At 45.7% G+C, this 57671-nt stretch carries 59 protein-coding genes, 1 other RNA gene, 2 pseudogenes and 2 other annotated features (2 of these 64 cut by a window edge); of the genes and pseudogenes, 14 read left to right on the plus strand and 48 right to left on the minus strand.

The genetic code is table 11. The annotated features are described in order from the left end of the window. The 4 genes and pseudogenes from EXW93_RS10825 to EXW93_RS10835 all read right to left on the minus strand — a co-directional run. Positions 1-405, minus strand: the 5' portion of a protein-coding gene (locus EXW93_RS10825) for a virulence factor (RefSeq protein WP_371811221.1). Its footprint begins 384 nt before the window's first position; only the first 405 of its 789 coding nucleotides appear in the window; the start codon lies at positions 403-405; its stop codon lies off the left edge, out of view. Between the two features lie 110 nt (positions 406-515). Then, positions 516-776: pseudogene (locus tag EXW93_RS16650) on the minus strand (NifU N-terminal domain-containing protein); the annotation flags it as partial. Between the two features lie 17 nt (positions 777-793). After that, positions 794-1507: an alpha/beta fold hydrolase gene (locus tag EXW93_RS10830; RefSeq protein WP_174316452.1), complete on the minus strand. Its 714-nt coding sequence runs from the start codon at positions 1505-1507 to the stop codon at positions 794-796. Between the two features lie 8 nt (positions 1508-1515). After that, positions 1516-2073, minus strand: coding sequence for a GNAT family N-acetyltransferase (locus EXW93_RS10835; protein WP_174316453.1), 558 nt, complete (start codon positions 2071-2073; stop codon positions 1516-1518). A gap of 132 nt (positions 2074-2205) precedes the next feature. Here EXW93_RS10835 and EXW93_RS10840 point away from each other — a divergent pair, with 132 nt between their 5' ends. The 4 genes from EXW93_RS10840 to EXW93_RS10855 all read left to right on the plus strand — a co-directional run bounded on the left by EXW93_RS10840 (position 2206) and on the right by EXW93_RS10855 (position 6091). Beyond that, the gene (locus EXW93_RS10840) at positions 2206-2937 is read left to right on the plus strand and encodes a hypothetical protein (protein WP_023468870.1); all 732 of its coding nucleotides are present in this window, start codon (positions 2206-2208) and stop codon (positions 2935-2937) included. Between the two features lie 247 nt (positions 2938-3184). Next, positions 3185-3478, plus strand: coding sequence for a hypothetical protein (locus EXW93_RS10845; RefSeq protein ID WP_023468871.1), 294 nt, complete (start codon positions 3185-3187; stop codon positions 3476-3478). A 346-nt stretch (positions 3479-3824) separates the two neighbouring features. Continuing rightward, entirely contained in the window at positions 3825-5150 is a 1326-nt protein-coding gene (gene brnQ / locus EXW93_RS10850) for a branched-chain amino acid transport system II carrier protein (RefSeq protein ID WP_174316454.1), read from the plus strand. 65 nt (positions 5151-5215) lie between these two features. After that, positions 5216-6091 carry a DegV family protein gene (locus EXW93_RS10855; RefSeq protein WP_023468873.1) on the plus strand — a complete coding sequence of 292 codons (876 nt, stop codon included), beginning with the start codon at positions 5216-5218 and terminating at the stop codon, positions 6089-6091. A 55-nt stretch (positions 6092-6146) separates the two neighbouring features. Here EXW93_RS10855 and EXW93_RS10860 read toward each other — a convergent pair whose 3' ends face one another. Genes EXW93_RS10860 through EXW93_RS10870 form a run of 3 tightly spaced genes read right to left on the minus strand, consistent with a single transcriptional unit; the run spans position 6147 to position 7806 of the window. After that, the gene (locus EXW93_RS10860; RefSeq protein WP_055968682.1) at positions 6147-6644 is read right to left on the minus strand and encodes a hypothetical protein; all 498 of its coding nucleotides are present in this window, start codon (positions 6642-6644) and stop codon (positions 6147-6149) included. Then, positions 6644-7264, minus strand: coding sequence for a phosphatase PAP2 family protein (locus EXW93_RS10865; protein WP_023468875.1), 621 nt, complete (start codon positions 7262-7264; stop codon positions 6644-6646). Before EXW93_RS10865 ends, EXW93_RS10860 begins: the two co-directional genes overlap by 1 nt. Further along, positions 7264-7806: a phosphatidylglycerophosphatase A family protein gene (locus EXW93_RS10870; protein WP_034786059.1), complete on the minus strand. Its 543-nt coding sequence runs from the start codon at positions 7804-7806 to the stop codon at positions 7264-7266. The genes EXW93_RS10865 and EXW93_RS10870 overlap by 1 nt, the downstream gene beginning before the upstream one ends. A 145-nt stretch (positions 7807-7951) precedes the next feature. Here EXW93_RS10870 and EXW93_RS10875 point away from each other — a divergent pair, with 145 nt between their 5' ends. Continuing rightward, complete coding sequence (locus EXW93_RS10875; protein ID WP_023468877.1) at positions 7952-8464, plus strand: YjcG family protein; 513 nt, start codon at positions 7952-7954, stop codon at positions 8462-8464. A gap of 4 nt (positions 8465-8468) precedes the next feature. Here EXW93_RS10875 and EXW93_RS10880 read toward each other — a convergent pair whose 3' ends face one another. Beyond that, positions 8469-8687: a hypothetical protein gene (locus EXW93_RS10880; RefSeq protein ID WP_023468878.1), complete on the minus strand. Its 219-nt coding sequence runs from the start codon at positions 8685-8687 to the stop codon at positions 8469-8471. A gap of 112 nt (positions 8688-8799) precedes the next feature. Next, a complete protein-coding gene (gene fabI, locus EXW93_RS10885; RefSeq protein WP_029342212.1) occupies positions 8800-9573 on the minus strand; it encodes an enoyl-ACP reductase FabI in 774 nt (257 codons plus the stop codon). Between the two features lie 144 nt (positions 9574-9717). On the opposite strand from fabI, the gene EXW93_RS10890 reads away from it, so the two are divergent. Further along, positions 9718-10887 (plus strand): FtsW/RodA/SpoVE family cell cycle protein, encoded by a 1170-nt coding sequence (locus EXW93_RS10890; RefSeq protein WP_035396680.1) that lies wholly within the window; start codon positions 9718-9720, stop codon positions 10885-10887. A 50-nt stretch (positions 10888-10937) separates the two neighbouring features. Here EXW93_RS10890 and EXW93_RS10895 read toward each other — a convergent pair whose 3' ends face one another. Genes EXW93_RS10895 through yjbM form a run of 3 tightly spaced genes read right to left on the minus strand, consistent with a single transcriptional unit; the run spans position 10938 to position 13302 of the window. Beyond that, positions 10938-11825 (minus strand): RluA family pseudouridine synthase, encoded by an 888-nt coding sequence (locus EXW93_RS10895; protein WP_023468881.1) that lies wholly within the window; start codon positions 11823-11825, stop codon positions 10938-10940. Between the two features lie 18 nt (positions 11826-11843). Further along, entirely contained in the window at positions 11844-12647 is an 804-nt protein-coding gene (locus EXW93_RS10900) for an NAD kinase (RefSeq protein ID WP_023468882.1), read from the minus strand. Positions 12648-12657: 10 nt separating this feature from the next. Next, positions 12658-13302, minus strand: coding sequence for a GTP diphosphokinase (gene yjbM / locus EXW93_RS10905; RefSeq protein ID WP_035396676.1), 645 nt, complete (start codon positions 13300-13302; stop codon positions 12658-12660). A gap of 96 nt (positions 13303-13398) precedes the next feature. On the opposite strand from yjbM, the gene EXW93_RS10910 reads away from it, so the two are divergent. Continuing rightward, entirely contained in the window at positions 13399-13980 is a 582-nt protein-coding gene (locus EXW93_RS10910; RefSeq protein WP_235515916.1) for a CYTH domain-containing protein, read from the plus strand. Positions 13981-14074: 94 nt separating this feature from the next. Next, positions 14075-14866, plus strand: coding sequence for a DsbA family protein (locus EXW93_RS10915; protein WP_023468885.1), 792 nt, complete (start codon positions 14075-14077; stop codon positions 14864-14866). Between the two features lie 218 nt (positions 14867-15084). Here EXW93_RS10915 and pepF read toward each other — a convergent pair whose 3' ends face one another. The 3 genes from pepF to cls form a co-directional block, all read right to left on the minus strand. Beyond that, on the minus strand, positions 15085-16887 hold the full coding sequence (gene pepF, locus EXW93_RS10920) for an oligoendopeptidase F (protein ID WP_023468886.1): 1803 nt from the start codon (positions 16885-16887) through the stop codon (positions 15085-15087). A gap of 64 nt (positions 16888-16951) precedes the next feature. Continuing rightward, complete coding sequence (locus EXW93_RS10925; protein WP_174316455.1) at positions 16952-17902, minus strand: competence protein CoiA family protein; 951 nt, start codon at positions 17900-17902, stop codon at positions 16952-16954. 18 nt (positions 17903-17920) lie between these two features. Next, positions 17921-19432, minus strand: a complete 1512-nt coding sequence (gene cls / locus EXW93_RS10930) for a cardiolipin synthase (RefSeq protein ID WP_149427652.1) — start codon at positions 19430-19432, stop codon at positions 17921-17923. Between the two features lie 68 nt (positions 19433-19500). On the opposite strand from cls, the gene EXW93_RS10935 reads away from it, so the two are divergent. Then, on the plus strand, positions 19501-20223 hold the full coding sequence (locus EXW93_RS10935) for an SDR family NAD(P)-dependent oxidoreductase (RefSeq protein WP_174316456.1): 723 nt from the start codon (positions 19501-19503) through the stop codon (positions 20221-20223). Between the two features lie 62 nt (positions 20224-20285). Here EXW93_RS10935 and mecA read toward each other — a convergent pair whose 3' ends face one another. The 3 genes from mecA to EXW93_RS10950 form a co-directional block, all read right to left on the minus strand. Continuing rightward, positions 20286-20912, minus strand: coding sequence for an adaptor protein MecA (gene mecA / locus EXW93_RS10940; RefSeq protein ID WP_174316457.1), 627 nt, complete (start codon positions 20910-20912; stop codon positions 20286-20288). 171 nt (positions 20913-21083) lie between these two features. Then, the gene (gene spxA, locus EXW93_RS10945) at positions 21084-21482 is read right to left on the minus strand and encodes a transcriptional regulator SpxA (RefSeq protein ID WP_012370920.1); all 399 of its coding nucleotides are present in this window, start codon (positions 21480-21482) and stop codon (positions 21084-21086) included. Between the two features lie 172 nt (positions 21483-21654). Then, a complete protein-coding gene (locus tag EXW93_RS10950) occupies positions 21655-21792 on the minus strand; it encodes a hypothetical protein (RefSeq protein ID WP_023468890.1) in 138 nt (45 codons plus the stop codon). Between the two features lie 224 nt (positions 21793-22016). Here EXW93_RS10950 and EXW93_RS10955 point away from each other — a divergent pair, with 224 nt between their 5' ends. Continuing rightward, positions 22017-22550, plus strand: coding sequence for an HD domain-containing protein (locus EXW93_RS10955; protein ID WP_023468891.1), 534 nt, complete (start codon positions 22017-22019; stop codon positions 22548-22550). A gap of 47 nt (positions 22551-22597) precedes the next feature. On the opposite strand, the gene EXW93_RS10960 is transcribed toward EXW93_RS10955, so the two are convergent. The 5 genes from EXW93_RS10960 to EXW93_RS10980 all read right to left on the minus strand — a co-directional run bounded on the left by EXW93_RS10960 (position 22598) and on the right by EXW93_RS10980 (position 28556). Further along, positions 22598-23551 carry an ABC transporter ATP-binding protein gene (locus tag EXW93_RS10960; protein ID WP_023468892.1) on the minus strand — a complete coding sequence of 318 codons (954 nt, stop codon included), beginning with the start codon at positions 23549-23551 and terminating at the stop codon, positions 22598-22600. After that, a complete protein-coding gene (locus EXW93_RS10965; RefSeq protein ID WP_023468893.1) occupies positions 23551-24624 on the minus strand; it encodes an ABC transporter ATP-binding protein in 1074 nt (357 codons plus the stop codon). Before EXW93_RS10965 ends, EXW93_RS10960 begins: the two co-directional genes overlap by 1 nt. Before the next feature lie 27 nt (positions 24625-24651). Then, the gene (gene opp3C, locus EXW93_RS10970) at positions 24652-25683 is read right to left on the minus strand and encodes an oligopeptide ABC transporter permease (RefSeq protein ID WP_023468894.1); all 1032 of its coding nucleotides are present in this window, start codon (positions 25681-25683) and stop codon (positions 24652-24654) included. After that, on the minus strand, positions 25683-26609 hold the full coding sequence (gene opp3b / locus EXW93_RS10975; RefSeq protein WP_023468895.1) for an oligopeptide ABC transporter permease: 927 nt from the start codon (positions 26607-26609) through the stop codon (positions 25683-25685). Before opp3b ends, opp3C begins: the two co-directional genes overlap by 1 nt. A 333-nt stretch (positions 26610-26942) precedes the next feature. Then, positions 26943-28556, minus strand: a complete 1614-nt coding sequence (locus EXW93_RS10980; protein ID WP_174316458.1) for a peptide ABC transporter substrate-binding protein — start codon at positions 28554-28556, stop codon at positions 26943-26945. A gap of 272 nt (positions 28557-28828) precedes the next feature. On the opposite strand from EXW93_RS10980, the gene EXW93_RS10985 reads away from it, so the two are divergent. Next, positions 28829-29209: a DUF3899 domain-containing protein gene (locus tag EXW93_RS10985; protein ID WP_035396667.1), complete on the plus strand. Its 381-nt coding sequence runs from the start codon at positions 28829-28831 to the stop codon at positions 29207-29209. A 56-nt stretch (positions 29210-29265) separates the two neighbouring features. Beyond that, positions 29266-29471: a binding site (T-box leader), on the plus strand. A gap of 51 nt (positions 29472-29522) precedes the next feature. Further along, complete coding sequence (gene trpS, locus EXW93_RS10990) at positions 29523-30524, plus strand: tryptophan--tRNA ligase (protein WP_029342196.1); 1002 nt, start codon at positions 29523-29525, stop codon at positions 30522-30524. 96 nt (positions 30525-30620) lie between these two features. Here trpS and EXW93_RS10995 read toward each other — a convergent pair whose 3' ends face one another. From EXW93_RS10995 to recD2, 15 genes and pseudogenes are all read right to left on the minus strand, one after another. Continuing rightward, on the minus strand, positions 30621-32264 hold the full coding sequence (locus EXW93_RS10995; protein ID WP_023468899.1) for a peptide ABC transporter substrate-binding protein: 1644 nt from the start codon (positions 32262-32264) through the stop codon (positions 30621-30623). A gap of 205 nt (positions 32265-32469) precedes the next feature. Further along, on the minus strand, positions 32470-33897 hold the full coding sequence (locus tag EXW93_RS11000; protein ID WP_174316459.1) for a peptide ABC transporter substrate-binding protein: 1428 nt from the start codon (positions 33895-33897) through the stop codon (positions 32470-32472). 223 nt (positions 33898-34120) lie between these two features. Then, positions 34121-35359, minus strand: a complete 1239-nt coding sequence (fabF, locus tag EXW93_RS11005; protein ID WP_023468901.1) for a beta-ketoacyl-ACP synthase II — start codon at positions 35357-35359, stop codon at positions 34121-34123. Position 35360: 1 nt separating this feature from the next. Then, positions 35361-36305 carry a beta-ketoacyl-ACP synthase III gene (locus EXW93_RS11010; protein ID WP_023468902.1) on the minus strand — a complete coding sequence of 315 codons (945 nt, stop codon included), beginning with the start codon at positions 36303-36305 and terminating at the stop codon, positions 35361-35363. 107 nt (positions 36306-36412) lie between these two features. Next, positions 36413-37111: a 5'-methylthioadenosine/S-adenosylhomocysteine nucleosidase gene (gene mtnN, locus EXW93_RS11015; RefSeq protein ID WP_023468903.1), complete on the minus strand. Its 699-nt coding sequence runs from the start codon at positions 37109-37111 to the stop codon at positions 36413-36415. A 52-nt stretch (positions 37112-37163) separates the two neighbouring features. Then, a complete protein-coding gene (gene greA, locus EXW93_RS11020; RefSeq protein ID WP_029342224.1) occupies positions 37164-37637 on the minus strand; it encodes a transcription elongation factor GreA in 474 nt (157 codons plus the stop codon). A gap of 56 nt (positions 37638-37693) precedes the next feature. After that, positions 37694-38442 (minus strand): annotated as a pseudogene (gene udk, locus EXW93_RS11025) (uridine kinase). 16 nt (positions 38443-38458) lie between these two features. Next, positions 38459-39097 (minus strand): O-methyltransferase, encoded by a 639-nt coding sequence (locus EXW93_RS11030; RefSeq protein WP_023468906.1) that lies wholly within the window; start codon positions 39095-39097, stop codon positions 38459-38461. A gap of 71 nt (positions 39098-39168) precedes the next feature. Next, a complete protein-coding gene (gene mltG / locus EXW93_RS11035; RefSeq protein ID WP_058264763.1) occupies positions 39169-40317 on the minus strand; it encodes an endolytic transglycosylase MltG in 1149 nt (382 codons plus the stop codon). 78 nt (positions 40318-40395) lie between these two features. Beyond that, positions 40396-40689, minus strand: a complete 294-nt coding sequence (locus EXW93_RS11040; protein ID WP_023468908.1) for a DUF1292 domain-containing protein — start codon at positions 40687-40689, stop codon at positions 40396-40398. After that, the gene (locus EXW93_RS11045) at positions 40676-40963 is read right to left on the minus strand and encodes a DUF1292 domain-containing protein (RefSeq protein ID WP_023468909.1); all 288 of its coding nucleotides are present in this window, start codon (positions 40961-40963) and stop codon (positions 40676-40678) included. Before EXW93_RS11045 ends, EXW93_RS11040 begins: the two co-directional genes overlap by 14 nt. 14 nt (positions 40964-40977) lie before the next feature. Beyond that, positions 40978-41400, minus strand: coding sequence for a Holliday junction resolvase RuvX (gene ruvX, locus EXW93_RS11050; RefSeq protein ID WP_023468910.1), 423 nt, complete (start codon positions 41398-41400; stop codon positions 40978-40980). Beyond that, complete coding sequence (locus tag EXW93_RS11055; RefSeq protein WP_029342229.1) at positions 41397-41666, minus strand: IreB family regulatory phosphoprotein; 270 nt, start codon at positions 41664-41666, stop codon at positions 41397-41399. Before EXW93_RS11055 ends, ruvX begins: the two co-directional genes overlap by 4 nt. A gap of 34 nt (positions 41667-41700) precedes the next feature. Further along, positions 41701-44343 carry an alanine--tRNA ligase gene (alaS, locus tag EXW93_RS11060; RefSeq protein WP_064299570.1) on the minus strand — a complete coding sequence of 881 codons (2643 nt, stop codon included), beginning with the start codon at positions 44341-44343 and terminating at the stop codon, positions 41701-41703. 57 nt (positions 44344-44400) lie between these two features. Continuing rightward, positions 44401-44611 (minus strand) — a binding site (T-box leader). A gap of 42 nt (positions 44612-44653) precedes the next feature. After that, positions 44654-46879 carry an SF1B family DNA helicase RecD2 gene (recD2, locus tag EXW93_RS11065; protein WP_174316460.1) on the minus strand — a complete coding sequence of 742 codons (2226 nt, stop codon included), beginning with the start codon at positions 46877-46879 and terminating at the stop codon, positions 44654-44656. Between the two features lie 116 nt (positions 46880-46995). Between recD2 and EXW93_RS11070 the strand changes: the two genes are divergently transcribed. After that, positions 46996-47544 (plus strand): VOC family protein, encoded by a 549-nt coding sequence (locus tag EXW93_RS11070; RefSeq protein ID WP_023468914.1) that lies wholly within the window; start codon positions 46996-46998, stop codon positions 47542-47544. A gap of 45 nt (positions 47545-47589) precedes the next feature. Here EXW93_RS11070 and EXW93_RS11075 read toward each other — a convergent pair whose 3' ends face one another. The 4 genes from EXW93_RS11075 to cymR are packed head-to-tail and all read right to left on the minus strand — an operon-like array spanning position 47590 to position 50955. Further along, the gene (locus EXW93_RS11075) at positions 47590-48255 is read right to left on the minus strand and encodes a tetratricopeptide repeat protein (RefSeq protein ID WP_064299569.1); all 666 of its coding nucleotides are present in this window, start codon (positions 48253-48255) and stop codon (positions 47590-47592) included. A gap of 13 nt (positions 48256-48268) precedes the next feature. Then, on the minus strand, positions 48269-49390 hold the full coding sequence (mnmA, locus tag EXW93_RS11080; protein ID WP_174316461.1) for a tRNA 2-thiouridine(34) synthase MnmA: 1122 nt from the start codon (positions 49388-49390) through the stop codon (positions 48269-48271). Positions 49391-49406: 16 nt separating this feature from the next. After that, positions 49407-50534, minus strand: a complete 1128-nt coding sequence (locus EXW93_RS11085; RefSeq protein ID WP_174316462.1) for a cysteine desulfurase family protein — start codon at positions 50532-50534, stop codon at positions 49407-49409. Between the two features lie 13 nt (positions 50535-50547). After that, complete coding sequence (cymR, locus tag EXW93_RS11090) at positions 50548-50955, minus strand: cysteine metabolism transcriptional regulator CymR (protein ID WP_029342236.1); 408 nt, start codon at positions 50953-50955, stop codon at positions 50548-50550. A 60-nt stretch (positions 50956-51015) separates the two neighbouring features. On the opposite strand from cymR, the gene EXW93_RS11095 reads away from it, so the two are divergent. Continuing rightward, complete coding sequence (locus EXW93_RS11095) at positions 51016-52353, plus strand: replication-associated recombination protein A (protein ID WP_047393656.1); 1338 nt, start codon at positions 51016-51018, stop codon at positions 52351-52353. 11 nt (positions 52354-52364) lie between these two features. Here EXW93_RS11095 and EXW93_RS11100 read toward each other — a convergent pair whose 3' ends face one another. From EXW93_RS11100 to hisS, 6 genes are all read right to left on the minus strand, one after another. Beyond that, positions 52365-53129: a tRNA threonylcarbamoyladenosine dehydratase gene (locus tag EXW93_RS11100; protein WP_023468920.1), complete on the minus strand. Its 765-nt coding sequence runs from the start codon at positions 53127-53129 to the stop codon at positions 52365-52367. 93 nt (positions 53130-53222) lie between these two features. Further along, positions 53223-53412, minus strand: a non-coding RNA gene (ssrS, locus tag EXW93_RS11105) — 6S RNA. A 74-nt stretch (positions 53413-53486) separates the two neighbouring features. Further along, positions 53487-54671: a DASH family cryptochrome gene (locus tag EXW93_RS11110; protein ID WP_075642576.1), complete on the minus strand. Its 1185-nt coding sequence runs from the start codon at positions 54669-54671 to the stop codon at positions 53487-53489. 290 nt (positions 54672-54961) lie between these two features. After that, complete coding sequence (locus EXW93_RS11115; RefSeq protein WP_023468923.1) at positions 54962-55546, minus strand: DNA-3-methyladenine glycosylase; 585 nt, start codon at positions 55544-55546, stop codon at positions 54962-54964. A gap of 62 nt (positions 55547-55608) precedes the next feature. Continuing rightward, positions 55609-57375, minus strand: coding sequence for an aspartate--tRNA ligase (gene aspS / locus EXW93_RS11120; RefSeq protein ID WP_174316463.1), 1767 nt, complete (start codon positions 57373-57375; stop codon positions 55609-55611). Continuing rightward, positions 57372-57671 carry the 3' end of a histidine--tRNA ligase gene (gene hisS / locus EXW93_RS11125; RefSeq protein WP_023468925.1) on the minus strand. 981 nt of this gene lie beyond the right edge of the window, so 300 of the gene's 1281 nt are visible here — the last part of the coding sequence; its start codon lies off the right edge, out of view; the stop codon is at positions 57372-57374. Before hisS ends, aspS begins: the two co-directional genes overlap by 4 nt.

The raw sequence follows: 57671 nt of genomic DNA on the forward strand, positions 1-57671 counted from the left end.
CCGAATTTGCATCTTCTCATCCTGTAACAGGCGAGCATAAGCTGGAACCCACTCCATCTCAACAGGTAGTTCATCGAGCGCCGCGAATCGTTCTTTCCAATCGGATGATTGAATCGCTTGACCGCTAAACGTAATATCTTCTCCTGCTGCGAGCGACTTGAGACGTTCGATACGTTCGACTGGATATGCAATCTCAATCTCATTCGCTACTTCACGCAAACTTTCGTCAAGATCTCCGTATCGAGGTGCTTGTTCCACCCAGCGTCGATCGCTAATGACATTCTGAACGAATGGTTGGACGAATAGCGCTGCTTCTCGGAAACGTTCCGACAGCCCTTCTCGTTTTCTTCTAATCCTTTCACACCTTTGATTTGCATCGGTACGCCTAAAATGAACTGCACGAATAGATGGACAGGCTCATACTCAGCATCTGTCTCGTGCTGTTCAACATCATTCAACGTTTCACCGAACGCACGTCGTATATCGATGACAAGCGAGCGCCAATCATATTTCGGATAACGCTCGATCGATAAAAAGTCACTGACCTGATAAACGAACTTAACGCCAGGTATTTCAAGTAATCGCTGAATGTGTTCCGGTGCGCCAAAGGCATGCTCGAATGTCTGTCCCTTTTCCGAAAAGACCTCATCAACGATGACTTTCATGTTATTTGGACTTGGTGTTGGTTCAATCGCTACGATTTTCATGTGTATCCCCTCCACTTCTATCATTTCAGATATCTCATCTGAAATGCAAAGCAAATGCCCTACAGACATGACCGTAGGGCAAAAACTTACTTGAATGCTTCTTCGATGATTGCAACGAAAGCATCCGGTGTCTCAAGCATCCCCATGTGTCCACTGTCTGTTGACCGATGTATGAGATGATCATTCTTTGGTGCAAATGCGCTTTCCTCTGAAATCAGTTGATCTTTCGTGCCGTGAATGATGACACCCTTCACGTTTGACCTCGTCAAGACCTTCGTCATATCTCGCCGATCTCGCATCGCAGAGAGCGCACGGATAGCTCCTTCGACCGTCATCATGTACCCGATCTCAAGTGCTTCAGCGACAGCGAACTCATCTGCCCCTTCAGCGAATAAGGATGGAACAAGACCATTGACGAATTCTCTAACACCGACTTCTTCAACGCGCGTGATGTTTTGATTTCGTTTTTGTTTCGCTTGTTCATCATCTGCTTTAGCTGTCGAGTACACGAGACCGTATCCACTGATTTGATCCGCATACCCTTCTACGATTGCAGCTGTGATGTATCCACCAAATGAATGCCCGATGATGATCGGCTTTTCGATACCACGTCGATCAAGTTCATGCATGACCCATTCGGCAAAGCCTTCAATCGTATCCGGACCAACATCAAGTCCCTCATGCCCCGGTAAACTTAGTGGTAATACATCAAAGGAATGTCGTAAATTTGCCTCTACCCGATTAAAATAATCTGTTCCTCCTGTAAATCCATGCAGGAGTACGAGTGTTTGTTTTTCCATTGACTACCTCATCCCTTCCATTCAGATGCGAGCATACGGTAAATCGTCAAATCCATGAAACGACCATGACTGTATGCATAATCTTCTAGTAATCCTTCTGCTTTGAATCCTAATTTTTGAACCAATGCGTTAGAAGCGAGGTTTTCAGGTGCGACGAGGGCGCTGATTCGATGGAGAGCAAATTCTTCAAAGCCATATGTCAGAACAGCTCTTGCCGCTTCCGAAGCGACACCACGTTGCCAATAATCTTGACTAACTTCAAAACCAATTTCAGCCCGATGGTATTGAGACAGCCAATTATGAAAACCGATTGTACCGATCAATTGATTCGTTTGTGCATCAGCAATTGCCCAGCGAATCGCTTTACCTTGCGTGAACTGTTCTTTAAAGTAACTGATGACATTTTTAGCTTCATAGACCGTCACGAGCGGATCTGATCCGTAATAATACATGACTTTATCGTCCGATAGGATTTTAAACAATTCGCGTGCGTCACGGTTTTCGAGCTCACGTAATATGAAGCGCTCGGTCCGCAATTCCGGAAAAGGCTTTCGCAAGCCCCACATGCTCCATCACCTCTCTTTATGCTTCTCTATGTAGTATGCCCGTTTTCAGAAGTAAATATCCTTTCAGGCATTTCGAAGTTTTGCTACTATTAAATTATGAAGTAGTTAGTCATGGAAAGGAAGCGAAGTGGTATGTCGAGTGCGTTACTTTACTTATATGAGGACGAGGAAAATCAACGATTGACGATGTCAGGAGTACATTTCTCTGATTTCGCCGCAGCCGTCGATTTGAAACGTCCTTTACTCATTTCAGGAAGTGATTTCAAACAGACGAAACAATCATTTCGAACGATGCTTCATTACATCGAAGCGCATGAGATCGAACAGTTTTCACAATCAACGGATGTCCAGCGTCATCCTTTAACTGCTATTGATATTCGCTCCTCCCATTCGCTCGATGTATTGACGGATGTCGAAATCGCGGAGTTATTATTTTTAATGCATATGAAACGAGGGACACCGCTTCCTTTCCTTGACTCGATCGAGAATGAACTGGTCTATTTTAGCGAACACGATGGTCTTCATGCTTCTGTTTACTTGAAGGATTGGTCACGGGTAGAACAACTTATCTCTGATCTCGTACAACGGAAATTTCGTCAGCACGCACGATCCGTCGCCTCGATCGCTTTAACAGCTGAAATCATGATTCATATCCGTCATCTTCTCAAAGAAGGAGTATTGATTGATTTCGAAAGTGCAAAACGGTCTGTTTTCTCAAGAAATATCACGATTCCCGTCTATGTAGCAGGACGGTACGAAGACATGAACGTATTACATGAAGATTTTGAAGCAGAGAAAGAATCGATCCTTCGACGTGGATCGCTTGTTTGTCGCAAAAAGAAATGGAGTTTTGAGTTAGATTGACCTTTAGCATCTTTTTCTTTTGGAAAAGGATGCTTTTGTTCTATTTGAATTTCATATCACGATTGCCTCTTAACAGGTATTCCTATCCATATGACAATATTGTTAAAAAATTTTTCGAATTTTCACACAAAATAAGACTAGCATCTTGTGAAGACTTCGCTATAATTAGGATAACCTTTTCAAGATAGAAGTTAGACCCTGTTTTTTATAGGGATAGTACTGGAATCAGCAGAAGGAGGAATTCAATATGGATCAGTTAAAAGTGAACGGAATTGGCTCATTCACGAAATTTGCGACAAATGGGAACATCCTGAAATTAAAGGATGCGACACTCGGTGAAGTGAAATTGTCGCTGAATGAAGCGAGTTCAATGACCATCGCCCCTGTCGATGAAGAAAATGGACTTTTCATCATTAGAGGGCAACAGCAGGAATCGCTTGTTGAACTGACGTTACCACGTCAATCCTGTGAGGTCGTTCACGCTTGGCTCCTCCATAAATTGAAACGCCACAAAAAAACGCGCTCGATTGCAACGAGCTGATATGTAATCCGAAACGCCTCTAGTAGAGAACCTCATCTCTACTAGAGGCGTTATTTATTTTCAAAAATTCGGTGATGAATTTTCAGAAAATATTGTTTTATTAAATTCTTCATGTTATCCTTAGAAAAATTCAAACAGGAGGTTTTAAACATGACACACGCAACGCTCATCCAAGAACGACTGATTGTGATTAAGAGTAGGGACTGAAGATTCATTTCTCGTTTGAGAAAATGAAGATCCAGGCCCTTTTCGTCATTTCGACAAGGCGTCTGAGCAAACGACGCCTATCCACAAACTTAGTGGATGAGGCTTTTTTTATGAAATTAGGATGAATGGAGGACAACACATGTTTAAAACAAAAGATACATTTGCTTTAGGATTTATGATTTTTGCTTTATTTTTCGGTGCCGGTAACCTGATCTTCCCACCGGAACTCGGTGCGCTTGCGGGTTCACAGTTCCTTCCTGCCATCCTTGGTTTTATCGTAACGGGTGTCGGTCTTCCTTTGCTCGGCTTACTTGCAGTTGCCTCTATCGGAGGTGGCATCAAAACACTTGCTGCACCACTCCCTCGTTTTGTAGGTGCTGCCTTGACGTTCGCACTCTATGTTGCGATCGGTCCCTTTTTCGGGATTCCGCGCACATCGGTTGTCACGTATGAGCTCGGAGTCGTACCATTTCTTGGTGCTCCCTCACAAATGACGTTGATCATCTCATCGAGTCTCTTTTTCCTTGCCACACTTTATCTTGTACTACGACCAGGAAAATTACTTGAGATCATCGGGCGTTTCATCACACCATTATTACTGATTGCTCTTGCTGCATTAAGCATCAGTAGCATCATTTCGCCACTCTCGAGCGTCACTTCACCGAACGAAGCATATGAGACGACTGGACAGGCATTCATTCAAGGATTCCTTCAAGGATACTTAACGCTTGATGCACTCGGCGCCTTGGTATTTGGTGTCGTCGTACTGCATACATTGAAAAGCCGAGGCGTTCATGAACGAAAAGCACAATTTAAAGTCGTCACTCGTGCCGGAATCATCGCTGCCACTGCTTTGACTCTCGTCTATGTCGGACTTGGAATGATCGGACGTAACACATTTGCCGCCATCGGAAAAGTTGATGGTCCAGCACTTCTTCAGCATTATGCAAATACTGCCTTCGGCTCAATTGGTTTAGCTGTACTTGGTCTTGCAATTCTGCTTGCATGTTTGACGACATCAGTTGGTCTCGTCACCGCATTTGCAGAATATATGATGACGATTTCCAACCGTGTATCTTTAAAAGCGGCAAGTATCTTCACGACTGCTCTTGGTCTTACGGTATCGATCGTCGGATTGCAAACATTGTTATCCATTGCTGTTCCGGTATTGATGTTCCTTTATCCAATCGTCATCGTCTTGATCGCATTGACATTCATGCGTCATCTGTTCCGTCGTAAGTCGGTTGTTTATCAATCAACTCTTGGTGTAACAATTTTCTTCTCATTCTGTAGTGCGTTGAATCAACTTTCGCTTTTCCCGGGAAATCTTAAGACGTTCTATCAATCCTTACCTTTAGTGGATCAAAGTTTAGAATGGTTATTCCCAACACTCATCGCCTTCGGTATCAGTTCATGGTTTGGACACGTTTCCAGTGCTTCTATCACACAAAAACGCGCTAGCTAGTGATTCCGCTTTCATCGCTATGGTATGATGAACAAAATGGTTCTATTAATGGAGGCGTCATATACATGGATAAGATTGCTTGGATTACCGACAGCATGGCTTTTTTTGAGCCAGGAGAGGCTGAAAAAATCGGAGTCCATGTGATACCGACTTTACTCATCTTAAACGGAGAGTCTTACCGGGAGTATGTCGATATCTCGATTGAACAGCTTGATCAAAAAATGCGAGAAGATTCTCACGTTTCACCGACGACTTCTCAACCATCATTCGGTGACTTCGTAACCTTGTATGAACAATTGCTTGAAGATGGCTATGATTATGGGTATGCGATTCATATCACGAGTGGACTGAGCGGCACATATTCGAGTTCCGTCGCTGCAGCTGAAGCTGTCGGTTTCCCCTTATACGCGATTGATTCGTATACAGGTGCTGCGAATCAGCAAGAACTTGTCCGGATCGCACAACGACTCGTTGCTGCTGGTAAAGGTCCAGATGAAGTCATGTCTACGCTTGAGACATTCAAGCACAAATCGCATTTTTATCTGATCATCGGAAATATGGAGACGATGCGACGGAGCGGACGTGTCTCAGGAAGTCAATTTTTACTAGCAAACATGCTCAATATTAAACCAATCGCTCAATTTAATGAGGAAGGACGACTTGTCCCATTTAAAAAAGTCCGTTCCATCAAAAAAGCTTTTAAAGAAATGGTCAGTGAAATTTCATCAAAAGTCAGTGCTCATGGTGTATATGATCGGACGCTTTATGTCAGTCATACGCTCGCTCATGCCGCTGCTGAAGAATTACGGCGCTTGATTTCTACAGAACATCCGGAGCTTCAAGTACGCATTACCCAATTTGGTCCTTCCATCTTGGCACATGCTGGCGCTGAGACGGTCGGTGTGTACTGGTTCGATGAGATTCCTTTACCAACAACTTGATATCTTGCACGAAACGATGAAAACCGGACGGTCTGCTTGAGACCGTCCGGTTTTTTCATGTCGTTTCATACTTACGAAATAGTTCTTCTAATAATACGGCTTCGTCCGTCGTCCGTTGAATCGGCTCATGCGGAAGCGTGATTACACTGGATAACGTCTCAGAAGGATATACATCAATCGAAACTTGTTCCATTTCGATGAGATACTCAAGGATGGAATCAAGTGATGTCTCCTTATTGAACTGACGAAGCCAATTTTCATATCGACGATCCACTTTTCCTTCTTTAAGCAAAATCTTTCCACCGTCAATGATTGCCCACTTCGGTGGCGCATCGATTTGAAAGAGTTCCAACTGCTGGTACTCTTCCATCGTTCGTTTCGTCACCGGAACAACACCGTTAATCGATACTAACCGTTTTAATCTAAGATGCGCTCGCATCGTCATAAAACGAGGTCGCCCAGCGACTCGCTCGACAAGCAACGTCGGCTTGTCGATGGAGCGCATCGTCTCTTCATCAAATAATAAACTATGATCAACATCTAACAGTAACATCAAGCCACTCCTTTTTTTCTACGGGAGACGATGAATGCATAGGAGCTACATAAAAGAATCGCGGCAAAACAATATCCACCGATGACATCTGAGAAATAGTGAACGTTTAAAATGATTCGAGAAGCTCCCATGGCGAGGAATAATCCAATCGTCACGATCGATACAAGTACCTTCCCACCTGTTTTCAAATGACGAAACGCAACAACGAGAAATCCGGTATAGACGGCAAAAGCCATCGCTGAGTGACCACTCGGAAAACTGTATCCTACGCCACCAACCAATTCATTTAATGAGGGGCGCTCTCGGACAAAGGCAAATTTAACGACTTGATTCAATACACCTACTGATATTGCCATGATTACATACCAGATACTTGCAATGCGATCCCGCCACAAAACATAACTCAGTATTCCAAGTAACACCGTCATCGTCATCGCCCCTGGACCTGATCCGAGTTGAGTGAACCAAGAAACGTAATCCCCTGGGACGTGTTGCGACATATATGACGATAATTGAGCATCAAATAAAAAATAGCCTGTCGTCCGAATGGAGACAGCGATGATCACGAATAAGACGACAGCGATGGATGCACCAATCCATGCCCCTCTCGCACCTCGCATCAGTATGTCCCCTTACGTTCTTCTAATTCTTCTGCTGAATAGTCTTCCTTATCTCGCAAACGATGCGCTAGTCGTCCGGATGCATTTGCTGCGATGGCTGCGACGATATCATCCATGAACGTATTGACTTTTCCGTCCCCAAGCTTCGTATCGAGTTCTTTGATGATACCGACCTTTGCTTTATCCAAATAGCCGAACGTGGTAACCGCAATCGAACCATACGTGTTGACGGCACCAATCGCAATCGTCTCATCTACGCCAAATAGCCCTTCATCGCTTTGGATGATGGACAGGAGGGGTTCTGATAATAACCCTTTTTCCGCCAAGATGTCTAGTTCTGCTCCGACGAGAATCGCATGTTGTAATTCACGTTTTTCAAGAACACGTTCTACTGAACTGACACATGTTTCAATTGTCAGATCCACCGTATAGGGGGCCTGCATTTGGTAAACGATCTCAGCGATTGCATGAATCGTCACCCCTCGTTCATGTAACTTATCGATAGCTGCCTGTTTGACCTCTTTTGAATGTGTTTTCTTCATGACTATATCCACCTCTCCAACAAAGTACTTCATTAGTATACACGGATTCTGAACCTCCTCTCAAACTTCTTTGACATCGACGCCAGAATCCGTCATGATTATTTTGTAAAGCGTTATCATTTCAGGGGAAAGTAGGGGATTTTCGATGAACATCGGGGTTGTATTGTTTCCATCGAAACGCGTTCAAGATTTTGCAAATTCATACCGAAAGAGATATGACTCGAAGTATGCACTGATCACACCTCATATCACGCTACGGGAGCGGATGGAAGTTGATGAGACAGAATTAGACCACATCGTGACGGAGTTGAATCGAATCGCGTCCGAAACGAAGCCTGTCAATTTGCACATCCAAGGAGCTCGTTCGTTCCATCCGACGAACAATGTCTTGTTCCTTAAAGTAATGCCGACGGATGAGTTAGAACAATTACATCGCGCTTTGCATACGGGACCACTCGAACATAAGCCGAAATACGATTTCTTGCCACACATCACAATCGGTCAAGAACTGTCGGATGTCGAACTGTTCGATGTACTAGAACGTCTCAAGATGGAAGATATCCGTTTCCAAGAGGACGTCACGAAAATGGCTTTATTGTATGAACTGGAGAACGGTGCTTGGAGTGTCTATGAGACATTCCGCTTCACAGGTCAATGAATGATTAAACTTCCCGGTCGAAGCTTCGACCGGGAAGTTTTAGTTCTGGTAATACACCGTATGCATTTGCCTGTTCTTCTAAAAAGTCGTCCGCTTCGTGTTCGCGGTAAGGGTCAGTTGGGCGTATCGGTTGAACTCGAGCGACTGGTTCAGTCTTTAGCTGTGGATCGACACGTACTTGACGATTGACATATTGTACGACTGTAAAATCGATTGCGTTCATCCTCTGCACTTCCTCTCTCCTTCTAGTGACACTTATATTTGGTAGTTCCCCGATCGAGCACAAAAAAAACCAAGCCTCCCGCATGGGAAAGCCTGGCTTAATCGATCGTTTATTAAAGAATGTGGAATCCGCTATCGACGTGAAGAATTTCTCCTGTCACCCCACTCGACATTTGCGAAAGCAAGAACAATCCACTTTGACCAATTTGTTCCGTCGTCACGTTACGATGAAGTGGCGCTCGTTCTTCGATGCTATCAAGAATGGAATTGAAGTCGCCGACACCTTTTGCGGATACTGTCCGAATTGGACCAGCTGAAATCGCATTGACACGAACGCCTTGCTGACCGTATTCAGCAGCGAGATAACGAACGCTTGCATCTAATGCGGCTTTCGCAACACCCATGACGTTGTAGTTCGGAACCATTTTCTCACCACCGAGGTATGTCAACGTGATGACGGATGCATCTTCCGTGAAGAAATCCTTCGCGGCCTTGACGACTGCTGTTAAGCTGTAGGCTGAGATATCAAGTGCTTGCGCAAACTGTTCACGCGTTACCCCAGAAAACTCACCGCGAAGCGCTTCTTTATCCGCGAATGCGATCGAGTGAGCGATCCCTGAAATCTTACCGTGGTCCGCATGAATCGTTTGGAAGACCTGTTCAATCTCTTCATCGCTCGTGACATCACACGTATAATAAGAAGCCGGTCGTGATAATTCTTGTCCTAATTTTTCAAGTGGTGCCTTGAAACGTTCTCCGACATATGTAAATGCCAGGCTTGCTCCAGCAGCGTCGAGCGCACGTGCGATACCCCACGCAATCGAACGTTGGTTAATGACGCCCATGACGACGTACGTCTTGCCTTCGAGTGAAGGATAAATATTCATGATAAAGTCCCCCTTGAATTAGTACCTGGTAATAAAACCTATCTTCAGGTTACAAAAACGTAACGCTTCTGTCAACCATCGCTCTTGATATTGCGGATTTGATAAATTACGGTAATATAGAAAGAGATAGAAAGTAGGGATGAAATGAATCGATTCAAATCATTTACACAACGTTATGATCATACGTTGCTTTTTTTACTCGCCTGTCTGATGGTCATCAGTATCATCGCCATCTATACAGCACAACCTTCGCTTAAAGGTGCGATCAGTGCCATTAACTTCTCTGCCAAACAAATTCAATGGTATGTCATCGGCTTCATGGCGTTATCCGTCGTCATTTTCATCGATTATGAACAGTTGAAGCGATTCCACTGGTTTTTATATGGAGCAGGTATCGTGTCATTGATCGGTCTTGTCGTTCTTCGAAACACACCAATCGTCACTGAAATCAAAGGGGCATACGGTTGGTATCAATTCCCCGTTATCGGTACGGTTCAACCGGCTGAGTTCATGAAGTTCTTTTTGATCGTTACGCTCGCTGCCGTCATTACCGAGCACAATGCGCGTTATGTTCAACATGAAAGAGATCTCTTGTTACTTATCAAGTTGGTCGCGGTTACAGCCTTACCGCTCGGTCTTATCATCATTCAGCCCGATCTAGGGATCGGTTTGATTCTATGCGTCATCTTAGCATGTGCGATGTTGTTATCCGGACTAAACTGGAAATGGCTTTTGACGATGTTCGGTCTGTTCGCAGGAGCCGTCATCATCTTCTTTTACCTGTTCTTTTTCCAAAACGATTTACTCGCAACCTTTTTCCCAGGTCACGCGATGAACCGGATCATGGCTTGGTTGCAACCGTTCGAATATGCGGATGATCTGTCGTACCAACTCGTCCAAGCAATCAACGCAACAGGTTCAGGGCAAATGTTCGGCGTTGGATACGGGAAACTGCAAGTGTTCGTTCCAGAATTGCATACAGACTTCATCTTTACGACGATTGCCTCACACTACGGTTTCATCGGGGCTGCCATCGTCTTGATCGTCTTGTTCCTGTTCGTCTATCGCTTGATTCAGATTGCTCTCGAGACAGCGGATCCATTTGGTACCTATATCGTGACAGGATATGTCGCGATGTTTACGTTCCAAATCTTCCAAAACATCGGGATGACGATTGGTGTCTTACCAATCACAGGTCTTCCCTTACCGTTCATCAGTTATGGGGGATCAACGATGATCGTAAACCTCGTCGGTCTAGGATTGATCATGGCAATCGCCTCTCAATCTCGGATTTCCATGTTCGATGAAGACTAAACACAAATAAAAGGCAGTGGACCGAGTCCATTGCCTTTTATTTGTGTACTTTATCCTTCCAATCGAAGATCCTCAGGAAGTGGTGCTTCAAAACGAACCCGTTCTCCCGTCGCAGGATGAAGGAACGTTGCTGACGCACTATGGAGCGCCTGACGCGGAAGTAACGGGTTCCCTTGATACATCGTATCGCCAATCAAGGGATGCCCAAGAAAAGCAAGATGGACACGAATTTGGTGTGTCCGACCTGTCTCTAGTCGGATATCGAGTAATGAAATTTCTTGGTCAAAGGCTCGAACTAGACGGCTATTTAAGATATGCGTGATGGCACGTTGACCATCTGGTCGTACCATCCGTTCCATAAAGGAATGATCGGTTTGACCAATCGGTTGATCAATCGTTTGTACCGGTACGTTTCCGGGTGCATACGCTAAATAATGTCGTTCTAATTCATTAGATCGTTGCATGAGACTCATCCGGTGATGGGCAAGCCCGTGTTTCGCGAACAAGACAAGACCACTCGTATCACGATCGAGCCGATTAACGATATGGATTGCATACGGAATTCCTTGTTTTCGGTAATAACCAAGGACATAGTTCGATAATGAGCGTTCCGGATGCAGTCGTGACGGGATCGATGCCATGCCCGGCGGTTTATTGACGACGAGCAACCAATCATCTTCAAACAAAATATCAAGTTCCCCTTCTGTCGCCACCATATCCGGTGCTGGTGTCTCTTCCGGGAAGAAGACATGGACACGATCACCCGCGTGTAAGACGTCGTGGACGTTAACATGCTGACCATTACGCGTGATATCCCCATGATTTTTAATCGATACTAACATTTTCCGCGAAATCCCTAAGCGGGTCGTACAAAAATGACTGACACGCCAGCCATCCTCAATGTCAGTCACCATCTGTTGTAGCTGAAATCCATTCATGTTTCCATTTCCTTTACTTTAACGTCTTTCGTCTGCCAGGAAAGATTCCCGCACCCGTTGCCAGAACGGGAAAGAACGAAAACGAGCAAATTTCACTTTTTTATCAGAGACCCGGCACCGAATCGATGTCACGTTTTGATGAATGATCGAAGCATAGTGGTCATAGGTCATCTGAAAATCAATCGGATTAACGGGACGAATTTCGACATCATGATGTTTGGGTAGCAACATCGGTGAGCCGATCGTCCGGTAGACACGATTGTTGATGGAAGCCATCTCTGTAATTTGAATTGCTTCGAGCGCCGGGTGAACGATCGCTCCGCCGAGTGCCTTATTGTACGCTGTCGAACCAGACGGTGTCGATACACACAGTCCATCACCTCGGAATGTCTCAAAGTAGTCGCCTCGAATCGATAAATCGCAAACGAGCGTCTGATTAAAACTTTTAATCGTACATTCATTCAAGGCAAGCAGTTGGTTGTGTGAACCGTCCGCATAATCAATCGAGAGTTCAAGCAACGGGTATTGAACCGTCGCTAAATCCTGCTTCGCGATATGATCAATCAGTTCATCCATTTCTTCAGGGCGCCAATCCGCATAAAAACCAAGATGCCCCGTATGAATCCCAACAAGCGTGATCGTCTCTACTTGATCGAGATACGAATGGAACGCCTGTAGCATCGTTCCGTCTCCACCGATCGAGACGACGATTTCCGGCTGGCTGACATCAAGAATACATCCCCGATCCGTCAATGCCTGCTCGAGTTGCTGTTTCAGCGCATGAGATCGCTCATCATCACGAGCCGTGATTGCAAAACGCATGGTCATCCCCCTACTCTTTTAATCGTTCAGACGCCTTAGCGTCGCGTTGAAAGACGAGTTGTGCGTCTTGGATTTCTACTTTCAGCTGGCTCATCTCCGCATCAAGCAAAAATGCTGCCTCTGCTGCACGACGCAGACGCTCACGCGTCTCTTCCGGAATATTTCCTTGGTACTTATAATTCAACGAGTGTTCAATCGTTGCCCAGAAGTTCATCGCAAGCGTTCGAATTTGGATCTCGACTAACGTCGGAACTTCACCTTCGATCGTCTGTACCGGATAGGCAATGATGACGTGATACGATCGATAGCCACTATCCTTTTTTTGCGTAATGTAGTTCCGTTCTTCGACGATTTTAAAATCTCCGCGCGAGCGCAACAGCTCAAGGACATGAATGATATCATCGACGAATTGACACATGATACGTAATCCGGCGATATCCTGCATGTCTTGTTCTAATGACTCACGCGCAATTGCTTTTCGTTCCGCTTTTTGAAGAATGCTCTTTACAGGTTTGACCCGTCCTGTGACAAATTCAATCGGTGAATGTTCTCCCCGTTGCTGAAATTGTTTACGAATCGCTTTTAGCTTAACTTTCAACTCATCGACCGCGATCTGATACGGTGCAAGAAATAAATCCCAATTTTCTTTTGTCATCTGATTTGTCACCACTTTTAATCGAATAGTATTGGTTCACTGCCTGTTCCTACCTCATTCATGTTATCATATTTTCAGACATTCAACTAGAAAGGCGTGATTCCGATTAGACAAGAATTGGAAATCGAATTTAAGAACTTATTGTCTGAACAAGAATATCTATCGTTATTTACCCATTATGCGTCAGCTAAACAACCCATTTGGCAAGCAAATGATTATTTTGATACGCCAGATTTTGAACTTCGAAAAAAAGGTGCTGCATTACGGATTCGTGAGAAAAAACAAGGGCTCGTACTGACTTTAAAACAACCCCATGAGGAAGGGTTGCTTGAAACGCATGTCACGTTATCATCAACTGAAGCAGAAGATCTGTTCAAATACGGTCTAATTCATTCCGAAGAGATGAACGAACAGCTAAAGTCATTTGATTTACAGGGATCTTTGGAGCATTTAGGTCGATTAGAGACAGAACGAATCGAAACCGTGCTCCCGGAAGGATTGCTTGTCCTTGATAAAAGTCGCTATCTCGGACACACCGATTATGAGTTAGAGTTTGAGGTCAGTAACTTCGAACAAGGGCAAAAGGATTTCGAGCGACTTCTTTCAGAACATGACATTCCCCAGCGCAAAACAAAAAACAAAATCGTTCGCTTCATGGAGCGTAAAGCGCTTTCTTGATTTTTCGTGTAAGAATGAACAAGCAAAACCTTTGCTCTTTCTTTTTTTTCGTTGCTAAAATAGGGTAACGATAACAACAGGAAGGGGTGAACGGATGGAACACTCACAATGTAACGGATCTTATTGTTCATTGGACGAACCATCGATTCAACAACCGACGAAACCTCTGGAAATCTATCATTTTCTAGATGTGACACAAACGGATGGTTTACGGTTGATACCCGTCCTCAAGAAGCTAGAGCTAGAATATGGTCATCTGTTCCGTCTTCGGACGATTGCAACGATTCCATGTGCTCCATCACGATCTGCATGCGATATGTCACCACTCGTCATTCTAAAAGCAATTGAGCTTCAAGGAAAGACGTTTGGTATGCGATTCATGCGACGCCTTCGAATGCTTCATAACGTCGAAGGAGAAAGTGCTTATAGTCGCCCATCATTGATGCGGCTAGCAGAGGCATTAACGGAGTATGGTTTGGATTTAGAAGAGTTTCATCGTGATGTCTCGTCGGATACGATTCAGCAAATGCTCGAGAAAGAAACCGAACTAGTCACCGATTGGGATGTTCGGATTCTTCCAACACTCGCTTTTGTCGGAGACGAAGAAGCGATCAAAGCAGAAGGACCTTATGAGTATTTGGTGTATGTCTCGATCTTAAGTGAATTGCTAGATCATACGATCGAGAAACAACCGAAGCCACCACTCGAACAATTCTTGAGACGGTATGAAACAGCAACAACGGCTGAAATCGCCTTTATTTATGATGCTCCTGAATCCCAGATTGAACACGAATTAAAAAAACTGGTCTTGCAACAAAAATGTGCTTCTCTATCGTACTGTGATGGAAAAGTATGGCGTCATTTAAAAGATTCGGCACACGCATGATAAAAACAATAAAAGGGACAGTGAAGCATGCTTCACTGTCCCTTTTTAGTATTTACTCATAGAATAAGAAAAAGTCCTTCATGACGAGAAGGACTTTTCTTTTGACCACTGGATGGGGGAAAAAGAGAATCGACTGGGGAATGTGACCCTCTTCACAATATAAGTATATCGTGGACTTCGCCTCTTTTCCACTCTTTGTTCACTTTGTCACAAAGATGTCACTCTGCTAACAAAGCTTCAAATTCATCTAGGACACGTTCAAATTGACGCAATGCTGCTTCAACTGGCGCTTTTGTTGTCATATCGACACCCGCAGCTTTTAATACTTCGATTGGATAATCACTTGATCCCGCTTTTAAGAAATTGTTAATGTATCGCTCTACAGCAGGTTGTCCTTCTTCTAGAATCTGATCCGTCAAAGCAGCGGCAGCAGAAATGCCCGTTGCATACTGATAGACATAATAATTGTAATAGAAGTGTGGAATCCGAGCCCATTCTAGACCGATTTCTTCATCCAATACAATTTCTTCTCCGAAGTATTTTTGATTCAACGCATAATACGTTGACGTTAAGAATTCCGGTGTCAGCGATTGGCCAAGACGAGCCGCATCATGAATTGCATGTTCGAACTCGGCGAACATCGTTTGTCGGAACAATGTTCCACGGAATGTTTCGAGTTGATTGTTTAATAAATAGAGTTTTTCTTTACGATCCGTTACTTTCTTCAATAGATAGTCGTTCAACAATGCTTCATTCGTCGTTGAGGCAACTTCTGCGACGAAGATTGAATAATCACCATATGGATATGGTTGAGACTTCCGCGTGTAATAACTATGGACAGAATGTCCGAATTCATGTGCGAGTGTAAAGAGGTTGTTGATGTTGTCTTGCCAGTTCATCAAAATGAACGGCTGTGTATCATAAGCACCAGAAGAGTAGGCTCCACTCCGTTTACCACGCGTCTCTCGGACATCAACCCAACGTTCAGACAATCCTTCTTCGAGGATGTGCTTATACTCTGTTCCAAGCGGTGCAAGTCCTTCAACCATCAATTGTTTCGCTTCCTCGTAAGAGACTTTCATCTCCACCTCAGAAACGAGCGGTGTGTACATATCATACACGTGTAGTTCATCAAGTCCAAGTACTCGCTTACGTAAAGCGACGTAACGATGGAGTAATGGTAAATGCTCATGTACCGCTTCAACTAATCCATCATAGACGGACTCAGGAATCGCATTACCATGTAAAGCTGCTGCGCGTGCCGATGGGAACTTCCGGACATCCGCATAGAAGTTGTCTTTCTTAACTGACCCAGCAAGTGTCGAAGCGAGCGTATTCGTGTATTTTGCATATGTTCCATACATCGCTTTAAATGCAGCTTCACGGACCGAACGATCAGATGACTCGAGGAATGTGATGAAGCGACCATGTGTCAACTCTGTCTCTTCTCCGTCTTCCCCTTTGATTTTCGGGAATGTCAGATCTGCATTGTTCAACATACCGAACGTCGTACCGGATTGACCGAGTACTTCTCCTGCCTTTGCAAGAATCGCTTCTTCCGCTTCCGTCAGGACGTGTTCACGCTCTTGATTCAATTCATCAAATGCATGACGATACATCGCAAGATCTGGATTCTCATTAAGATACGTCTCAATCGTTGACTCAGGTACAGCTAACAATTCTGGTGTCATGAAAGCAAGTGTTGCTCCGATTTGAGACGCGAGCGTCCGAGCACGGTCATTCATAGCTTGGTAGAAGCTGTCTGCTGTATTTTCGTCATAACGCATGTGCGCGTATGTATAAAGCTTATAAAGGCGTCTTGAGACTTCGTCGCGTAACTGTAACCCTTCATAGAGTGTTTCTGCACTCTGTCCAAGACGACCCTTATACTCGACGAGTAATGGAAGCATCGCTTTCACCGATTCGAATTCTTCTTCCCACGCTTCGTTCGTTGCGTAAATCGACTCTAGATTCCATGTTTCTGTAACGTCAACATCTTGACGTGTTAATACTTCTGCCATTTCCCTCACTCCTTTAATTCAGTTATACCTGTTTTCTTTTCGACAAACAATCGAAGTGCTCCTGCTAAAACAGCTTATTCGCCTCCTCGATCCGTTCCATCCATTCTCTGACGAGAGCATCAATCAAATCTCTTTCAATCGATAGATTCAATTGGTAAAGCAGTTGATTTATGGCATGTTCTAGATGGATTGAAGTATATCTCCCTTTTAGCTTTAAAAAGACTGCGATTTGAAATTCAAAGGGATGGACAGGGAGAAATAATAGACGTGTGATCGGAAGAAACACAAATGAGGGAAGGTTTTGTAGATGGAGACCTGCTTGATACAGTGGGGTCTTGAGAATGCGTGGAGGTAATGAAGGATAAAAAGGACGTCTCCGATAGCGATGAACGATCCCTTGCCATCGAGCGATTGAAAATTTCCGAGGAAATGATGAAAGCTCTGTCGAGAGAAAATCAGATAACGAGAGCGATTGAACCGTGCAATAGACATGGTGTTTTGCAAAAGGAACTGGATGTCGAAATCTCCGGATTTGATTCTCGACGATCAGATCCAAATAATCATTTTGTAAAAATGCTTGTCGCATCCACCCCTGCAAGCGCAACGTGACACCATGTGAAGGATGAAATCCGATCCACCGAACCGTTTGTTCTTGTTTCGCATCAAGTAAGGCTCGTCTAATCCATTCCTCTGCCGACATCGGAGAACGTTGAATCTCAATTCCAAGTTTCTGTTCCGGTATCCACAGGTCAAAACGTCTCTCTCCAGTCACCCATTCAATTTCGACTTGGATACCTGCGTTTATTAAAGAATCGGCAATGCGCTTTTTCCAGGACATATGCACACTACTTTCTCCTGAACAAGCTGAGATATGTGCAAAATGTGGTCGTCGTCCTTGCCTGACGCGCAAGGGCTTCAGGCAATACGGACAACGTAAGGACATCGCTTTTAATTCATGGATGGGAAATCTGTGAATCATGATGCGTTTACCAGAAGCATCAATGGCTTCAAACATCTGAATCGTCCCCTTTTGCTAGAGTAACGGTGAGAATAAACGTGAAATCGATTCAATCAATCGACGGCGTAATGGACGTCGATGGAACATATCAGCATCAACTTGTGTCGAATGGCTAAAATCTTCATAAAAATCACGTGTTAGTTCATGGACAGAGTTCGTTCCATATAAGAAAGCATTCACTTCGAAATTCAAATGAAAACTACGTAAATCCATGTTCGCTGTCCCAATCGTTGCGATGGCGTCATCCACGACGATGACTTTAGAGTGCATGAACCCTTTATTGTACTCGTAAATTTTCACACCAGCTCGTAGCAAGTCATCAAAATATGAACGGCTCGCATAAAATACGATTTTATGGTCTGGAAAGCTCGGTAGCAGAATACGAACATCAATCCCAGCCATAGCAGCTGTCTTCAGTGCTGTCATCAGATCTTCATCCGGTATCAAATACGGGGAAGCAATATAGACTGATTCACGTGCTTCCGTGATGAGCCCGAAGTAAAGTGATTTCATTGCCTCATGTGGCTCATCAGGACCGCTCGCAATGATTTGAACACCCCCTGTTGCTTCTTCAACGTACTCAAGCGGCTCCATGTAAAACGGTGTAAACAGTCGTTCTCCTGTCATGTAATACCAGTCTTGGAGAAAAATCAGTTGGAGTTCAGAGACAGCCTCTCCTCTTACGAGAAGATGCGTATCACGCCAAAAACCAAAATGTTGATCGCGACCGATATACTCGTCGCCAATGTTGATTCCGCCTGTAAAAGCAACCGTTCCATCGATGACGACGATTTTCCGATGATTCCGATAGTTCGATTTACTCGAAATAAACGGTAAGACGACGGGGAAAAACGCGCGAACCTCAACGCCAGCCGCCTGCATCTTCTTGAAATAATGTTTATCCGTCGAAAAACATCCAACGGCATCATAAAGAAAGCGGACCTCGATTCCTTGCTCAGCCTTTTCAATCAATGCTTCCTGTAACTGAAGCGCAAGTTGATCATCGCGTACGATATAGTACTCCAAATGAATATGATGCTGTGCTTGACGAATCTCTTCTAAAAGAATCGGAAATTTTTCCTGACCATTCGTCAAGATTCTTGTATGTGTATTATACGAAATCGGAAGGCGACTGATTGAATCGATAAGTGTCACAACTTTTCCATAACGCCCTTCTTGGAACACTGATTGGTGTACCCCTGCCTTAAACTGGGTACGATACTTAATGTAAGACTCTTCATCAAGCATTGCCTTCAGTCGAAACATTCGTTTTCGGCGGTAGTTCTGACCGAATGTGAAATACACGAATACGCCAACGACAGGCAATGCCATCATGACAAGTGCCCAGACGAGCGTTCGTTCTGGGTTCCGATTTTCGAGTAGAATGATGACAAACACGCTCATGACGACCAAGATGATGACGATGGACAGCCAACCTACCATATAGACACTCCAATAGTAGGATAAAAAGGCAATCAAGCCGATGGTCAAGATGAGGGTCATGAGAAGTTGTACACGTCGTAGCATGAATCCCCCTCCTTTTATGTAAGTAGTACAAATCGTATTTAAACTGATGACAGAAAGGAAGCGTTTAAATGGGTACGTATATCATTACTGGTGCAACAAGTGGAATTGGTGAGGCAACTGCCCTTCAACTCATCCGGGAGGGACATACTGTCCTTGCGATTGGGCGAAATGAAGAAAAAGGATCCTCGCTTGAATCAAATGGAGAAGGACGTTTATATTTCTTCCCTGTCGACTTAACTGATTCCTCTGCAATCGATGCGTTCTTTGAAGAAACACAAGAAGATTTCCCAGAAATCGATGGTATTTTCAACAATGCAGGTACTTTCGGTAAACCCGTCGCACCTGAACGTGTCTCCGATCAACAAAAAGAAGTGTTTCAAGTGAACTATCACGCACCCGAACGAATCATCCAACTTGCGACAAAACGCTTTTCAAAAGGTGCTTCCATCGTCAATAATAGCGCCATCGTAGGTCATGTTAAGTTTCCAGCAATGCTACTGCCTTACGCGTCGTCTAAGAGTGCTTTACTGACGCTAACAAAGACATACGCCGCCCGCTTCCATGGTAAGTACCGATTTAATGCGATTTGCCCGGGACCAGTCGATACAGCGCTCAGTCATGCCTTATATGGCGGGAAAGATAAATTTGACCTCGCAATGAAACATCACCTTCGAGGTGAGCCTGCACAACCTTCTGAAATCGCTGAGGTCGTTTGTTTCTTACTATCGAACAAAGCGAGTTACATCAACGGTCAAGCGCTCATCGTAGATGGAGGCTATACCCTCACTTAATACCAGAACAAAAGGAGGTATCACGATATGTGATCCTCCTTTTCCTCGCACTTTTTCTGACCTTAGTTCGGAAAATGTTTCCGAATGAACGGAAAGACATCTGAAGCAATGATTTGTTTCCCGTATTCAGCTACAGGATATATCGTTTGTTCGCTGAACTGGAGATACTCTGCGATTAAACTCATGACGTTTTCTTGCGCTTCTACGTTCACATCATCTTCGAAATGAACATGCAGTAAATAGAGTCCATCTTTTTGATAAAGCGCTGTTTCAAGTTCTGCGAATACAGGAGCATTCGCATACTGGCTGAGCGCGATGATATGTTCGAAATCGCGAGTTTCAAATAAAACATCTTGGCTTAACTCTGTATCTTTATCTTCTGTCTCAGACATCGCTGATCGTAAAAGTGAATCGAGTTCGTCTTCATCGACTTGCTCACCATCAACTGCATTTTTCGCGATCGTTACAGTGACTTCAAGACCTTTTTCAAATGCTTGCACTTGTATCCATAGTGGACCTTCGAAGGAGATGGACTCTTTTTCATTCGCTTCGTCCATCATCTGCCAGAATAACTGTTCTCCCCGTTCCCGGTTATACCAAATCTCATCTCGGGCAAAACCACGGCGTTCGATGTCGGTGTACGTGATGAAGAACTTGACCGTATTGTCATTGACGCGTTCGATTTTCAAACTGTCCACTCCTTTCTTCTCGTTCCTTATCTAGAATACGAACGAGGACATAACTTGGATTCATAGTTTTGAATCCGAAGGATATATTTCTATTCCTTTGTTATCTTTATTTTAACCTTTTTTATCGGTAACAAAAAGCACACTGCTCACGAAGCAGCGTGCTTTTTGAAATTACTCGTTGACAAGACGCTGTGCTTCCAAAAGTTGGAATGTACGCACCTTGCGCGGTAAGAATCGACGGATTTCATCCTCGTTGTATCCCACTTGAAGGCGTTTTTCATCAATCAAGATTGGGCGACGCAATAATCCCGGATATTCTTGAATCAAATCGTATAGATGCTGCAACGATAAGTTTTCAACGGAAACATCGAGTTTCGAGAAGACTTTTGAACGTGTTGAAATGATCTCGTCCGTTCCATCTTCCGTCATGCGAAGAATCTGTTTGATTTCATCGAGCGATAATGGTTCTGAAAAGATATTACGTTCAACGAACGGGATTTCATGTTCTTCAAGCCACGCGCGTGCTTTCCGACAAGAAGTACAACTTGGTGAAGTATAGAGTGTTACCATTGAAAAACATCCTCCCCCTGATTTAACATCATTCAATACCTATGTGAATAAGCAGATATTGATGATGGTTCTATTACTTGACAGTTTACATCTAATAAAGCAGAAAACCTAGCTTTTTTACAAAGATGAAAGAACTTTTCGTAAAAAAGCTTGTTAAAGCCACCACGTGGCTTTAACAAGCTGGCGTGTGATCAAATGGCTGAGAAATCGTCTCTTTTGCTTTAGGAAGTTTCATTTCTTTCAGTTTTTTCTCTAAAATATCCCGCAAAAGGCGCTTCTTCAGCTTTTTCTTCTTGTCACGTTCTTTCATATTCCGACACCCCATTCGGCCCGAAACAGAACTAACAACCATACGAAAGCGAATAAATCATCTTCTACACTAGTAAGTATACCACGTATCTCAAAAATCTATTCCTACTTTAAGCAATTAAATATGTGAGATTGTCGATTGATAAATGAAAAATAGTTGCAATCTCTTTCAAATTTCTGTAGAGTATATAGAAATATCAACGCTCAGAAAGGAGTTTTTCATTCATGGCATTAACACTTGTTACGATTCTCGATCATCCGATCGCTCAAAAATATTTATCTCGTTCTGGCTTGAATCATGCGATTTCAGTAGCGGAACGCGCACTGACACTCGCTACGAAACGTGGTTTAGATGCTGACACTGCTACGAAGGCAGCACTCTTACATGATATTGGTCATTACGAATGGTATACCGACGGCACTTGGAACTATGATTTATATCGCCAAAATGATATTCATGCCATTAAAGGAGCTGAACGTGCTCATAAACTATTGATTCGCCTTGGTGAAGAACCAGCACGCGCAAAAGAAATTGCTCTCGCTGTTCTTTTGCATACGGATTCCTATCTCCCACCAGGTGCGATCAACCGAACACCTCTTCAACAACTTGTTCATGATGCGGATACGCTGGAAGAACAGCCGGGCGGACTCCATCATTACGAAAAAATTGACTTTGAAGAAGCCATGCGTCGTCTTGATGCGATCGATTCAGTCGTCCACCGATTTGCTCATCTACCGCGTATCGCATCAGAAAATTAAAAAGGCATTTCCACGATCAACGTGGAAATGCCTTTTATTTTAAAAAATTATACGAGTTGCGCTTGATACGCTTCAAGTTCTGCATCCGTCATCGAAACGAAGTGACCTGGCTCGATTTCACGAAGTGGTGGAATGCTCGAATCTTCATCCGATTTACCAACCGGTCCACTCGTCGGACGATCAAAGATAATCCGTTTACGTGTCCGCTCGTGCTCTGGATCCGGAAGCGGAATCGCTGATAGAAGTGACTTCGTATACGCATGAACTGGATTCTCATACAGACGATCTGCATCACACAATTCAACGAGGTGACCCTGATACATAACACCGATCCGGTCTGAGATATACTTGACCATCGATAAATCGTGGGCGATGAACAAGTATGTCAAACTGCGATCCCGTTGTAGTTTTTTCATCAAGTTGACGACTTGGGCTTGAATCGATACATCGAGTGCTGAAATCGGCTCATCCGCAATGATGAAGTCCGGCTCTACAGCAAGTGCGCGTGCGATCCCAATCCGCTGACGCTGACCACCTGAAAACTCATGCGGGTAACGACTCGCGTGTTCTTTCGTTAAACCAACAGTCTCAAGTAAATCATACACACGGTTATTACGCTCCTCTTTCGAGTTCGCTAAGCCATGGATATCGATACCTTCAGCGATGATATCACCGACTGTCATACGTGGATTTAAAGAGGCATATGGATCTTGGAAGATCATTTGCATCGCACGGTTAAACTTCAGTTTCTCTTTACGCGATTTTTTCGCGTGTACGTTTTCACCTTTGAACATGACTTCGCCGTCTGTCGCATCATACAAGCCGATGATCGAACGACCAGTTGTCGATTTACCGCAGCCTGACTCCCCTACAAGACCGAGCACTTCTCCTTCATAGATATCAAACGAGAGACCATCGACTGCTTTAACGACACGACCGCGACCAATATTAAAGTGTTGTTTTAAGTTTTTTACTTCAAGTAGTTTCTTACGGTTTTCCATTACTTCAGACCGCCTTTCAGAAGCGATTTTGAGAACACGCTGTCCGGACGGTATTTTAATGCCAAGTCACGGATTGCTGCAGGTGGTTCAACATAAGGTGCTTGTGGATGGAGCAACCACGTCGCCGCTTCGTGTGTATCTGAGATTTTGAAGAAAGGTGGTTCTTTCTCGAAATCAATCTTCATCGCGTATTTGTTACGCGGTGCAAACGCATCACCGACTGGTGGATGCATCAAGTTCGGTGGAGTTCCTGGAATCGCAGGAAGATCTTGTGAACGGTCATCCGATGGACGTGGCATTGAACCTAGTAGTCCCCAAGTATATGGATGACGCGGCTCATAGAAGATCTCATCTACTGTACCTTTTTCAATCAATTTACCAGCATACATGACGGCTACACGGTCAGCCATGTTCGCTACGACACCTAAGTCGTGCGTAATGAAGATGATTGCTGTACCCGTTTTTTGCTGAATGTCTTTCAATAACTCAAGAATCTGAGCTTGAATCGTAACATCGAGTGCAGTTGTCGGCTCATCCGCAATCAATACTTTCGGGTTACAAGCAAGTGCGATCGCGATGACAATCCGTTGACGCATCCCACCTGATAATTGGTGTGGGTATTGTTTCAGACGCGCTTCTGGGTTTGGAATCCCTACGAGTGTCAAAAGTTCGAGTGTACGTTTCTTCGCTGCGTCACCCGTTAAACCTTGGTGACGTTTTAAGCCTTCAGCGATTTGTTTATAGATTGTCATCGTCGGGTTAAGTGATGTCATTGGATCCTGGAAGATCATTGCGATATCACGACCACGGACTTTTTGCATCTCTTTATCGGAAAGCTTAACTAAGTCACGACCTTCGAATAAAATCTCGCCTTTCGTGATTTCACCCGGTGGGTTTGGAATCAAACGCATGATTGCTTTTGAAGTAACTGACTTACCAGAACCAGACTCACCAACGATTGCGAGTGTCTCGCCTTTTTTCAAATCAAACGATACACCGCGGACGGCTTGAACCGTCCCGGCATACGTATGGAAAGCGACATTCAGGTCGCGAACAGATAAAATAGTTTCCATTGTGAATGAGCTCCTCTCTAGTTTCCGTTAGCGTCGTAAACGTGGGTCGAACGCATCACGTAATCCATCTGCCAACATGTTGAAGCTGATCATGAGGAGTACGATGACCGTCGATGGAACAACGAGCAAGTAAGGGAACGTTTTGAGTTCTTTATACCCTTCGTTGATCAAAGTACCAAGTGACGGTTGTGGTGGTGCAAGTCCTAAACCGATGAAGCTTAAGAATGCTTCAAAGAAAATTGCACTTGGAATCGTGAACATGAGTGAGATGATGATCGTTCCCAAGGTATTTGGAATCAAGTGTTTGAAGATCAACCGTGTGCTAGAAGCACCAAGTGTCCGTGCTGCAAGAACGAACTCTTGGTTCTTTAGTTTCAAAATTTGACCACGAACAAGTCGGCTCATCCCGATCCAGCCGGTAATCGTCATCGCAAGGATGATCGTCGTAATCCCTGGTTCAAGAATTAAGATGAACAAGATAATTAATATCAAGTTCGGTACACCTGTCAAAATTTCAGCAATCCGTTGCATGATGTTATCGACACGTCCACCATAATAAGCAGAGATACCACCGTATGTGACACCTACGAGAACGTCAATGACTGCTGCCATTAAACCGATGAATAAGGAAATCTTTGTGCCTTCCCAGACACGTGACCAAAGATCACGACCAAGGTGATCCGTACCAAACCAGAAGTTCTCTGTCACCTGTTTTTGTTTATAAAAATCAATCGGTGTTTCACCAAGTGTTGCCATACCATCAAAACCAGCCCACTCTAACCCTGAAACTTTAGGCGGAAGTTTAGCCTGTGTGATTGTTTGGGTATAAGGATCATTACCAGAAAGTGAAGAACCCACTAGTGACATGATCGCGATGATGATGATGACCGCTAACGATAGGATCGCCGCTTTGTTCTTACGCAAACGCATCCATGCATCTTGCCAGAAGTTTAAACTTTTACCAGCAAGGCGTTCTCCCGCCTGTTCATTGAACTCAACGTGTTGGAACAGTGACGAATCAAACTGTTCTGATTTTGCATTTGAATTTTGTTCAGCCATTATTTGTTACCCCCCAAACGAATCCGTGGATCAACGACACCGTACAGTAAATCGACGATTAAGATCATGAGAATGAAGACTGCCGAGAAGAATAACGTCGTTCCCATGATAACCGTGTAGTCATTTTGTGTGATCGATGATACGAATAACTCACCCAGTCCTGGTACCGCAAAGATTTTTTCAATAACAAGCGTACCTGTGATTAGCGCAGCTGTCATCGGTCCAAGAATCGTGATTGCCGGAATCAAAGCATTCCGAACCATGTGTTTCCAAGTAATCGCTTGACCATCTAGGCCTTTTGCTTTAGCTAACGTGACGTAATCCTGACCTGTAACTTCCAACATCTCTGTACGGACGAATCGAGCAATCGAGGCCGTGACCCCAAGTGATAACGATATGGTCGGTAAAATAGTATGCGCCGGGCTTTCCCAGAACGCGACTGGCAAAACGCCCCATTTCACGCCGACATAGTACTGAAGGAGTGAGGCGAATACGAAGGAAGGTACTGAGATCCCGATAACCGATACGAACATCGCACCATAATCAATCACTGTGTTGTGACGAAGCGCCGCGATAACACCAAGTACAAGCCCTAGTAGGACGCCAAGAATCAACGCCTGAACTCCAAGTTGAGCCGATGGTCCAATTCGTTCAGAGATCAGATCCGTTACCGGACGGCTATCATACTTAAATGAAATACCAAGATCTCCTTGGAACAAGTTGACCATGTACGCTGCGTAGCGTTGCGGAAGTGGATCATTCAAGTTGTACTTATCCCGAAGGATGTTCAACTGTTCAGGAGAAAGTTTCTCCTGGTTTTGGAACGGTGAACCTGGTAGCAGATCCATCAAGAAGAAAGTGAACGAAGCGATGAGTAAAAACGTCATTACGCCGTAGATCAGGCGTTGAGCTAAATAACGGCCCATAAGATGGCACCCCCTATAAAGATTTTCTGTTTTTTTCGAAACATCAATAAAATCAGTATGACCCACAATTGTCGGAACATTCAAGAATTTTGTCATAAAAATTTAAAAATTCTTTTTTATTGTGCTTTGATTTGATGTTCGTTTGGATGTTTTTCTAATTTCATCCAATAGTCAGAATTTTTCGTTTGATTCCATTATACTTTGCTAACAAAGTAATTAGAACTACTTTTTTACGAAACTTTCACATTTTCGTAAAAAATGAGTTTCCATTCAGAAAAAGTAGTATAAAACAGGAGCGTACCCGAACTGATCAGGGGACGCTCCCATTCTCGATTACTTAATGTCAACGTATTTGTATTGGAAATCTGCTCCGAACAATTGACGGTTGAAATCTTTGACCGTCGGACGGCTTAAATATGCAGAACCAGCTTGATAAATTGGAGCAATCGCTTGATCTTTTTCGATCAATTGTGCTTCCGCTTGTTTAAAGAGATCAAGACGTTTTGTTAAATCTGACTCTTCATTCGCTGCATTCAACAATTTATCATAAGCAGAGGATTTATACTTGACGTCGTTTTGGCTGTTTGTTGATTCAAAGATCGAGAGGTTAGACATTGGATCTTGGTAGTCTGGACCCCAAAGTGAGTAAGAGATTTGATAATCTCCTTTTGCTTCAAGATCGAGTTTATTCTTAAACGGCTGTTGCTTGATGGCAACTGTGACGTTTGGAAGATTCTTCTCGATTTGACCTTTCATATACTCACCGATTTTTTTCGCATCTTCACTATCGAATGAGAGCAATTCAATCGTTGTTTTTTTGTTACCATTTGCTTTTTTCCAAAGATCTGCTGCTTCTTTAGCATCACGATCGAACCAGTTGATGTCGCTTGTATAGTCTTTTCCTGATGCATCTTTGACGAAGTCTTTTGGAATGAAGCTTGTTGTTGGAATCGATCCGTTCGCAAGAAGCGTATCCGTGATTCCTTTTGGATCGATCGCACGAGCGATGGCTTTACGTGCATTCACGTCCTTCATCGTTGCATCTTCGTTGTTGAATTTCAAATAAGCAATCGAAGAGCGAAGAGCTGTTTTGAATTCCGGCTTCGATTTATAAGCTTCAACTTGCTCTGAAGTCAGAGCTGCATAATCAATCTCATTTGAATCATAAAGATTCGCTACTGTTGACGTATCCTTAACGACACTGATCGTAACTTCATCAAGTTTGACGGCATCTTTATCCCAGTAGTTATCGTTCTTTTTCAGAACACGTTTTGAATCCGTTTTCCACGATTCCCAAACGAAAGGACCGTTATAAAGCAATTTATCTGGTTTAAGTGAGAAGTCTTTTTCATTCTTTTTGTAGAAATCTTCGCTAATTGGCGTGTACGTACCGAAAGATGTCAATGAGAGGAAGTAAGGAGCCGGACGCTCAAGTTTTACTTCTAACGTTTTGTCATCGATTGCTTTAACACCGAGTTCGTCGACAGATTTTTTACCTTTTGTCACATCAGAGCCGTTTTTTAACGTGTCAAAGATGTAAGAATAACCAGAACCTGTTTTCGGATCAGCTGCACGCTTCCATGCAAATTCAAAGTCTTGTGCTTTGACCGGCGTACCGTCAGACCATTTCGAATCACGAAGTGTGAACGTATACGTTAAATTGTCACTTGAAATATCTGTTTTTTCTGCAAGTGCTGGAATCGCTTTTCCGTCTTTGTCTAAACGATAAAGACCTTCCATCGTGTTCCCGATCATGTTGAACGCGACAGCATCCGTAGCTTTCGCTGGGTCAACTGTCGTGATATCCGATGTATCCGTCAAACGTAAATTTTTCTTTCCGTCTGTCGAACCTGAATCACTGTCTCCTCCACCTGTCGAACATCCAGCAAGCACAGCGCTTCCTGCAAGCATGACGGATAAAGCAAGACCGACTGTTTTTTTCTTCATCGGTAAGTCATCTCCTTTTCAATTTCCAAGTTGCCATAATGCCTATGACATCAATAACGTCCCGTCGAAACTGCAATGTATTCCCCAAAATCCATTGACCTAGTTTCAAAAACCTAAACGAAGTGATAAATTGATTTTATGTGAGAATAGCATTAACGTCAAGTAAATAGTCACACTATTTGCTATTTTGCATCATTCGTCTGTTACTGATTCGTAACAGGATTAAAAGTTTCGTATACTAAGAGTATCAATGCAATAAAGGGGGATTTTTCATGCGATCGACCTATTTCCGACCGGTCATCACTGCGGTCATTCTGGTGTTACTTTATACGATATGGGCGACTATCATCGATTCGACGCACGGTATTATATACCATCTATCCGGTGGGTTGTTCATTGGAGGCTTTTTGCTGATGGCAATCGGATTCTTTTCCAACATGTCGGCTAACGGCTTCTTCCGTGGCATGACAGCTGGATTTAAAAAACAACGGGAGGCGAAGCTTCGAGAGATTGATGGTGATTACTACGAAGATGATGACGAAGAGGAAGAAGTCCTCCGTAAAAAGCAAAATCGAGCTTCTGCCCGAACGAAACCTTATGTATCTAGCGGTGTCATCTTCATCATCGTATCGCTGATCATCTCTTACTTTTAATCGAAATCACCGTGACGTGCCTTCTATCGTATGGTAAAATTAAATGAATTAAACAAGAAAACACGATGACAAAGAGTAGTAACTTAGGTACATCCCTTTCAGAGAGTCCATGGTGCTGGAAATGGACAGGTGATGCCTACGTGAATGGACTTTCGAGTGGCTGATTCGAATCAAGTAGAGTCAGATGGGTGTGCCCATTACAGCAAATTGAGCGGCTATGTAAATAGCAACTTGGGTGGCAACGCGATGATTCGTCCCTTGATTTTCAAGGGGCGTTTTTTATTTTGATTTTATTATTTGGAGGGATTTCACTATGAAAACGATTTTCTCAGGTATCAAACCAACAGGAACAGTGACACTCGGAAATTACTTAGGTGCCATGAAACACTTTGTTAACTTACAGGACGGGCATGATGCGTATTATTGCGTCGTTGATTTACATTCGATCACGGTCGATATTGATCGTGTCGAACTGATGAACAATACACGCGCCCTTGCTGCACTTTACATCGCTAGTGGTCTGAATCCAGAAAAATCAACGATCTTCGTTCAATCGGAAGTCAAAGCGCATGCGCAACTCGGCTGGATGTTGACGTGTCTCTCCGGAATGGGTGAGCTCGAGCGTATGACACAGTATAAAGATAAATCTCAAGGAAAAGACCGGATTGGTGCAGGTCTGTTTGTTTATCCAACACTCATGGCAGCCGATATCCTACTCTATGATGCGGAACTCGTTCCGGTCGGGGATGATCAAAAACAACACATTGAGTTAACGCGCGACCTAGCTCAGCGTTTCAATAGTCGTTACTATGAGACGTTCACATTACCAGAACCAATCATCGCTGAGTCAGGAGCTCGGATCATGAGCCTGACGACGCCAGACAAAAAGATGTCAAAATCTGATCAGAATCCGAAAGGCTTCATCTCGATGCTTGACGCACCAGACGTCATTCGTAAAAAAGTGAAATCTGCCGTCACGGACTCGGAAGGTATCGTCAAATTCGATCGAGAAAACAAACCAGGTGTGTCGAATTTGCTTGAGATCTACTCCCTACTCGCTGGCATCTCGATTCCAGATCTCGAAACTAAATATGAAGGTTCGAACTACGGAACATTTAAAGCAGATGTCGCGGAAGCGATCATTTCGGAACTCGAACCGATTCAACAGCGCTACTATGAGTTGATTGATTCTGAAGAGCTCGATCAGATTCTTGATGCTGGGCGTGACCGTGCTGAAGCCGTTGCTGCTAAAAAACTCGCGAAAATCGAGAAGGCAATGGGCTTACAGCGGAAGCGTGCCAAAGTAAAAAAATAAGTTTTTTCAAAAAAGATCGGAATGCTCCGGTCTTTTTTGATATTTCCAAACAAAAAAACTACTTCCGGATAAAATCGGAAGTAGTTTTTATTTTGCTTATTTTCCTTCGATCGAAGCCCATTTGTAAGAGAAGTCTGCGCCGAAGTTATGCTCGACGACTCCTTTGACGTATGGTTTAACGAGGAATGCACGTCCACGCTGATAAACAGGTGAGATCGCTGCAGAATCAAGAAGGATTTTCTCAGCTTCTTGCAATTCAGACCAACGTTTTGCTGCATCTGTTTGTGTTTGTGCATCTTTGATGAGTTTATCGTACTCTTCATTTGACCATTTACCACGGTTGTATGGTCCGCCAGTGACGAAGAGATCGAGGAACGTCATTGGATCTTGATAGTCAGGACCCCAGCCCGCTACTGAGAACTCGAAATCGCCTTTGTTCTCAAGATCAAGTTTGTTTTTGAACGGTTGTTGCTTGATCGTAACCTTCATACCTGGAAGGTTTTTCTCAAGCTCGCCTTTCAAGAACTCACCAATTTTCTTCGAATCATCGCTATCATAGTTCAAGAGTTCAAGATCAACCGATTTTTGACCGATTTCTTTTAAGCCCTCTTCCCAGAGTTTTTTCGCTTCGTCTGCATTGTATTCGTTGAATGTTGGATACTTGTCACGGAAGTCTTTTCCGTCAGCGTCTTTCGCGAAATCTTTTGGTACAAGATAGTTCGCTGGAAGTGATCCGTTTGCAAGGATGACATCCGTGATTCCTTTTTTGTTGTAACCCATATCGATGGCGCGACGGATTTTTTCGTTATCAAGTGCTTTTACCTTCGTATTGAGGTAAAGGTAGAAGATTGTTGATTCACCTTTTGTTTTAAACTCTTTATTGTCTTTGTACTGAGCAACAAACTCAGAAGTTAGACCTGTACGATCGATGTCACCTTTTTCGTAAAGGTTAACACCTGTCGCTGTCTCTTTAACGACCTTAACGTTGATCGTTTTAAGTTTGACCGCATCTTTATCCCAGTAGTTATCGTTTTTAACCATTTTCCAGCCTTGCTCACGTGTCCACTCTGTTAATTTGAATGGTCCGTTATAGAGCGACTTATCTGCAGTCGAACCGAAGTCTTTCCCGATTTTCTTCGAAAGTTCTTCTGATTTCGGCATGAATGGTCCGAATCCAGTGAGACCGAGGAAGTAATCTGCAGGTGCTTTTAACTTAACTTCGAGCGTTTTGTCATCGACTGCTTTAACACCGACAGCATCACGATCGCCTTTTTTCGTGTTGTACTCTTCTGCACCTTCGATATTGTAGAAGACATATGCATACTGTGAAGCGTTCTCAGGATTTAGAACTTCTTTCCATGCATATTCGAAATCTTTTGCCGTAAGTGGTGTACCATCAGACCATTTCGCATCACGTAATTTGAACGTGTACGTCAACTTGTCGTCCGATACTTTGTGGCTTTCAGCAATACCTGGTGTTGGTTGCTGCTTGTCATCAAGACGGTACAGACCTTCCATCGTGTTATTCAACACGTTGAATGAGACCGAGTCTGTCGAAGTCGTCGGGTTAAGTGTAGGAATATCAGCTGATTCAATCAAGTTAAGCGTTTGTTCACTTGATTTTTTGCTTGAACCTGTGTCGCCCGATTTGTCGCCTGAATCCGTTGTCGAACAAGCTGCGAGGAACGCACTTGATACGAGAGCTACAGATGTAGCTAGAGCAAAGCTTTTCTTCTTCATGTTACGATGACCCCCCTAAAATTCTAAAAGCATGATACTGTCAGGTTTTTGACCGAAAAAAAAAGAATTACTATATTCGAATCAAACCCTTCGTTACAAATAGTTTACAATGTTCTGATAATTTTGCAAACCTTTTATCCGATTTTTCTAAATATTTTTTCAAAAAAGACTGGGACCACACGCAAAAATAGTCCCAGTTAAATAATTATTTTAGAATTTTCATCGATCGAAGTAGGTATTCTGGTCCATAGATGGGGACTTCAATTCCTTGAATCGTATCAGAAACATATAATTTTTCAGTCGTCTGATACAAAGGAACGATGACAGCATCTTGTTTAATTAAACGTTCTTCCGCTTGATGATACAGTGCTTGTTTTTTCTTTACATCTTGCGCCTGTCGTGCTTTTTCAATCGTCTGATCATACGTATCGGATTGATAGTTTACGGAATTTAACGGATTATCCGAAACGAACTGATTCAAATACGCAAGTGGACCTGGATAATCTGGCATCCAACCTGTAAGTGTCATCGCATATTGTGCTGATTGTTCTTTATTTATTTTCTCTTCAATCGCAACGGGTTTAAGAACGATATCAATATCAGGCAACTGTTTCTCAAGATACGTCTCGAGCTGTTTCCCGATCCGTTTTGCCTGTGGATCATCAAAATTAAGCATCTCGATTCGTTGTTTCTTCTGTTGTTTACCATTTTCTTTTTTTACTTGTACCGGTTCTGTCATTAATACATTCGTATCTGTGACGACGAATCGATTCGTCGGAATGCCTGCATATCCTAAAGGAAGTTGAACGGACTCTTTTTCCATCAAGGCGTAAGCAATTCGTTGTCGGAGTGTTTTTTCGCGGAAGGCTTCATTTTTTTGATTAAATGCGATATAAAAGACACCGCTCCGCTTTTTTTGATAGGTTGGTCGAGAGACTTGATCTTCTTGTGTCTCGACACTCTCTTGTAACGGAAGAATCGCTGCTTTACTGTTCTCATACGTACTCCATTGCGTCTGATGATCAAAGATGATGCGACTTTTCACTTTCTCGACCGTGACAACATTTTGTTGATGATACTGGTTGTTTTTCTTAAGCGTATATCCGTTTTTCGACATCTGTTCTAGTGTAAACGCACCATTACCCGTGAGCTCCTGCCACTTCTTAGATTCCGGTTGGGGATAAAAGACGGACATCGCGAGTAATTCTTTTAGATTCGAAACCGGCTGATTCAGCGTGATGACAAGTTGATCGCGTCCTTTCGCCTTTACACCTAAACGCTCTGGCTTCATTTTTCCGTCGTTGACGGCACGTCCATTTTCAAACACTTCAAATAAAAAACCATAAGGAGAATTCGTTTTATTAGCTGCTACACGTCGGAAACTATCGACAAAGTCTTGTGCCGTGATCGACTGACCCTGCGCATTTTTCGTTTGTTTGAGTTGAATCGTATACGTCAGACGATCCTTTGAGACTGACATATCCTGTGCTAATCCTCTACGGACGGATGTCCCAGAAGTAAAGACATATAATCCTTCATACAGTTGTGCTAACAGTGTCTGAGAACGGCTATCCGTCGCTAACGCAATATCGGATGTTTTCGGGAGTGATGATTCGATTAATTCAACCTTCACTGCTTGGGTCTCCTGATCTGTTTTCGTCTTTTGAGATGATAGACGATATATGAGCGTACCACTGAGACCAATCAATAAAAATAGGATCAGTATCAGGATTGATGTTTTTCTTGTGATGTTAGTCATAAACGACTCCTTTCTGCGTCAAACACGCATTTCTCTATTGAATCAGAAAATCAGCAAAAAAGCGACCCCCTCGTTTTTCCAAGGGAATCGCTTAAGCTTAAGCTTCGTAACGTTTGAAGACGAGTGATGCGTTGTGTCCACCGAACCCGAGCGAGTTGCTCAGGGCGTAATTCAATTCGACGCTCCGTGCACCTTCCGTCACGTAATCAAGGTCACAACCTTCACTCGGCTGTTTGAGATGAATCGTTGGGTGAACGGTTTGTTCTTGTAGCGATTTAATCGTCGCAATCGCCTCGACCCCACCTGCGCCACCAAGCAAGTGACCAATCATCGATTTCGTCGAATTGACGACGAGTTGTTTTGCCTGTTCACCGAAGACACTGTGGATCGCTTTCGTTTCAAGAATGTCGTTCATCGGTGTACTCGTTCCGTGTGCATTGATATATCCGACTGCTCCTGGTGCGATACCTGCATCTTGGATTGCCATTGCCATCGCACGTGCTCCACCGTCTCCATCTGGATCTGGAGCTGTGATGTGGTAGGCGTCAGCTGTTAATCCATACCCACTGACTTCGGCATAGATTTTTGCGCCACGTGCTACCGCATGCTCGTACTCTTCAAGAATCAAGATGCCTGCTCCTTCTCCCATGACGAATCCATCACGTCCTTCGTCAAACGGACGGCTTGCTGTCTCAGGATCGTGATTCGTTGACATCGCTTTGTTGGAACAAAAACCAGCAAACGCTAAGTTCGTGATTGGTGCTTCCGCTCCACCAGCGATCATGACATCTGCATCGCCCCGTTCGATGACACGAAGTGCTTCCCCGATCGCATTCGTTCCTGAAGCACATGCTGTGACAGAACAGTTATTCGGCCCCTTGGCTCCGGTATAGATCGATACCTGACCGCTTGCCATGTTCGGAATCATCATCGGAATGAAGAACGGGCTGACACGACGGTGTCCGCGCTCGAAGTAAATTTTTGCTTGTTTCTCGATTGTCTCCACGCCACCAATCCCTGATCCAATCCAGACACCTGCACGTTCAGCAATCGACTTGATATCAATTCCAGCATCTTTTACAGCTTCCATGCTTGCGACAAGTGAGTAATGAACGAAGCGGTCCATCTTGCGTGCTTCTTTCGCCTCGATGAATTCTGTCACGTCGAAGTTCTGCAATTCTCCAGTGACCTTTGTTGGATATTCATCGATATCGAGACGCTCCATCGGTCGAATCCCGTTCGTTCCTTCTTTTAATGCTTCCCAGAATGTATTAGCATCGTTCCCGATTGGTGTCAGTGCTCCGATTCCTGTGACTACAACGCGTTTTCTCATCATCTTATGTGTTCTCTCCTTTAGTCCAAGTAATGTATGCTGCTCCCCAAGTCAATCCGGCACCGAATCCAGCAAGTACGAGCTTCGTACCAGGTGTCAAGCGCCCTTGTTGACGTGCTTCTTCGAGCGCGAGTGGGATTGAAGCAGCCGATGTATTCGCATGCTCATCGATGGTGACGATGACTTTCTCTTGCGGTATATGCAGTCGTTCGCACGCTGCATCGATAATTCGTAGGTTTGCCTGATGCGGAATCAAGATATCAATGTCTTCGAGTGTGCTATCCGCTTTTTGAATGACTTTTTCAACGATTTCCGGTAATTTGCGAACAGCGAACTTGAAGACTTCACGACCATTCATCTCGATTGGTCCATCGATGTCCTTAAATAACAAATGTGCTCCGCGTCCATCTGTTCCAAGCTCAAAGGCATTAAGACCCTCTTGCTCAGTTGATCCGATGACGACTGCCCCTGCACCGTCTCCAAATAAGATGGCAGTTGACCGGTCTGACCAGTCGACGATACTCGACATTTTTTCAGCACCGATGACGAGCGCATGTTTTCCTTCGACTGTTGCTAACATGCTAGCAGCTGTTTGTAATGCAAAGATGAAACCACTACATGCCGCACTAATATCGAATGCAGTCGCTCCGCGTGCTCCAAGACGCTCTTGAACGATACAGGCAGTAGACGGAAATGCTCGTCCTGTTGCCGTTCCGACGACGATCAACCCGATGTCCTCTACTGTCAATCCAGCATCATCAAGCGCTTTCTGAGCAGCTTCTGTCGCTAAGTCAGTGACATCCACATCATCGGCTGCAATCCGTCGTGCCCCGATTCCTGTCCGTGTCCGAATCCATTCATCGCTCGTATCGAGCGTCGTTGCTAATTCATCGTTCGTCACGCGGCGTGACGGCAAAGACGTTCCTAATCCTACAATCCCGATCTTCATAAGGCATCCCCTTTTGTTATTAGTATCTGGTACTAATATAAAGCGTTAATATGCTTTTGTCAAAGAAAAAAGGAAGAGCATGGTCTCCCGTGCCCTTCCCCCATACCTCATTCTGCTAACGTCCGTACGACTTCCATGACCATTTTAGCGGAATTGATTGACGCAATCTCGAGGAATTCATCAAACGAGAGTGACGCTTCTTCATTGGCGCTATCTGAAATCGACCGCGTTACGACGAACGGAACACCGAACTGATGACAGACTTGTGCTATTGGTGCTGCTTCCATCTCGACGGCTGCGACTTCTGGGAAGTGCGCCTTGATTTGAGCAGAGCGCTCTGAATCGTGGATGAATGAATCGCCTGTCGCAATTAATCCATGAACGACGCGAATCGCATCCATCCGCTCGATGACGGCTTCTGCCGTTGCAACAAGCTTCGGATCTGCTTGATAGGCAGCTGGCATTCCAGGTACCTGTCCATATTCGTATCCAAATGCCGTCACGTCGACGTCGTGGTGACGTACTTCTGTTGAGACAACGACATCCCCGACCGTTAAGCCTTCCTTGAATCCACCTGCTGAGCCCGTATTGATGACAGCACTTGGTTTGTAGTGGTCTAGCAATAATGTCGTCCCGATCGCAGCGTTCACTTTCCCGATTCCTGACTTCAAGATGACGACAGGAACGCTATTTAAAAGCCCTTCATAAAAATGATAGTTTGCGATGACTGTATCTTTACGTTCTGATAACTCATTACGCAATAAGTTGACTTCCTCTTCCATTGCGCCGATGATTGCGATTGGCATAATTCATTCCTCCATCAAACAGAAAGCCGGATTGCTCCGGCTCCTGTGTTCTTTATTTGATCGATGTAATTTTTACTGCGTATTCGCCGCCTGGTGCTGGTACAGAGACTTGATCTCCGACTTGGTGCCCCATTAAACTTTTCGCGATTGGTGATTCGTTCGAGATTTTACCCGTGAACGGATCTGCTTCGGCACTACCGACGATCGTATACGTATCTTCTTCGTTATCTTCGACACTTAAGAAAGTGACCGTCGTTCCGATACCGACGACCGAGATATCCTTCTCTTCTTCTGAGATGATGGCAACATTACGAAGCATCTCTTCAAGTTGAGCGATCCGGCCTTCGACCATCGCTTGCTCTTCTTTTGCTGAATCGTACTCAGCGTTCTCTGAAAGGTCACCGAACGAACGGGCGATCTTGATGTTCTCGACGACTTCTTTCCGGCGGACTGACTTCAATTCATTCAATTCATTTTCAATGTTCGCTTTACCTTCAAGCGTCATGTAGTATTGCTTTTCTGCCATTTTTGTCACGCTCCTTTTTATTCCACTAGTATAGTATATTCACATCTTTTTTGGAATCAATATCCTCTTTGATCGAGTGCTGAACGATAATCAAGAATCGCTCGAATCTTCGTCACGAGTAAATCGATCGCGACATGATTCTCGCCGCCTTCCGGTACGATGATGTCCGCATACCGTTTTGTTGGTTCACAGAACTGCAGATGCATCGGACGAACGACGTTCGTGTACTGCTCAACGACTGAGTCGATCGAACGTCCACGTTCGTTGATATCACGTTGCATCCGACGCAAAATGCGAACGTCCGCATCCGTATCGACGAACACCTTGATATCCATTAGTTCCCGTAACCGTTCGTCTTCAAGCGCTAAAATTCCTTCTACGATGATGACATCGCGTGGTTCGAGACGAATCGTTTCTTGTGCCCGCGTGTGGGCGACATAGTCATATACCGGTTTTTCAACGGCAATGTTTTCACGGAGCGACTGAATGTGCTCAATCAACAGACCATTATCAAAAGCGAACGGGTGATCATAGTTTGTCTGATACCGCTCTTCCATTGATAAATCACTTTGATCTTTGAGAGAGCCAGTCACAGGCATATACAAACGGGGAATCAAAGCGAAGGGTGATCATAGTTTGTCTGATACCGCTCTTCCATTGATAAATCACTTTGATCTTTATAATACGCGTCCTGCTCAATCATGACGATTGATTCACTTGGGAACGCATCGACGAGTGAACGTGCCACCGTCGTCTTCCCTGAACCCGTTCCGCCCGCTACGCCAATTACTACCGGTTTTTGCATGTCATTCGTTCCTCCATCATTTCGACTTTTTCCGACTGACGGATACACCGTCACCGAGCGGAAAAATCGTCGTATCGTATTGTTCTTGTTCCATCATCCAGACCGTGAATTCCTTGACGAGACGCACGAGTCGACGTCTTCTTCGATCGAATGTCTTCGGATCAGACTCGAGAACATCTCCGTGTAAGAAGAGATTATCCGTATAGAGTACGCCGCCCTCAGGAATGAGTCGCCCATATCCTGCAAAGAATTTTTTATACTGTCCTTTAGCTGCATCAATGAAGACCGCATCGAACTGGTCTTCAAGCGTTTCGGCTAATTCTACTGCATCACCAAAAATGATGTCAATCCGGTCCGCCACATCTGACCGGGCGATGAAGGTTTTTGCTTCTTCATACCGCTTTGCATTTCGTTCAATCGTCGTAATGCGCGCATCCGGTAGCGCACGGGCCATCCGAATCGCACTATATCCGATTGCGGTTCCGACTTCTAAAATGCGCTTCGGTTGTTGTAATCGCAGGAGCGATAACAAGACTTCGGAACCTGTCAGTTCGATGATTGGTATATGATGTTCTTCCGCATAACGCTCCATTTCTTCTAACAGAGCATCTCGAGGATGAATCATTGATTCGACATAGGTCGTGAAATCATTCACGCCATTCACTCCCTCTTCCGCATAAACAGGTTGACTTGAAGCGAACTTCCCGCTTCAACCCAACCCGTTGCTCATTGCTCTTTACTCGCTTCGTATTCCACCCATTCCGGCTTATACTTAACGACGTTTCGTTGATGTTCTTCATATGTCTCTTCGTATAGAATCTGTCCTCGTGGATGTTTATCGCTTGGTGGACGGGCGAAGAAATAGACATATTTCGTTTTATTCGGATTTAACACGGCAAGTACCGAATCCTTACTGACCGTTGAAATCGGACCAATCGGAATCCCTTCGTACTTGTACGTATTGTACTTCGAATTGTTCTCGAGATCCTTCAGCGTCGTTAAAGCCGTATTTTCACCTGTGCCATACCAAACCGTTGGATCCGACTGTAACTTCATACCGTCATCCAATCGATTTTTAAAGACACCAGCGATTTCACGACGATCATCTGCTGTCGCCGCTTCACGCTCGACCATGGAACCGAGACTGAGTACTTCATGGAAGGTCATGCCAGACTTTTGAATGGCATCCTCATTCTCATCGTAGACTTTTTCTGTTTCATCGAGCATCGTCTCGACGATTTGATCAATGCTTTTTCCTTTATCAAACTCATACGTTGCTGGGAAGAGGTACCCTTCAAGTGCATACAGGACACCATCTTTTTTCACTTCATCCGTCAACATCGGATATTTTTCAATCATGCTGTCGATGAATGTCGCATCCGTCAATTCTTTACGGACCGTCTCTTCCTTGAAGTTCGTTGCTTTCGCGATCAAAGCGATTTGACGATCCATCGTGATGCCTTCAGGTAACGTGATTTTCACATCCGCTGCCTTCATGACCGTTCCCGTCTTTAATTCATTGATGATTTCATCCGGGGACATGGCTTGTGACAGTGTATACGTACCCGCCTGGAATGACGATTCATTCTTATAACGGACGTAATAACGGAAAATCGTCTCGTTCGCAATCAAGTCTTTTTCCTTTAGTAAGGAAGCAATCGTACTCGTCCCTGCTCCTAAAGGAACTTCGACTTTGACGGATTTCGTCGCTGCTTCATCGACTGGTTCAAGCGCATTTTTCAAAAAGACATAGACGACCGCACTGGCAACTAGAAAAATCGTCAACAATACAGAAAGGATGATTAGCGTAATCCGCCGTGATGTCCGGCGTCGCCTTTTTTCGATTTCGGCATTTTGCTTCCATTCGTTCTCCATCGGTTCCTCCTTCTTCTCTTAAAACAAGGTGACATCGTAAGAGAAAGTCTCTTACGACGTCACCTGTCATGAGTCGGGTTAGTCTAACTGATCTTCGAGCGTGTTAAAGACTTCTTCGATTTCATCCCAAGTCGCTGTATCATCTTCATCGATCGGTACGAGGTTGAAGTCGTTGTCTCCATCACCGTATTCGTCAAGTTCGTAAACGAAGATATCGACTTCTTCTGCTTCGTCATAGTCTGCTCCGATTGGCTCAAGGAAGATGTATGTCTTACTCGAACGTGGGCTTTCGTAACGCAGACGTTCTACGAATTCGAAATCATTTCCTTCGCCGTCCGGAATTACGTAACGTGTTGGTTCATTCTGTTGCATCAGTGATCCGCTCCTTTAACGCAAGCTCGAGTTCATCCCAAGTTTGCTCATCATTTTCATCGATCAGGCTCAATTCGAAATCATCTTCGCCTTCTCCATATTCATCGATCTCACAGATGATCAGATCATCTGCTCCTTCGTCAGGGTTACCGATCATTTCAAGAAACAGATAGGTTTTTCCTGTACGTTCACTCGAGTAACGGTACCATTCTTCGAAAAGATGTTCGCCGCCCTCTTCATCTGGAAAGAGATACTGACGTTTTTCTTCAGCCATCGGTTTCTCCCCCTTCATCGATTCGTCCGATCCAAGTACGATTGCAGGATCATGACGGCAGCCATCTTATCGATGACTTGTTTACGCTTTTTACGGCTGACATCGGCATCGATCAGCATCCGTTCTGCTTGCATCGTCGTCAACCGTTCATCCATGAAGACGACTTCAAGCCCGGTATGCTGTTCGATTTCCTTCGCAAAAGCTTCACTTGCTTCTGCGCGGGGACCGATGGAACCGTTCATGTTTTTCGGAAGACCAATGACTAGGATTTCGACATTGTATGTCTTCATGATGACATCGAGCCGTTTGAAGGCTTCTGGGTAATCCGGTTCCGTCCACTTGACCGTCTCGACGCCTTGCGCCGTCCAGCCCATCAAGTCACTGACCGCTACCCCGATCGTCTTCGAACCGACATCTAGTCCCATTGCACGTTTCATTTTGAATTTCCACTCTCCGCCAAATAAGATTTCACGAGTTCTTCGAGCAATTCGTCGCGTTCAATCTTACGAATTAAGTTACGTGCGTCATTATGACGAGGAATGTAAGCAGGATCTCCTGAAAGGAGATAGCCGACGATTTGGTTGATCGGATGATATCCTTTTTCTTCTAAAGCATGATAGACAGTCAACAACACATCACGTGTCGCTGCTTTGTTATCGTCTTCCGGAAAGTTGAATTTCATCGTTTGATCCATCTGACTCACGTTCATCACCTCTTTCATATACACTACGTTTCTATTATGCCAGTGATTGCACGTATTGTGAAGCGTACGCGAGTGCTTCTTCTAATTTCGACGCATCTTTTCCACCAGCTTGAGCCATGTCAGGGCGACCGCCACCGCCACCACCGCAGCGTGTTGCGACTTCCTTGATCAATTTACCAGCATGATAGCCTTGGTCGATTAAATCTTTTGAGACGCTTGCGACGAGATTGACTTTCTCACCTTGCGCACTTCCGAGAACGATGATTGCTGATCCGAGCGAGCTCTTCAACTCGTCCATCATACCGCGAAGAGCATCCATATCTGAGACGTCGACGCGTTTCGCAAGCACACGCACACCGTTGATTTCCTCAACATCGTCCTTCAATGAAGCAGCTTCGATGTTCGCAAGTTTTGCTTGCAACGATTCATTCGCCCGTTCCGTCTCACGGAGCTGTTGTTGCAGTGCTTCGATGCGAACAGGAACTTCTGTCGTCTTCGTCTTCAAGACAGCTGCTGCTTGTTCGAGTGTTTCCAAGTGCTGATTCATGACACGATACGCGCCTGCACCCGTTACCGCCTCGATTCGGCGTGTACCTGCACCGATCCCGGACTCTGAAACGATCTTGAACAAGCCGATTTCTGCTGTGTTCCCGACGTGGATACCGCCACACAACTCGATCGAGTACGTGCCTGCTGAGACGACACGAACCGTTTCACCGTATTTCTCACCGAACAATGCCATTGCGCCTTTTGCTTTTGCATCAGCGATGTTCATCTCTTCGATATCAACCGGTAGTGATGCCCAGATTGCTTGGTTGACGTCTTGTTCAATCTTCGTCAACTCTTCTTGTGTCACTGCACCGAAGTGTGAGAAGTCGAAACGAAGACGATCTGGAGAAACGAGTGATCCTGCTTGGTTGACGTGTGTTCCGAGCGTATCTTTCAATGCTTTATGAAGCAAGTGTGTTGCCGTATGGTTTTTCGTGACGGCTTTACGCTCTGCTGCTTCGACTGTTGCAACGACGTCTGCAGCTTCCGTTGCGATCCCTGTACGAACGATGACCGTATGCAAGTTTTGACCGTTTGGTGCTTTTTGAACATCTTTGACATCAAGAACGAAGTCTTTGCCTTCGATTGTTCCTGTATCCGCGACTTCACCACCACTTTCAGCGTAGAACGGTGTGATGTCAAGAATGACTTGTGCTTCTTCACCAGCAGCGACTTCTGTGACTCGTTCTCCATCATGCAACAATGCGATGATTTTCGCATCCGCCTTAAGGTCGGTATAGCCGACGAACGTACTTTTATCTTTTAGCGTCGAGAGGACTTCCGATTGCTGTTGCATCGAACCACTCTCTTCACGCGCTGCACGTGCACGCTGACGTTGTGCATCCATCGCTAGTTTGAAGCCTTCTTCATCAACAGACATCTGATGATCTTCCGCATACTCGACTGTCAATTCGAGTGGGAAACCATACGTGTCATACAGACGGAACGCATCTTCGCCACTGATAACATGCTCACCGTTCGCCTTAGACGTCTGAGCGACTGTGTTCAAGATTGCAAGACCGTCATGAAGTGTCTCATGGAAACGTTCTTCTTCGTTTTTGATGACACGTTTGATGAAGTCTGCTTTTTCTGGAACTTGTGGGTAGAAGTCAACCATGACATTCCCGACCGTATCGACGAGTTCATACATGAACGGACGCTCGATTCCAAGCATCTTCGCATAACGCACCGCACGGCGCAGTAAACGACGAAGGACATATCCGCGTCCTTCATTCGAAGGAAGCGCACCATCACCAATTGCGAATGATACGGTACGGATGTGGTCTGCGATGACTTTGAATGCTACATCGAGTTTCGAATCATCACGGTAGATTTTACCGCTGATCTCTTCTGTTTTGTGAATGATCGGCATGAACAGATCCGTATCGAAGTTCGTCGGCACGTCCTGCATGACACATGCCATCCGTTCGAGTCCCATTCCTGTATCGATGTTTTTACGCGGAAGTTCCGTGTAGTTGCCGTGTCCATCGTGGTTATACTGACTGAAAACGATATTCCAGATCTCGAGATAGCGTTCGTTTTCGCCACCTGGGTAGAGTTCTGAATCGTTCGGATCGTCTCCAAAAGCAGGTCCACGGTCGAAGAAGATTTCCGTGTTCGGACCAGATGGACCTTCACCGATTTCCCAGAAGTTATCTTCAAGTGGAATGATCCGCTCAGCCGGTACACCGAGTTCAAGCCAGATTTGACGCGCTGCGTCATCTTCCGGGTGAATCGTGACCGAGAGACGTTCCGGGTCAAGACCGTACCAGTCATCACTCGTCAAGAGTTCCCAGCCCCATTTGATTGCATCTTCACGGAAGTAATCACCGACAGAGAAGTTTCCGAGCATCTCGAAGAACGTATGGTGACGTGCTGTTTTCCCGACGTTTTCGATATCATTCGTCCGGATTGATTTTTGTGCGTTGACGATACGTGGATTATCAGGAATGACACGACCATCGAAATATTTCTTGAGTGTCGCAACCCCTGAGTTGATCCACAAGAGCGATGGATCCTCGACCGGTACGAGTGAAGCACTCGGTTCGATCGCATGCCCTTTGCTTTGGAAGAAATCAAGATACATCTGACGGATTTGTGCACCCGTTAATGGTTTTAGAGCTTTCATGAACAGTTACCCCCATTGGTTTTATTTGGACGCAAAAAAGCGATGCCTTCATCCCTGAAAAGGGACGAAAGCATCGCTTCCGTGGTACCACCCTCGTTCGTAAGCAATCCATTGCCTACCTCGAACATCTGATAACGGGGATGACCCGCAGGTGTTTACACCCGACTCCGGAAGGAGCTTCAAAGGGACTCGAGAAAGTGATTGCAGCAGACTCACTTCTCTCTGGACTCGAGTTTTCCTTTTACTTATCTTCCATCAACGTGTTACGTCCATTCATCTATCGTGATTATTACCTATCACACAGCATCCGTCAAGTCTTTGTCACCCCACCGAGTCGTTCAATCAATCGTGTTCGGCGCCGCGGCTCCTCTTCTTGCGACGCTTTATGAAACGCTCGTGGGTCGCCGAACAATAATAAACTCGACTTCGCACGGGTGACCGCCGTATAAATCAAGTTTCGGGAATGCTTGAATGCCCCCGTGAAATAGACCGGCATCAAGACGATCGGAAACTCGGACCCTTGTGCCTTGTGGATCGTAATCGCGTAGGCATGCGTGAATTGATCCCAGTCACTCCGGTTGTACTCGACTTCCGTCTGGTCGAAGCGGGCGATGATCTTATCCACCTTGTCGACGTTCTCTTTGGCGAAGAAGATATTGACGATTTCGCCGATATCTCCGTTATAGACGTTCTCTTCCGCATTATTGACGAGCTGAAGAATCTTATCCCCGGTCCGGTAAATCCGAGTGCCTTGTTTGACTTCGCGTTTTTTCGGTTCCTCCGGATTGTAGACGCGTTGCAAGGCGACATTCAGTTCGTCGATTCCGACCTGACCACGGTAAGTCGGTGCCAGAACCTGAACATCGAATTTCGAATACCCTTTTGCAAGTGCTTTTTCCGCGAAGGCTGAGATGCCACGTAACGTCTCTTGCGGAGACGCGGTGTAAAAGCGACGATCCGCAAGTGGTGATAACAAATCAGCTGACGTCGTCCGGTTCTTCAAATCGTGCGCGAGTCGTAAAATCGAAGAATCTTCCGCTTGGCGATGGACGACGTTCAAACGAACGACGGGAATCCCTTGCGTATCCATCAAGTCTGCCAGCACTTGCCCAGGACCAACGGATGGTAACTGATCCCGGTCACCGACGAACAAGATTTTCATACCGTTCGGCACAGCACGGAGCAGACTCGATAACAAGTAGATATCAATCATCGACGACTCATCGATGATCAGTACTTTCCCTGTAATCGGCTGATCTTCATTTAATTGGAAATTCGTTCCGTCATACTTCAACAGACGATGAATCGTCATCGCTGGGACGTCCGTCGCTTCCGACAAACGTTTAGCGGCGCGTCCGGTCGGTGCAACAAGGACGTACGGATAAACATCTCCCGTCTTGACACGACTTTTCTCAAGCGGCCAATCATGAATTTCTTGCAGGGCATGTAAAATTCCCTTGATGACGGTCGTCTTACCGGTACCGGGTCCACCGGTCAGAACCATCAGCGGCGCTTTGACCGCTAACTCGATCGCTTCTCGCTGTTGCGCCGCATATTCCATGCCAAACTGTTCTTCGAGGTGCCCGATTGCTTCAAGGATCGTCGCGACATCGACTTCCTGTTCGGCACCGTTCGCCATGACCCGCGCGAGTTCCTTCGCCGCTCGGACTTCAGCATAAAAGATTGTCGGTAAATACAGACAGCCTTCTTCGAGCTTGACCTTATCTTCAGCAAGCAATAGTTCAATCGCTTGTTCTAGCCGTTCCCCCGGGTCCTCACCAAGCAAACGGGGTGCTCGCTGCAATAGTGAGTCGACCGTCGCAAAGGCATGTCCCTCTCCTGCTTCTTGTTCTAATATGTGCATGATCGAAGCAGCGACGCGCTCCGGGTGTAATCCGACGAGTCCAAGATGTGATGCGATATGATCGGCTGTCTTAAAACCAATCCCATTCACTTCATACATCAAGGAATATGGATTCTCTCGTATTCGCGCCATGGCGTCCCCTTCGTAAGCAGCATAAATCTTTGCCGCTAGCTTCGGCGTAACATCAAATGGTGCTAAGAACAGCATCAACTGATCGACACCGTATAACGTGGCGAGTCGACTCAAGATGATGTCAGCTTGTTTTTGTTTTAACCCAGGCACCTGATTCAGTACCCGTTCATCTTTCAAAATGAGATCCACTGCCTCTTCTCCGAGAGCATCGACGATATTTTTCGCTGTCTTCGGACCAATGCCGGTGAACGAACCATTCGTCAAGAAGCGGATCGTCGCATGTTTTGTCATCGGAACCGATCGCCGAATCAGTTCCGCCTTCAGTTGTTTTCCGAATCGGGGATGATCGACGAGACGACCGAATGCTTGATACGTTCCTCCGAGTTCGATCCCAACCCCAGTACCCGTGATGACGAGCTCGGTTTCTTTCAGTTCAAAGTTCTTTTCTTTGACGGCGACCAATACAATGGAGTGTGCTTCTTCTTCAGAAGAAAAGAGCACACGTTTGACGCGCCCGACGACTTGATGGGGGTGCTCCATCACTCCACCTTCTTTCTCTCTTTTTCATTCGCTGCTTTCATCATAGCATTCGTTTACCGGATTTTAAATCAGGGAAAGATACCCTGAAACATTTCGTTAAGAGGAGGAGTTTAAGGATGGCACGTTTACCGATTGCAGGATTGTGTGAATTAGTACTTGAAGTCGAGGATATGGACCGTGCGGTTGGCTTTTGGAATGGGACACTAGGCATTCCAGTCGTCGAGCAATGGGCTCCTGAAGATGCGGAACCAAGTAAAGAACAATCTAAACAAGACGGGGTCTGGGCCACGTGGCTTTACATTGGCGGTAATACTCGACTCGGCCTGTGGCTGAAGCGAGACTTCACGATGGAAGAACGGACCGTCAAACACTTACCAGTATCCGAATGGGACACGTTGTACGATGAAGGTGGTGTCCATGTCCACTGTGCTTTCTACGTTGAGAAGGACGAGTTCCAGCAAGCCTTGAATCAATTGCGGGAAGCATCGATCACCGTGAAGCTCAGAGAATGGGACGAACAGGAGACATCGAATCAAAAAGAGCATTCTGCTTATTTCAAGGATACGGAAAATAACGTCATCGAACTGTACACGAAAAACATGGATGAAGCCTATGAAGACTTTTCCGGTCCACCACTTCGTGTCATCCGTGAAGTTGGGAATTAAATAGCATAAAAAAAGACGACTCCAGGCGGAATCGTCTTTTTTATATCAGTCTGCTTGTTTTAATAACGCATCCATCTTCGCTTTCGCGTCCCGCGCAAGGGCGTGTTCCGGCTGGTAGGCAAGAACGGCTTCGAGTTCTGCATAACAGGCTTCCTGTTGACCAAGGAAAGCAAGGGCAATCGCATAATTGTATCGTGCATCTGTATGCGTTTCGTCAAGCATCAAGACGTGCTCGAACATCTCGACCGCTTCTTCCAACTTCTCGTTTTGCGCTAAGGCAAGTCCGTATTGGAATGCGATCTCGATATCGACACCGTTTAGTTCTGACGCACGCTGTAAACGAGGCAACCCGCGGACTGGATCACCGAGTTTTTGATACGTCATCCCGAGCATGAAATGGAGATCCGCGTCGTCAAGTCCATATAATAACGCTGCCCGCAATGATTCCTCTGCTTCGACGAGTTTGTCGGCAGCAAAGAACAAGGCACCTTTCGCATAATAGGCACTCGCAAACGTATTATCGATCATCAGTGCCCGGTCATAAAAACGAAGCGCACGATCGGCGTCGTTCATCGATTGCAGTAATGTTCCAAGATTGACGTACGCCGTCGGATCTTTTGGATTTTCTTCGATCGCGTCGTTAAACGCTTGCGCTGCTAATTCATAATTTCCAGCTTCTAGATGCCGGAATCCTACTTCATTATAGTTCATCTTCTTTTGCTCCTTACGCTAGATAAGCGAGGCGTTCGCCTGCTTTATAGGCTGCATCGATCGTCGCACCACCGAGACAGATGTCTCCATCATAGAACACGACCGCTTGTCCTGGTGTGATTGCCCGTTGACGCTCGTCAAACGAGACATCGAGTCCCTCTTCGAGGACACGAACCGTGACCGCTGTATCTTGTTGACGGTAACGGAATTTCGCCGTACAACGGAATGTCTCACCGACTGGACGCTCAGATGTCCAGCTGACATCTGAAGCAAGTAATCCTTCCGAATACAGCAATTCGTTGTGGAACCCTTGATCGACATAGAGAATGTTCTCCTCTAAGTTTTTCCCGACGACGAACCAAGGCTCTCCGTCGCCACCGATACCGAGTCCATGACGTTGCCCCATCGTATAGTACATCAATCCATCGTGACGTCCCATGACGTTGCCGTCAAGTGTCCGCATCTCACCGGGTTGCGCCGGCAGATATTGACCGAGGAACTGTTTGAAGTTCCGCTCGCCAATGAAGCAAATGCCTGTCGAGTCTTTTTTCTTCGCCGTTGCGAGGTTCGCTTCTTCTGCGATCCGGCGCACTTCTGATTTTTCCATGTGCCCGATCGGGAACATCGCCTTCGCGATTTGCTCTTGCGACAATTGATTCAAGAAATATGTTTGATCCTTGTTTGCATCAACGCCTCGAAGCAATTTATGTTCTCCATCCTCATAGACGGCACGCGCATAGTGCCCTGTCGCGACGAAATCGGCACCAAGACGCATCGCATGATCAAGGAAGGCTTTGAACTTGATTTCCTTGTTACACATGACGTCCGGATTCGGTGTCCGACCGAGTTTATATTCATCGAGGAAGTACGTGAAGACCTTATCCCAGTACTCTTTCTCGAAATTGACTGCATAGTACGGAATGCCGATTTGATTGGCTACCGCGATGACGTCTTCATAATCTTCCGTCGCCGTACAAAAGCCGTTCTCATCCGTGTCATCCCAGTTTTTCATGAAGATTCCGATGACGTTATAGCCTTGCTCTTTTAATAAATGAGCTGTCACAGAAGAATCGACACCGCCCGACATCCCAACGACGACTGTCGTTTCACTCGGGGCTTTCGCTCGTGTATTCATTTATTTCACCTCTTAGTTAATTCTGAAACGATTTTACGACATCTTGCAAGGCTTGTGCGAGTAGTTCGACTTGCGCGAGCTCATTTCCGTGACCAAAACTGATGCGGACCGATGCTCGTGTCCGTTCATCTTCGCCATACATCGCCGATAAGACATGCGAAGGTTCGACGGATCCTGCCGTACATGCACTCCCGCTCGATACGGCCATTTGACGCATATCAAGCATGATCAGGAACGGTTCGATTTCAATGTGCGGGAAGTAAAGATTGAGGACATTCGGCAATCCTTCAACGCCGTTGACTTCGTAAGTGACGCCACTTTCATCCAATCGTGTTAGCAAAACGCTGCGCAGTTGTTTGATGTGGTCCTGTTGTTGATCGCGCTCTGCGATCATCAGTTCGAGCGCTTTCGCTAAACCGACGATTCCCGGTACGTTCTCCGTACCAGCGCGACGCTTGCGTTCCTGTTCTCCTCCGAACGTTTGAGGCGCTAACTTCACACCAGTCCGTACATACAACAATCCGATTCCTTTTGGACCATTGATTTTATGACCAGACGCGGATAAGAGATCGACCTGTAACGCTTCGACATCGATTGCTTGTTTTCCGAACACTTGCACCGCGTCCGTATGGAACAAAATACCGCGTTCTCGTAAAAATTGACCGAATGCCGCAATCGGCTGAATCGTTCCAACTTCATTGTTGCCGAACATGATCGAGACGAGTGTCGTATCATCCCGTACCGCTTCTTGCAAAGCAGCCATTGAGACGACGCCTGTATCTGGAACATCGAGATACGTGACGTCATAGCCTTGTTTTTCGAGCTCTTCGAACGCATGCAAAACAGCATGGTGCTCAAACCGTGTCGTAATGAGATGACGCCCTTTTTCACGCGCCGCCTCAGCCGCACCGAAGATTGCATAATTATCCGATTCCGTTCCACCGCTCGTGAAAATCAGTTCGGTTGGTTTCGCGTTCAATTCTTGTGCGATCTGCCGGCGTGCTTTGTCAATTGCTGCCCGAGCAGACCGACCAGCCGCGTGGACACTAGATGGGTTGCCATACTGTTCGAGCAAATAAGGCGTCATCGCCTCAAGGACTTCCGGACGCATCGGCGTCGTCGCCGAGTGGTCAAAGTAATTCATTCGTTTTCACCTCTCAAATATAGAACATGTATCCTGTATCTTCTTCTTCCGCTAAGTCTTGTAGCGTCGTTGAATCGAGTACTTGATCGACTGCTTGCTGGATTTTATCCCACAGTTTGCGTTTTGTGACCTCGTCACACGCATCGCCTTCGACGACGACGAGTGGTCCTTCAAGCAGGCGGATGATTTCACCCGCTGTGATGTTTTGCGCTTCACGACCGAGCTTATACCCGCCGTAAGCACCGCGTACACTTTTGACGAGACCTCCATTACGAAGGGGGGCAATCAACTGTTCAAGATAATGCTCAGATAGGTCATACATCTGCGCGATTTTTTTTAGGGATAATGGTTTAGATTCAGCTTCTTTCGCGAGTGCGATCATGATCGTCAGACCATATCGCCCTTTCGTCGAGATTTTCATCATGCGAAGGATCACCCTTTCTAGTATAGTAGTAGCTAAAAGTGGAAGGAGCGTATGTGTATGGCACATTTATTTGAATCCCAGTCACCTGCCGGACCGCTCGCGAATCGAATGCGTCCGCAGAATCTGGATGAAATCGTCGGACAACGCCATCTGATTGGAGAGACGACGCTCCTGCGGCGTGCCATCTTAGCCGATCGTCTCGGAACCGTCATTTTTTACGGTCCACCCGGAACCGGTAAGACGACGCTCGCGCGTGTCATCTCCAGTTATACGAAATCAGCGTTCGAGCAATTGAACGCGGTCACAGCGAAACTGGAACAATTACGGGAAATTCTAAAAGCGGCCGAAGCCCGTCTTCAGTTCGAGGATCAAAAAACGATTCTCTTTCTCGATGAGATCCATCGATTCAATAAGATGCAACAAGACGCCTTACTGCCAGCGCTCGAAGCAGGTACGATCACGTTGATCGGGGCGACGACTGAAAATCCGAGTTTTGAGGTCAACGCCGCTCTGTTATCGCGGGCAACAGTCTTTCGTTTCGAGCCCCCGACAGCAGACGATTTACGAATCGTCCTCGACCGGACCCTAAAAGACGAAGAACGTGGTCTTGGCAAATATCCGATCACGATCACGGATGACGCGATCGATCATTACGTCAAGTTGTCGGATGGCGATTACCGGGCATTATTGAATGCACTTGAACTCGCCGTCTTAACGACACCGGAAATCGATGGTCAGATCACGATCGATCTCGCTGTCGCCGAGGAATCGATTCAACAAAAAGCATTGAAGTACGATAAGGACGGCGATCGGCATTATGATGTCATCTCCGCCTTCATCAAATCGATTCGGGGTTCCGATCCCGACGCTGCGCTCTACTGGCTCGCTGTCATGATTGAAGCTGGCGAAAGTCCGCGCTTCATCGTACGGCGTCTCTACGTCCATGCGGCAGAAGACATCGGTCTGTCTGATCCGCAAGCGTTATTGATGGTCGATGCCTGCGCACGCGCGTGCGAGTACGTCGGTTTCCCTGAAGCAAGGATTCCGCTCGCTGAAACCGTCTTATATCTCGCGACGGCACCGAAATCGAATGCTGTCATCTCAGCAATCGATCAAGCATTGACACTCGTCCGCCGTTCAGACGGCGGTCCGGTACCGCCACATTTGCGCGATGCCCATCATCCGGGGGCAGCGGCACTTGGGAATGGCGTCACCTATCAGTACCCGCACGACTTCGAACATGCCTATGTGCCACAGAATTACTGGCCGGAGAACCTTGCCCGGACAAAACCGGTCTTTTATCGTCCAAGCCCACGCGGTTTTGAGAAACAACTGCAAGCTCGACTTGATTTTTGGAACAAACAAACAGCCACACATCAGAAAAAGCGACCATAAGGTCGCTTTTTTTAACGAACGCGTTCGATCGTCACGCCGGCTTCACGGACGATCTCGTTGATGACGTAGCTCGCTGCGATCAATCCACCAACTGATGGAACGAACGCATTTGAACTTGGCGGCATCTTTGCCTTACGAATTGCAGCCGCATCGTTTCCGACGACTTGACGGACTTCTTCGATGATCTTAACGGGCGGTTCATCGGAGAAGACGACAGGAACACCTTTATGGATGCCGGCTTTCCGAAGTTTCGTCCGAATGACCTTCGCTAGTGGATCATAACTTGTATCTTTGATGTCAACGATCTTGATGCGTGTTGGATCCATCTTGTTCGCCATCCCCATGCTTGAGATGATTGGAATGTTACGTTTCTTACATTCCTGAATCAAGTGAATCTTGAACGAGACCGTGTCCGATGCATCGATGACATAATCCGGTTGCTGTTCGAAGAACGACTCGAATGTCTCTTCATTGTAGAACATCTTCAAGCGAACGATTTCAAGATCCGGATTGATTAACGCAAGACGTTCTGCCATCGCATCGACCTTCGGTTGACCAACCGTCGGAAGCAAAGCATGGATTTGTCGGTTGACGTTCGTGATGTCGATATCGTCCTTATCGACAAGAATCAAACGACCTACACCACTGCGGGCAAGCGCTTCTGCTGAGAACGATCCAACACCACCGATGCCCAAAATAGCGACGGACTTGGATGCCAATGCGTCAAGTCCAGTTTTACCGATTGCTAATTCATTACGCGAAAATTGATGTAACATCTCATAACCTCACAATACTCATACTGTTTTACTCGGAATTATATCATAAAAAAAAACGTCATGCGACGTGTCAAACAACAAAATAATAAGACGATGGGACCCGAAGTGCCGTGTCGATACCTTATTTTTGAACCTGCTGTGCAGGTGGGTGTCTTATCCGATTCCTATTCGTACGTCCTCCTGCTGTGTTACGAGGCATGTACTACTAGTTGGAACGTCAAACTCCCTATCAAAAAAGAGTGGCTCAAAGATAAAAGGCGGCTCTCGTACAATTCAGGAACCCCATCTGATGCATTTAATATAGCATCCTCCCCTCTGAAATGCAACTACTTCCCACTCCAGAAAAAGATGCTTTTTTCAGGTCCAACGTTTCGTGAAGTGTTGATTCGGATCATATCGTTGTTGTTGGAATGCAGGATCAAATCGTGGTGTGCGTGTTGCATTCCCAACACCCGCGATGAACGCCCAGTTCCCATAATTCGAAGCGACATCATAGTCGATCAATTGCTGTTCGAAATATCGCGCTCCGATGCGCCAGTCCTGCTTTAATTCATGAATTAGATAACTGGCAACGATCTGCCTGCCGCGGTTCGACATCCATCCCGTCTCGCGAATCTCGTTCATGAAGGCGTCGACGAATGGCACACCAGTTTTTCCTTCTATCCAGCGTTCGACAGCCAGCTGGTCCGCCTTCCACGTGTATTGACCTTCTTGTAATCCGCTCGCACGGAACAGACGGCTTCCTGTCTCACGCATCGTCAAATGGAAGAAGTCACGCCATAACAATTCGAAATACAACCAGTACGTCGATTCATTCGCTCCCTGTTTTCGCTCGGCTTCTTGTAATTCAGCCATGACGCGGCGCGGTGAGAGTGAACCGTTCGCTAGCCAGGCAGACAACTTCGAAGAATCATTTCGTAAGAACCCATTCCGTGTTTCTTTATAGGTGAATACGGGCTCGGCGAGATATTCCTGAAGGCGTGCCCTTCCCGCTGATTCGCCTCCCCGAAATGGGAACGCGGTCTCTGGGGCCGCTTCAACTGATTCCTCTTTTATTAGCTGAATACCGGTTGGTGGATCGAGTGGATCGTAGAAGGTCCCTTTCGCCTCGACCCGTTTTCGAAATGCCGTAAAGACGCGCTTTAATTCATCACTTCCGATATCTTCCCGACGATGTAACGTCTGTGTTTCAAAAGAGCGGACGGTATATCTGTCTTCGATATACTGCTCACTTGTCGCTTCTTCTGTTCCGGTCATCTTATGGAAATAGACGGTATCATCCGCTTGCAGATAAGAATCGAGTGCCTCACTTGTCTCCCCTTCTACTATATCTAACGTAATCCCGATTTGAGACAGATGGCCCGCTAAGTTATCAAGTGTCTCTTGTTCGAACCGTGCTTGTTGTGTACCTCTTTTAAAATCGCGTTTCTTTTGGTCTTTGACGTATACGGCACGAATGACGTCCTGTTCTTCACACGCACTCCGAAGTGCCTCATGATCATCGACACGTAAATCATGACGATACCAAACGACTGCTCCCATATTGATCGACTCCCTTCTCCTTATACTATGACCCGACCAAGGTAGATAGAAAACCACTTGATGTGCCGATGAGGTTTTAAGACGTTGTTTTCGTGGAATATGATTAGTACAACAAATCAGAGGAGTGAATGAATCAATGGCAGCAAAACGCGGTAAACTCAGAACATTAATGACGCTCGTAACGACGGTTGGTCCAATCGTCTATAAATTCTATAAAAAGCAACAGTCGAAAAAATCAATCAACAACCCTAAATAAAAAATGGACGTCTCCTTATCGGAGCGTCCATTTTTTAACGTTTACTTACCCCTTCACTCGCCTCTACATAAAACCGCCATGGATAGGCTGTCGCTTCTCCTGCATTCGGAATACCGATCCGTGTCGTCTGGACGACCGCGTCGACCGAGTCAGCAACAAGTCGGAAACGGTCTTGATAAAGATCCTGTCCCGAATCAGCTGTCGTTAGACCGAATCCTTGGCACAGTTTCGCCGGTCCATTGACGAGATTGCGTCGTTGCGCCGCTGTCAACTCTGCGTAGGAACAACCAAAACGACGTTCCGCGACGAGATCGTGCCCACTAATGATTTCCGCACCTCGTAGCAATAATCCGTATCCTTCCCCTTCATGTCCACAAACGATATTCATGCAGTGATGCATCCCATATGTGAAATACACATAGAGATGCCCCGGTGGACCGAACATCGGTGCCGTCCGTTTCGTTGGTTTTCCGGAAAACGAATGCGCTGCTTGATCGTGAGGACCGAGATAGGCTTCGACCTCGACGATCCGCATCGTCACCTCATCGACTGTGATCTGTGTTCCTAAGAAGTCTGGACCGACTTCAACCGGAGACCGTTCAAAAAAGTGTCGTTCCATCCGTTCATCCTCCTTCATGAAACAAGCGAATCTCCCATACCGGAAGATTCGCTTGTCGTATCTTAAGATTGTTTGACCGCTGTTCGAATCGAGAGATCGTTTAATTGTGCATCCGAGACTGGGCTTGGTGCTGCCGTCAACAGATCACTTGCTGATGCTGTTTTCGGGAAGGCAATCGTATCACGCAAGTTTGAACGTCCTGCGAGTAACATAATGAGACGGTCTAGACCAAGTGCGATCCCCGCATGTGGTGGTGTTCCGTATTCGAATGCTTCCATCAAGAAACCGAACTGCTCGTTTGCTTCTTCTTCTGTGAAGCCAAGCAACTTAAACATCCGCTCTTGGATATCCCGTTCGTAGATCCGTTGTGATCCACCGCCGAGCTCGTATCCGTTCAAGACGAGGTCGTACGCGACGGCGAGGACTTTTCCAGGATCCGTCTCGAGCAATTCGAGATCTTCACGACGTGGCATCGTGAACGGGTGGTGGTTCGCGTAGAAACGACCTTCTTCTTCTTCATACGTGACGAGTGGGAAGTCCGTCACCCAAAGGAAGTTGAAGACCGACTCATCGATCAAGTCCAGTTCCTTCGCTAATTTCTGACGGAGCGCACCTAAGCTGTCTGCTACGATCGATGCTTTTGCTGCGACGAACAACAATAAGTCGCCTGCTTCCGCACCTGTCGCCGCTGTCAGGCGAGCAGCTGCTTCTTCGTCGAAGAACTTCGCGATCGGACCGTTCAGTCCGTCCCCTGTCACTTTGACCCACGCGAGACCTTTTGCACCGTAAATCGCCGTGAATTCTTGTAACTTATCGATATCTTTCCGCGAGAAGCGCTCTGCTGCACCTTTGACGTTCAAGGCTTTAACTTCGCCACCAGCTTCTAGTGCCATATCGAATACTTTGAATCCTGCCCCTTTGACGGCTTCCGCGACATCAATCAATTCGAGACCGAAGCGTGTATCCGGTTTATCCGAACCATACCGGCTCATCGCTTCCGCGTACGGCATCCGTGGGAACGGTGTCACGATATCTTTACCAAGCGTTTCCTTCATGACACGCGTCATCATCGATTCCATCATCGCATACAAGTCTTCGATGTCCATGAAGCTCGTCTCGATGTCGACTTGCGTGAATTCAGGTTGACGGTCTGCCCGTAAGTCTTCGTCACGGAAACAACGTGCAATTTGGAAGTACCGTTCAAAACCAGACACCATCAGCAATTGTTTGAACAATTGCGGTGATTGTGGCAAGGCATAGAACTCACCTGGGTGAACACGACTCGGAACGAGATAGTCACGTGCGCCTTCTGGTGTTGATTTCGTTAAGATTGGTGTCTCGACTTCCAAGAAGTCTTGCTCATCGAGGAAGTTCCGCATAATGTTCGATGCTTTCGAACGAAGACGGAATGTCTCTTGAAGCGACGGACGACGCAAGTCAAGATAACGATATTTAAGACGTAAATCTTCTGACGTCTGCTCTGCTTCTTCACTGATCGGGAATGGTGTCATCTTCGCTGCATTCAAGATGACGACTTCATCCGCGACGACCTCGACTTGCCCAGTCGGAATATTCGGGTTCGGATTCTCACGTGCGATGACGTGTCCTTTGATATCGAGGACATACTCTGAACGAATTGATTCTGCAAGGCGGTGTGCCTGCTCGTTTTCCGGTTGGAAGACGATTTGGACGATACCACTCCGGTCGCGGAGATCAAGGAAGATCAATCCTCCTAAGTCACGTCGTTTTTGAACCCATCCTTTAAGTTGAACGTGTTGTCCGATGACTTCTTCCGTCACCTGACCGTTCATATGCGTGCGTCCGATCATTGTGCTTCCTCCTTTAATTTCGCGACGATCGTATCAGCGACTGCTGATAACGGAACGTCCGTCTGTTCCCCTGTAGCCATGTTCTTCAGCGCCGCTGCACCACGCTCGACTTCTTCATCCCCGAGGATGACCGTGTAGCGTGCTTTCAAGCGATCGGCTGCTTTGAATTGTCCTTTGAACTTCCGACCGAGATAATCCCGATCGGCGACAAGTCCTTCGAGACGCATCAATTGTAAGAGACGTGTTGCTGTCTTTTCGACTTCGTCACTGCCTTGCGCGACGATGAAGACATCGAT

This window comes from Exiguobacterium sp. JMULE1 (genome assembly GCF_013337175.1).
Lineage (GTDB): Bacteria > Bacillota > Bacilli > Exiguobacteriales > Exiguobacteriaceae > Exiguobacterium_A > Exiguobacterium_A indicum.

What these genes read in the sequence shown, in the direction of transcription:
- EXW93_RS10830 (WP_174316452.1), bottom strand. Translation starts at nt 1,507, where the DNA reads ATGGAAAAACAAACACTCGTACTCCTGCATGGATTTACAGGAGGAACA.
- EXW93_RS10835 (WP_174316453.1), bottom strand. Translation starts at nt 2,073, where the DNA reads ATGTGGGGCTTGCGAAAGCCTTTTCCGGAATTGCGGACCGAGCGCTTC.
- EXW93_RS10840 (WP_023468870.1), top strand. Translation starts at nt 2,206, where the DNA reads ATGTCGAGTGCGTTACTTTACTTATATGAGGACGAGGAAAATCAACGA.
- EXW93_RS10845 (WP_023468871.1), top strand. Translation starts at nt 3,185, where the DNA reads ATGGATCAGTTAAAAGTGAACGGAATTGGCTCATTCACGAAATTTGCG.
- brnQ (WP_174316454.1), top strand. Translation starts at nt 3,825, where the DNA reads ATGTTTAAAACAAAAGATACATTTGCTTTAGGATTTATGATTTTTGCT.
- EXW93_RS10855 (WP_023468873.1), top strand. Translation starts at nt 5,216, where the DNA reads ATGGATAAGATTGCTTGGATTACCGACAGCATGGCTTTTTTTGAGCCA.
- EXW93_RS10860 (WP_055968682.1), bottom strand. Translation starts at nt 6,644, where the DNA reads ATGTTACTGTTAGATGTTGATCATAGTTTATTATTTGATGAAGAGACG.
- EXW93_RS10865 (WP_023468875.1), bottom strand. Translation starts at nt 7,264, where the DNA reads ATGCGAGGTGCGAGAGGGGCATGGATTGGTGCATCCATCGCTGTCGTC.
- EXW93_RS10870 (WP_034786059.1), bottom strand. Translation starts at nt 7,806, where the DNA reads ATGAAGAAAACACATTCAAAAGAGGTCAAACAGGCAGCTATCGATAAG.
- EXW93_RS10875 (WP_023468877.1), top strand. Translation starts at nt 7,952, where the DNA reads ATGAACATCGGGGTTGTATTGTTTCCATCGAAACGCGTTCAAGATTTT.
- EXW93_RS10880 (WP_023468878.1), bottom strand. Translation starts at nt 8,687, where the DNA reads ATGAACGCAATCGATTTTACAGTCGTACAATATGTCAATCGTCAAGTA.
- fabI (WP_029342212.1), bottom strand. Translation starts at nt 9,573, where the DNA reads ATGAATATTTATCCTTCACTCGAAGGCAAGACGTACGTCGTCATGGGC.
- EXW93_RS10890 (WP_035396680.1), top strand. Translation starts at nt 9,718, where the DNA reads ATGAATCGATTCAAATCATTTACACAACGTTATGATCATACGTTGCTT.
- EXW93_RS10895 (WP_023468881.1), bottom strand. Translation starts at nt 11,825, where the DNA reads ATGAATGGATTTCAGCTACAACAGATGGTGACTGACATTGAGGATGGC.
- EXW93_RS10900 (WP_023468882.1), bottom strand. Translation starts at nt 12,647, where the DNA reads ATGCGTTTTGCAATCACGGCTCGTGATGATGAGCGATCTCATGCGCTG.
- yjbM (WP_035396676.1), bottom strand. Translation starts at nt 13,302, where the DNA reads ATGACAAAAGAAAATTGGGATTTATTTCTTGCACCGTATCAGATCGCG.
- EXW93_RS10915 (WP_023468885.1), top strand. Translation starts at nt 14,075, where the DNA reads ATGGAACACTCACAATGTAACGGATCTTATTGTTCATTGGACGAACCA.
- pepF (WP_023468886.1), bottom strand. Translation starts at nt 16,887, where the DNA reads ATGGCAGAAGTATTAACACGTCAAGATGTTGACGTTACAGAAACATGG.
- EXW93_RS10925 (WP_174316455.1), bottom strand. Translation starts at nt 17,902, where the DNA reads ATGTTTGAAGCCATTGATGCTTCTGGTAAACGCATCATGATTCACAGA.
- cls (WP_149427652.1), bottom strand. Translation starts at nt 19,432, where the DNA reads ATGCTACGACGTGTACAACTTCTCATGACCCTCATCTTGACCATCGGC.
- EXW93_RS10935 (WP_174316456.1), top strand. Translation starts at nt 19,501, where the DNA reads ATGGGTACGTATATCATTACTGGTGCAACAAGTGGAATTGGTGAGGCA.
- spxA (WP_012370920.1), bottom strand. Translation starts at nt 21,482, where the DNA reads ATGGTAACACTCTATACTTCACCAAGTTGTACTTCTTGTCGGAAAGCA.
- EXW93_RS10950 (WP_023468890.1), bottom strand. Translation starts at nt 21,792, where the DNA reads ATGAAAGAACGTGACAAGAAGAAAAAGCTGAAGAAGCGCCTTTTGCGG.
- EXW93_RS10955 (WP_023468891.1), top strand. Translation starts at nt 22,017, where the DNA reads ATGGCATTAACACTTGTTACGATTCTCGATCATCCGATCGCTCAAAAA.
- EXW93_RS10960 (WP_023468892.1), bottom strand. Translation starts at nt 23,551, where the DNA reads ATGGAAAACCGTAAGAAACTACTTGAAGTAAAAAACTTAAAACAACAC.
- EXW93_RS10965 (WP_023468893.1), bottom strand. Translation starts at nt 24,624, where the DNA reads ATGGAAACTATTTTATCTGTTCGCGACCTGAATGTCGCTTTCCATACG.
- opp3C (WP_023468894.1), bottom strand. Translation starts at nt 25,683, where the DNA reads ATGGCTGAACAAAATTCAAATGCAAAATCAGAACAGTTTGATTCGTCA.
- opp3b (WP_023468895.1), bottom strand. Translation starts at nt 26,609, where the DNA reads ATGGGCCGTTATTTAGCTCAACGCCTGATCTACGGCGTAATGACGTTT.
- EXW93_RS10980 (WP_174316458.1), bottom strand. Translation starts at nt 28,556, where the DNA reads ATGAAGAAAAAAACAGTCGGTCTTGCTTTATCCGTCATGCTTGCAGGA.
- EXW93_RS10985 (WP_035396667.1), top strand. Translation starts at nt 28,829, where the DNA reads ATGCGATCGACCTATTTCCGACCGGTCATCACTGCGGTCATTCTGGTG.
- trpS (WP_029342196.1), top strand. Translation starts at nt 29,523, where the DNA reads ATGAAAACGATTTTCTCAGGTATCAAACCAACAGGAACAGTGACACTC.
- EXW93_RS10995 (WP_023468899.1), bottom strand. Translation starts at nt 32,264, where the DNA reads ATGAAGAAGAAAAGCTTTGCTCTAGCTACATCTGTAGCTCTCGTATCA.
- fabF (WP_023468901.1), bottom strand. Translation starts at nt 35,359, where the DNA reads ATGATGAGAAAACGCGTTGTAGTCACAGGAATCGGAGCACTGACACCA.
- EXW93_RS11010 (WP_023468902.1), bottom strand. Translation starts at nt 36,305, where the DNA reads ATGAAGATCGGGATTGTAGGATTAGGAACGTCTTTGCCGTCACGCCGC.
- mtnN (WP_023468903.1), bottom strand. Translation starts at nt 37,111, where the DNA reads ATGCCAATCGCAATCATCGGCGCAATGGAAGAGGAAGTCAACTTATTG.
- greA (WP_029342224.1), bottom strand. Translation starts at nt 37,637, where the DNA reads ATGGCAGAAAAGCAATACTACATGACGCTTGAAGGTAAAGCGAACATT.
- mltG (WP_058264763.1), bottom strand. Translation starts at nt 40,317, where the DNA reads ATGGAGAACGAATGGAAGCAAAATGCCGAAATCGAAAAAAGGCGACGC.
- EXW93_RS11040 (WP_023468908.1), bottom strand. Translation starts at nt 40,689, where the DNA reads ATGCAACAGAATGAACCAACACGTTACGTAATTCCGGACGGCGAAGGA.
- EXW93_RS11045 (WP_023468909.1), bottom strand. Translation starts at nt 40,963, where the DNA reads ATGGCTGAAGAAAAACGTCAGTATCTCTTTCCAGATGAAGAGGGCGGC.
- ruvX (WP_023468910.1), bottom strand. Translation starts at nt 41,400, where the DNA reads ATGAAACGTGCAATGGGACTAGATGTCGGTTCGAAGACGATCGGGGTA.
- alaS (WP_064299570.1), bottom strand. Translation starts at nt 44,343, where the DNA reads ATGAAAGCTCTAAAACCATTAACGGGTGCACAAATCCGTCAGATGTAT.
- recD2 (WP_174316460.1), bottom strand. Translation starts at nt 46,879, where the DNA reads ATGGAGCACCCCCATCAAGTCGTCGGGCGCGTCAAACGTGTGCTCTTT.
- EXW93_RS11070 (WP_023468914.1), top strand. Translation starts at nt 46,996, where the DNA reads ATGGCACGTTTACCGATTGCAGGATTGTGTGAATTAGTACTTGAAGTC.
- EXW93_RS11075 (WP_064299569.1), bottom strand. Translation starts at nt 48,255, where the DNA reads ATGAACTATAATGAAGTAGGATTCCGGCATCTAGAAGCTGGAAATTAT.
- mnmA (WP_174316461.1), bottom strand. Translation starts at nt 49,390, where the DNA reads ATGAATACACGAGCGAAAGCCCCGAGTGAAACGACAGTCGTCGTTGGG.
- EXW93_RS11085 (WP_174316462.1), bottom strand. Translation starts at nt 50,534, where the DNA reads ATGAATTACTTTGACCACTCGGCGACGACGCCGATGCGTCCGGAAGTC.
- cymR (WP_029342236.1), bottom strand. Translation starts at nt 50,955, where the DNA reads ATGAAAATCTCGACGAAAGGGCGATATGGTCTGACGATCATGATCGCA.
- EXW93_RS11095 (WP_047393656.1), top strand. Translation starts at nt 51,016, where the DNA reads ATGGCACATTTATTTGAATCCCAGTCACCTGCCGGACCGCTCGCGAAT.
- EXW93_RS11100 (WP_023468920.1), bottom strand. Translation starts at nt 53,129, where the DNA reads ATGTTACATCAATTTTCGCGTAATGAATTAGCAATCGGTAAAACTGGA.
- EXW93_RS11110 (WP_075642576.1), bottom strand. Translation starts at nt 54,671, where the DNA reads ATGGGAGCAGTCGTTTGGTATCGTCATGATTTACGTGTCGATGATCAT.
- EXW93_RS11115 (WP_023468923.1), bottom strand. Translation starts at nt 55,546, where the DNA reads ATGGAACGACACTTTTTTGAACGGTCTCCGGTTGAAGTCGGTCCAGAC.
- aspS (WP_174316463.1), bottom strand. Translation starts at nt 57,375, where the DNA reads ATGATCGGACGCACGCATATGAACGGTCAGGTGACGGAAGAAGTCATC.